Origin of the sequence: Aliidiomarina taiwanensis, assembly GCF_003987015.1 — a bacterium.
Lineage (GTDB): Bacteria > Pseudomonadota > Gammaproteobacteria > Enterobacterales > Alteromonadaceae > Aliidiomarina > Aliidiomarina taiwanensis.
In genome coordinates this window covers 115,344-173,014 of the sequence record NZ_PIPQ01000001.1, presented here as the reverse complement: position 1 = coordinate 173,014, position 57,671 = coordinate 115,344, and the positions used below count along the sequence as shown (strand labels likewise).

Sequence of the window (57,671 nt, the reverse complement as noted above, 5' to 3'; positions counted from 1 at the left end):
TTCCGGCAAATGCGGCACAAAGGTTACACCAATAGATAAAACCAAAGCTGGCACGATATTGGCTAAACGAGCAACAACATTCGAGTGCAGGTCAAGCTTTTCATCGTCACGTACAATGCGTTTAAGCGTTGAAACAAACACCCGTACCAATACGCGCTTGACAAGATTATTGCTAATACCAGCAATAATAAGAAGCACAGCAACACCCGCAGCAGCTTCAACACGCGGGTATTGGTCTAGCCATGCTAACGTTTGTTGCCAAAAGTCAATAAACGTTTGCATAAGTTATTGAACACCATCTTTTGTTAGTAAGTATTCAACCAGTTCTTCCAAGTCACTAAAGAAGTTGGCACCACTGTCGCGGAAGCCTTGCTGAAGCACCTGATATTTACTATTTATAATGTAAGTCGGGGTGCCACGTACGTTAAAGTCTTTCGCGGATGTACGCATACGGTTCGTTAAGCTACGCACAGCGAAACTACCGTACGCTTGTTCAAACTGCTGAGAAGAAACTCCAACACTAGCTAGAACCGCTTTCACGTCGTTCAAGCTGTTACTTTGTTTACGCTCTACAAAGTGCTGATGAAATAGACGCGTTTTAAACTCATCGGCTACACCTAATACATTGGCTGCAGCCCACGACTGCACAATTACCTCGCCCATATTACGCGGCGCAATAAAGTCAACTTGGTAGGCTTTAAAAGCGTCCGGGTATGTGTCGGCAAGCATGTCACTAAACGGGCTGAACTGGTAGCAAGAGCCACAGTAAAACGAGAAAAACTCAATAATTTCTGGTTTCGACGTGGTTTCGTCCGAAATTTCTTTGTAGTGCACGCCTTCACGAAAGTCCATGGCGTGTGCGGGTATTGTGAGCAAGCTGATTGTGGCTACAAGAGCCATGAGTAATTTCTTCATAAGTAGAGGCGTCCTATTTCTAAAAATTAGGTTGTAAGCGTAATGGCGGTTCGTCTAAAGCCGCCAGCTGCTCTTTTAAGGCTAAAATTTGTTGTTCCCAATAACGCTCTTCTGCAAACCAACTAAAGTTATGTTGGAAGGCAGGATCTTGCCAACGCTTTGCTAACCAAGCCATATAGTTAATGATACGGAAACTGCGTAAAGGTTCAATCAATCGGAGCTCTGCAGGGTTAAAAGTTGTAAATTCTTCGTAAGCTTCAACCAAAGTAGCTAATTGCAGCTCTTGCTGCATGCGGTCCCCACTAAGCATCATCCACATGTCTTGTACTGCAGGCCCTTGTCTACTGTCATCTAAGTCCACCAAGGTTAAGCCTTCATCGCGCACCAACAAGTTGCCCACATGGCAGTCGCCATGCAGACGAATAGAGGGGAAGGCTTGCCAGTTGGTTGCTTTTAATCGCTCGGCAATGAAGTTCAAGATGGTGTCAAAGGATGTATATAAGCTATGCGGGAGCAAGTTGCAGGATAATAGTTCACTGACAATTTCGTCGATGGCTTCTGGCGTCACAAGAGCAGGGCGGTGGGTAAATGGTTTTGCCGCCCCCACTTTATGGATGCGACCAAGCTGTCGGCCTAGTTCATCAAGTTGGTCAAGGTTATCTGCTTCCAGTGCACGGCCTCCAACACTTGGAAAAACTGTAAACCTATACCCTTGATACTCGAGTAAGCTTTCACCGGCAAAGCGGAGTGGCTGCACAACCGGTATATCCAGCTCAGCAAGCTCGCTAAGGTAGTCATGCTCTTCTTGTATTTGTTCATTGCTCCACCGCGCAGGGCGGTAAAACTTTACAACATAGCGTTTGCCGTCGTCATCGAGAAACTGATAAACACGGTTCTCGTAGCTGTTTAACGCCAGTAAGCCTGAGGCGGGGTAGAGTCCCACCCCTTCTATTGCGTCGAGAATAACCTCAGGCGTTAAGTCTTGAAAACTAAAGTCTGCCACAGGCGTCCTTATTGATAAATAAAGTTGGACTTCACCGTCCGCTTTAAACGTTCCTCGCCTTCCGCTTGAATAGTGAAGGTTATTTCTACTAAAGGAGAGTCTAAGTAATACGGGTCGATTGCCAAACTAATCGGCAAGATGCCTGACTGTTCGCTTTCTAACGACAGGTGCTGTGAGCCAACCCATTGAATGTTTTCAATGCCTGGGCCTTCTACACTAAAGGTGTAACGCTGAGGTTGCTGAGACTTATTAATAACTCGCAGTGTATACACGTTTTCAATAAAGCCTTCTTGGTTTTCACGATACAAGGAATTACGGTCGCGAATCACATCAAATTCTAAGGGGACTCGGTAAGCAATGTTTACCACCAGCATGGCTGTGAGTGCTATCAAGGCAAGCCCATAGCCGACGCTTTTAAACCGGAATATTTTTGTGCGTTTGCCTTCTAGTTGATGCTCTGTAGTAAAGCTAATTAAGTCGCGCGGATAGTTCATTTTATCCATCACATCATTACAGGCGTCTACACAGGCACCACAGTTAATGCACTCGTATTGCAGGCCTTCTCGAATGTCGATACCCGTTGGGCAAACTTGCACACATAGCTTACAGTCAATGCAATGACCTAGTTCATTTGGGTCAAGGGCAGCTTTCCGTTTACGTGGCCCCCGTGGCTCACCGCGCTTAGCGTCGTAGGCCACAATAAAGGTGTCTTTGTCGAACATGGCCGACTGGAAGCGCGCATAAGGACAAATGTGAGTACACATTATTTCGCGCATCCAACCTGCATTTCCGTAGGTGGCAAAGGTGAAAAACAACACACAACCAATAGCCCAAGCGCTCGACTTGAATACCCAGAAGTCCACCATAAGGGTGCGCATGTCTGTGAAGTAACCCACAAAGGTAATCGAGGTAAACAATGCGATGATGAGCCACGCCGTATGCTTGGCCGTTTTGCGCCAGAACTTGTCGAAGTCCATAGGTCGCTGATCAAGCTTCATGCGCTGATGTCGCGTTCCTTCAATTTGTCGCTCAAACCACATGTAAATAAAGGTCCACGTGGTTTGCGGGCAGGTAAAACCACACCACACTCGCCCATAAAGAGTAGTCACTAGGAAGAGGGCAAAAGCACTAATCATGAAGATCCAGGCCAAGAGGGTAAGGTCTTGTGGCCAAAGCGTGACTCCGAAAATGCGGAATCTTTGGTTCATAATATCGAGCAGAACGGCCTGCTCACCATTCCAGGTCAGCCAAGGAATAATGACAAACAGCGCCATAAGCGCAAAACCCGTGAAGCGCCGAACGTTCTCTATTTTTCCATGAGACTCGCGAACGTATATTTTCCCTGTGGGAGAGTCGACTTTTTTATGGCTGGGGCCAGGCTTGTGTGTTTTTACCGATTTTGGCGGTGCCTTCTGTACTTCTATTTTCTGTTCCACAACATTCCCACTCAATCATATGCCAAGTATTGGTTCATTATACGCCTGCCACAAGCAAATAATAGGATCAGGATCAAATCAGCTAGCTTTTGCTAAAACGCAGTCAAGCAACAGGTTTGCGCCCATTTCAACATGATGCCAATGCGACCATTCATCCGGTGCATGGCTCACGCCATCAACAGACGGTATAAAAATAAGCCCTGCTTCTGTCATGCCAGAAAAAAACTGCACGTCGTGACCAGCACCACTGGGCATACGCTTGTAGCTCCAACCACGGGCAGCGGCTTTTTGTTCCATCAAGGCTATCATACTTTTCGAGCAATAGCGGGGACCAAGCCAGCTCACTTCTTTGTATTCAAAGTTAAGCCGGTGTCGCCTTGCGATGGCCCGCAGAGCGCGTTCACAGGCAGTGGCTAATTCACGCATAACCTCTTCATCCATATCACGGCCGACAATAGTAAAAATCGCCTCGCCTGGCACCGTATGTGGATAACCTGGAATTAATTCAACTTTACCCACAGTAATGCGGCTTTTGTCTGTGCCGTCTTCGTCAATAATACGCTGAATTTCGTGTGCAAAGTCTGCCAGTCCCATAAAAGCGTCGCTGCGCATGTGCATAGGGGCTGTTCCCGCATGGTCTGCTTTTCCTTTTAAATGCACAATCCACTTAAACACACCCGACACACCTTCCACCACCCCAATGGGAATGTCTTCACTTTCCAATACGGGGCCTTGTTCTATATGCAGTTCTAAAAATGCTTTGATTTGATCAGGCGGCCAGGCTGCGTCAAGTGCGTCCATTGGGTTTAAACCCTGCGCACGCATAGCGTCTGCTAGAAACACATCGTCAGCGTCGTGGGCTGATAAAATCCATTCTGGGGTTAGGCACCCGGTGACGGCTTGTGCACCAAACATTCCACCAAATCGGCCTTCTTCTTCTGCGGTTGCCAGCACCCGCAATGGATACTGCAAAGAAATATTATTTTCGGCCACCACTCGAAGTACTTCAAGCCCAGCCATGACCCCAAGACTTCCGTCAAACATACCGCCGGCGGGTACCGAGTCCAGGTGGGAGCCAATAATAACGGCGGGCTTAGTTAACTCGCCAAGACCTAGCCAAACATTACCCGCACCGTCCATTTCCGTACTGAAGCCGTCTTTTTCCGCCACTTGCATAAGCCAGCGGCGCCCGGCCATGTCTGCATCGCTAAAGCCCGAGCGGTAAATACCTTTGTCGATGGGGTTGAAGCCAATGTCTGCAAGCTCTAAAAGACTTTCTTTTAAACGAGGAAGGTTCACCTCTAGCATGTGCTCTCCTGTTGTTGAGTGCATGTACTAGAAGCCTAGGCTACAAAAAGGGAAAGGGGCAAACTTTCTCTTTTTGTAGCCGCTTGGAAGCGTTAGCCTGGCACAACGCTGAAGTCGAGGATAGCCGAAGCGATACCAAAATAAATGAGTACTCCTGAGGTATCCGCTATGGTGGTAACTAATGGCGAGCTTGCGGTAGCTGGGTCCCAGCCAAACCGATTCAATACAAAAGGCAGCAGCACACCAATTAAACTACCGACCAGAACAATGCACAGCATGCTCAGAGCCACCACCAAAATAATATCTGGGCCCGCCCGCCAATAGCCAATAACACCAATCGAAATGGCCATAGTGACACCAAGGGCAACGGACACCAGCAGCTCTTTAGCTAGCATGCGCGGCCAGTCACTTTTGAATACGTCCCCTGTTGCGATACCCCGCACAATAAGGGTGGCCGCCTGGGCTCCGGTATTACCACCGGAGGCTATGAGCAAAGGCAGGAAGAACAACAAAGCACCATAGGCTTTAATGGTCTCTTCAAAATGGGCAATTCCCGCGCCTGAAAAAATATTCGCAAAAACTAAGAGTACCAACCAGTTCACACGACTACGGTAAATAGTGAAGGGGCTTGCGTCTTTAAAGCCACCTTCAATTTTTCCAACCGTTGCCGAGCGGTGCATGGTGTCTGTGTCTTCTTCTTCAACAACGTCCATGGCGTCATCGAAAGTAACCATGCCCACCAGTAAGCGGTCTTTGTCGATCACAGGAATGGCTATCAGGTCGTAGCGGCTAATAATTCGTGCTGCTTCCGACTGGGGCATATCTGGCGACACAGTCAATACGTCGCGTACCATAATGTCGTCGATAATGTCGTCGGGAGAAGCAGTAATAAGGTCGCGCAGCGACACCACACCGTGCAGCTTATGTTCTTTATCCACCACATAGGTTTGGTAGATAGTTTCTTTTTCCGGCGCACTTTGGCGCAGCCGATACAAGGCCGTTTCCACCGTGACGCCCAGTGGAATAGAAGCATAGCCCGATGTCATGACCGAGCCTACTAAGCCTTCTTCATAGCTGGCTAGCATGAGCAAGTCGTCGCGTTCTGTTTTCGCCATGCGGCGCATCAGGGCGTCTTGTAACTTTACATTCAGCATGGCGTATACGTCGGCCCGTTCGTCCGACGACATATCGCGAAACAGCTTGGCCAACATTCCTACTTCCATGTGTCGCGCCAGCTCTTGCTGATTGTTTGGCCGTAGGTAACCAAATACGGCTGCTTGTTGCTCTGCGCTCATTTTTTCCATGAGCGCCATTGCACCATACACTTCGAAGTTCTCATCGATATATTCAGCAATATCAGCAGAGGCCATACTGGCTAACGTGGTACGTAAGGCTTTTTCGTTACCTTGCTCAACTATATCGATCAAATATTCTTGTGTTTCTATGGTCATGACTTTGTCCCCTCTGCCATGTTATTTACACCATGCAACACCTAGTGCACCGTTGGAACAACCAAGCTGTCGGCATATTCACGCTGAAATGCACGCGTCATAATCGACTGAAACTCGCCATTATTCCGGTAAACAAAAATTGCTGCTATTTCTTCTTTATTTGCTAACTCAACGCCAGCCTCTTCACCCAATACCATAAAGGCTGTGGCCCAAGCGTCGGCTTCCGTTGCGCTTGGCATCACCACATGAACGGCCGCTAAACGGTGTCGAATGGGGTGTCCCGTTGTCGGGTTGATAGTGTGAGAATACCGTATGCCGTCTTCTTCAAAGTAATTCCGATAGTCGCCCGAGCCTAACAAGGCGGTATTACTCACTGGCATAATATGTTGGGCTATTCGCTGCTTATCCGTTGGCACTTCAATGCCAACACGCCATGGCCGTTCACCATTCCGCATACCAGAAGCTTTTAAGTCACCGCCTAGGTTCACCAAAAAGTGCCGTAACCCTTGTTCGTGCAAATAATCAGCCACCTGGTCTGCGGCAAAACCTTTCGCAATGCCTGACAAGTCGATAAACACATCCGACACACGTGTTACTGTTTGCTGTGCTTCGTCTAGCACTACAAAACGGTAGCCCACTTGCTGCAAGCGGGTTGCTAACTCGTCAATGTCCGGTACATGGGTGACCCGGCCTTCTGGTCCAAACCCCCATAAGTTCACCAGCCCACCCACGGTTGTGTCAAAGGCACCATGGCTACGTTGTGAAATGTGTTGTGCCGTTTGAAGCACGTAAAATAGCTCACTGGGTACCTGTACGGGCTCGCCAACTGCTGCCATATTCAGCTTGTTCAAAACGGAGTTTTCGCGGTAGGTGGACATTTGCCTGTCCACTTCGTTGAGCACCTCTAACACACCAGCTTGTATTTGGTCGCGGTCAAAGCTTTCTTCACCGCTAATGCTCACTTCATAGAAAGTACCGAAAATATTGCCACGCAACACCTCAGGTTGAGCCGGCCCGCGTTGACACCCTGCCAAGAAAGCAACTGCAAATAAGACAAGCAGCGCAGCAATAATGTTTCGGTTTAAATTCATAATTAACTTACCAAATAATAGATAATATTAACGCACCCAACAGCACTCTATACAATACAAAAGGCTGCATTCCTATACGTTTTATTAGTGCCAGGAAGTAATGAATACACGCATAAGTGCTAACCGCCGACACCAAAAAGCCCACGGCAAGCTGTCCCCAACCTGAAGTTGTCCCTGTTTTGACCAGCTCCACTGTATATAACAGGCTAGCTGCTGCAATAATAGGAATAGACAGCAAAAATGAAAAGCGTGCTGCGGCTTCTCGTGACATGCCAAGGAATAAGGCTGCTGTCATGGTAATGCCCGAGCGGGAGGTTCCAGGAACCAGCGCCACGGCTTGCGCAAACCCTATAATAAGTACGTCTTTCAGCGTGAGCGAGTATTCATCGCGCTGGCCTCGTCCCTTCCAGTCGGCCAGGCCAAGCAAAATCCCGAACACGATGAGGGATGTGCCCATAACCCAGAGCCCGCGAAACTCATTTTCAGCAAGATCTTTTAAAATAATGCCGAGCACACCAGCGGGAACGGTACCTATAATAACCCACCAGCCTAACTTCGAGTCTTTGGTGGCACCTTGCCCCGCCAACGAGCCAAACCAGTCTCGCAACATGGCGGCTATTTCATTTCTAAAGTAATAAATAACAGCAACTAGCGAGCCCGCATGCAGAATAACGTCAACATCTAAGCCTTGGTAGACTTCGCCAAACCACTCACCTGCTAATACCAAGTGAGCCTGGCTCGATACGGGCAAGAATTCCGTTAACCCCTGTACCAACGCCAAAATAATTGCGGTTATATAGTCCATTGTTTTAAACGCCATAATATGAAGGTGCCTATAAGGCCACGATTCTACCATAGCTTTGTTCGTTCGGGCAGCACCATATGAACACAAAAAAAGCCCACCTTAGAAAAGGTGGGCTCTTGTGAAACATGCGCTTATTGAATCACTTACGCTTGTTCTAAAACATACGCAGTTTTTGCTGCGTTCAATACAGCTGCTAGCTTGATAGCCGCTTGAATGGCCGTGGCCGACATTTGGCTTTTCACCAAAACACTCACGTGCGAGTCAATGCAGAGGCCACACCCGTTCAACGCTGAAACCGCAAGAGAATAAAGTTCAAAGTCTACCTTTTCAACGCCTGGGTTTGCCATGCCATTCATACGCAAACCTGCCGGCAGTTTTGCAAACTGTTTGTCGGAGCTTAAGTGCACAAAACGGTAGTAAATGTTATTCATAGCCATTAAGGTTGCAGCGAGCTTTGCAGCTGCGAATACATTTTCTTCTACATGCTCTTTCGCTTCACTCTCAACCGCTTCAATCAGCGTTTTATGCTCAAGGCTATACGCTAATGACAAGGCAGTTCCATAAAACTGAACTGGCGTTAAGCCTGATGTGTCAACGTTAGCAAACAAGTTTGACAGGTTTAGCTTTGTGTCTTTTCCGTGCTCACCAAGCAACTGTTTAAAATCGTTCAACATGTACGCTCTCCTTATAGAGTTTCGCCACCGATTGGACGGTTACATGGGCATAGTTCGTCTGTTTGTAGGCCATCTAAAATGCGCAGTATTTCTGCAGGGTTACGGCCTACGTTTAACGCGTTTACAGAAACGTGCTGAATAACATTGTGTGGGTCGACAATGAAGGTGGCACGCAATGCTACGTTTTCAGCTTTATCGCGAATACCAAGGCCGTCTACTAACTCACCGGCAGAGTCGGCGAATGAGTACTGGCTTAAGCCTTTCATGTCTGGGTGTTCACGGCGCCATGCTAGCTTCACGAATTCGTTGTCTGTGCTTCCACCCATCACCACCGCGTCGCGGTCAGCGAAGTCTTCGTTCAGTTTGGCAAATTCAACTATTTCTGTTGGGCAAACAAAGGTAAAATCTTTCGGGTAAAAGAAAATAACTTTCCATTTACCTTCAAAGCTGTCTTGGGTAATGGTTTCAAATGCGCTTTCGCCATTTTCTTCTGGTAAATTAAAGCCTGGCTTTGCAGCAACTACAGAAAAGTTTGGTAATGTATCGCCAATCGTTAACATAAATAATTTCTCCAATGTGTAAGTTGTTTGTCTTAGCTCTTGTGCTAAGAGCGTGGAAGCATAATAACGAAAGGTTTTGATAGGCGAAAACGGATAAAACCTATTATACTCATCGAATGTTTCGATTAACCGATTACCAGAGGCGCTATGAATAAATTACCTAGCTTAAAGAACCTGACCTATTTGTTGGCATTGCATCAGCACAAAAATTTCAACCGAGCAGCCCAAGCCTGCTTTGTCAGTCAGTCGACTTTAAGCAGTGGTATTCAAAACCTTGAAGACCAGCTCAGTTGTCAGTTAATTGAGCGTGACCATAAGTCGTTCTTGTTTACCGCTATGGGTGAAGAAATAGTGCAACGGGCGCGCAGCATTATTAACGACACGGAAGAATTGTTGTTGTACGCAAAAAGCAAAGGAAACCCTATGGAAGGCCCTTTACGTCTTGGTTGTATTCCCACCATAGGTCCTTTCTTGCTCGGTCCACTCGCCCATGCTTTACGGGCTCAATACCCAGACTTGAAGCTAAAAATTCGTGAGGACACCACAGAACAACTCTTAAATTACTTGCGCGACGGTGACTTAGACGTACTTATTCTAGCTTTGCCTGTTGATTTACAAGGCAACCAGCAATGGGTGTTAGGCCGCGACCCTTTTAAGTTTGTCTACCACCCCAACTTAATGACCCACCACAACAAACCTATTGACTACGAAGCCCTGCCCAACAATAGTATTTTCTTGCTGGAGCAGGAGCACTGCTTAAGCGGTCATGCAGTGACAGCCTGTAAGCTTGGCAATACGAAGAAAGTAAACCCATTTACGGCAGCCAGCATTCACAGTTTGGTGCAAATGGCCGAGTCCCTTGAAGGCGCTACCTTTATGCCGCAAATGGCAATAGACCAAGGTATTTTAAACAACTGTAATTTAGCTAGTATGGCGCCAGCAGGTGACGCCGCCTATCGGGAAATTGGCTTAGTGTTCCGCCCAACCACTACGCGCCGACAAACTTTCCGGCACGTGGCCGAGGTTGTGGCTTCGTTATTACCTGTAAATACCCTAAGTTAATAAACAGCGAAGGACACATACTGACTTCAGCAAAGCATTTCGCTATTATCGGAAACCTTAAGGTTTCTACCGAATAACCAACAGCACGTTCAACAACAAGAAGAGGCACACTAGATGCGACACATACTTTTAGGCGCATCGGCAATTGCTTTAGCCGTGGCCTGTAGCCCAGCTGAAGAGCCAAGCAGCACAACCGCACCACAAGTTGATGCAGATGGCATTGTCGACTACAACTTTGATGATTCATTCCGCCAGCACTTAGAAACATTGTCTTCCGACGAGTTTGAAGGCCGGGCGCCAGGCACTAAAGGTGAAGAACTCACCATTAACTACATTGCCGACCACATGCAAAGCTTGGGTATTAAGTCGTTCACCAACGACCGCTATACGCAAACGGTTCCTTTAGTGCGTATTAACCCGACAAAGGTCACCAATATGTCGCTACAGCATAATGGTGAAACCAGTACCTTTGAATACGGCACAGACATGACCGCATGGACCAAGCGCATGGTCGACCACGTGGACGTACAAAACAGCGAAATGGTCTTTGTGGGCTACGGCATTGTTGCCCCTGAGTTTGGGTGGAACGACTACGAAGGCCTCGACGTTGAAGGCAAAACTGTGGTGATGTTTGTGAACGACCCAGGCTATGCCACACAAGACGAAAGCCTCTTTAACGGCAATGCTATGACGTACTATGGCCGCTGGACCTACAAGTACGAAGAAGCTGCACGCCAAGGCGCAACTGCCGCCATTATTATTCATGAAACGGGTCCTGCAGGTTATGGCTGGGGCGTGGTTGCAGGTGGCTCACCTGCAAAGTTCACCATGAAAACCGACAACAATAATATGCACCTGGTACCAGTTGAAGGCTGGATGACAGGGGACGCTGCGAACGCCTTGTTCCAAAACGTGGGGCTCACCCTTGAAGAAGCGCATGCGTTGGCACTTTCTGACAACTTTGCACCTGTTTCACTGGAAACCACCGCATCGCTTTCTATTGAAAACGAGTTTTCCTTTGTCGACACCTACAACATTGTGGGCTACATCGAAGGCTCTAAATACCCTGAAGAGCATATTATTTATACAGCTCACTGGGACCACTTAGGCGTTCATGAAGAAACCGGTGAAATATTTAACGGTGCGCAAGACAACGCCAATGGAACTGCGGCTATTATGTCGATAGCTGAACGCTTCGCGAAAGGCCCACAGCCTGAGCGTTCTGTCGTATTTGCCTTTGTTGGCGCTGAAGAGCGTGGTTTGCTGGGCTCGGCTTGGTATGCGGAAAACCCCTTGCTACCCCTCGAAAAAACCGTGGCTGGCATTAATATCGACATGATGTATGCCCATGGGCCAACCCGCGACTTTGTCGTTGTAGGCTGGAACAACTCCGACATACAAGACTACCTTGCGCCATATGTTGAAGCGCAAAATCGTTACCTAACGCCTGAAACAAACCCAGAAGCTGGTATTTTCTATCGCTCTGATCACTTTAGCTTAGCGAAGAAAGGCGTGCCTGTTCTGTACGGTAAAGGCGGTGTTGACCACTTTTTGCTAGGTCGTGAGTATGGTCAAGCACAAGCAAGCGAGTTTCTTGCAAACCGCTACCATAAAGTGGCAGACAAATACGACCCGAATTGGGACTTACGTGGTAACCACCAAGACACCTGGCTGTTCTATCGCTTAGGTGAAGAGCTGGCAAATAGCCGTGCCTGGCCTCGTTGGGCTGAAGGCAATGAGTTTGAAGCTCTTCGTTTAGAAAGTGAAGACCAGCGCAAGTAATCTATAAAGCATTGGTAAAAGGGCCAGCCTACTTAGGCTGGCCTTCTTATTTCTGGCGTTCAAGCACCACAAATGGCATGATTCTAGCCCGTTTACACCGTACTTCATGAGACAGCCAAGAATGACAAATGAACGAAAAGCTATCGGGTTTGCTTTAATAGCCGTGTTGCTCTGGTCTACTGTGGCCACCGCTTTTAAAATTACCTTAAGCTATTTTACTCCCCTGCAAATGCTGAGTGTAGCCGCCACGGTTTCAGCCTTGGTCTTAGGTGGCCTGTTAGCATGGCAGCAAGGCTTTAAAAGCGTCCGCACAACCTTCTTGGCACATCCTTGGTACTTTCTTTTGCTCGGGGCTATCAACCCTATGGTGTACTATTTAGTGCTGTTTGAGGCCTATGCCCGGCTACCTGCCTCACAGGCCCAACCCTTAAACTATACGTGGGCCATTGCGCTTACACTCATGGCGGCAGTATTTTTAAAGCAACGTATTCGAAAGCGCGACTGGACAGCGTGTGTGCTAGGCTATTTAGGTGTGCTCTTTATTGCCACACAAGGTAATTTTAGTGACTTTAGTGACACGAACTGGACGGGTGTTGGCTTAGCCTTACTGTCCACTTTTTTGTGGGCCAGCTACTGGATTCTTAACACGCGCCATAAAAGCGACCCGCTCGTTAGCTTGTTTCTCTGCTTTCTTTTGGCGTCGCCCCCACTCGTAGTGGCTACATTTTTCTTGGAAGGTATACCCAGTGTTCCTTGGCAAGGGTGGGTTGCCGTTTCTTATGTTGGCGTTTTCGAAATGGGGATCACCTTTGTGTTTTGGCTGAAGGCCATGCGGTTGGCAACCAATACCTCAACCATTAGCAACCTTATTTTTATTTCGCCTTTTATATCCTTAGTGTTGCTCAGCGTCATACTCGACGAGCACATTGGCTTAGCGACTATTGGCGGCTTGGCGTGTATTGTCACAGGGCTACTTATTCAGCAATGGCGACGAAGGGAAAGCAGCCCACCGCCAGCACTAGAAAAGTAACCCATTGATTTGTAAGGTGTCTATTTATGTTTAAGTGGTTTGAATCTCGGCTCAACCCTTTTCCTGAAGCGGAACCCAGCCAACCACCTCGGGGCTTTTTTGCTTTTTGCCGCCACTTTACCCGCGGCTCTGAACCCTACTTAATTGGTGTGGCTTTGTTTATGGCTTTGGTTGCCATAACAGAAGTATGGCTGTTTGCCTTCTTGGGCAATATTGTGGACTGGTTGGCAGTACAAGACCGAGCCACCTTCCTTAGCAATGAAGGGGCCAAGCTAATTGGCATGAGCCTTATTGTGGTGATAGGGCTGCCTGCATTAGTCTGGTGTCAGTCGCTACTAACCCACCAAACCCTGCTTGGTAATTACCCTATGCGCATTCGCTGGTTGGTACACAGGTACTTAATCAAGCAGTCTATGAGCTACTACCAAGACGAGTTCCCCGGACGCGTTGCCACCAAGCTTATGCAAACCGCCTTGGCTGTGCGCCAAGTGGTTATTAGCCTTATAGAAGTTATTAATTACATTGGCGTGTACTTCCTCGCCATGTTTTTTATTCTTGGCAGTGCCGACTTGCGCTTGGTCTTACCGCTGGTTCTCTGGATGCTCGTGTACGGAGCCTTGCTGTATTACTTCGTACCACGGCTAGGCGTTATTTCTAAAGAGCAAGCCGACGCCCGGTCCATTATGACAGGCCGTATTGTAGACAGTTACACCAATATTCAAACGGTGAAGCTATTTTCTCATGGCGACCGCGAAACCCAGTTTGCTCGTGAGGGTATGGACGACTTTTTAGGCACTGTGTACCAACAAATGCGCTTGGTTACCAAATTGTATGGCTCCTTGTATGTCATAAACTGCTTGCTGCTTTTCGGCTCGGCAGCCTTAGCTATCTATTTGTGGCTACAAGAAGCTGTGTCTTTAGGTGCTGTCGCCGTAATTGTCGGCTTGGTATTACGCTTATTCGGTATGTCACAAATGATTATGTGGCAGCTCACGCAACTTTTTGAAGCCATAGGCACAGTGCAAGACGGCATGAACTCCATTGCGGTTTCTCGCACCGTAGAAGACAAACCCGCCGCCTTGCCACTGCAAGTAACAAAAGGGCATATTCGCTTTGATCACGTGGGCTTTCATTACGGCAAAGAAAGCGGTGTGCTCGACGGTCTTACCCTGGACATTCAGCCCGGTGAAAAGGTGGGCATTGTTGGCCGCTCCGGCGCTGGAAAGTCCACCTTGGTTAATTTATTGCTGCGTTTTTACGACGTACAGCGTGGTGCCATTTCCATTGACGGTCAAAACATTGCCCACGTGCAACAAGACTCGTTACGCCAGCATATTGGCATGGTCACGCAAGACACTTCACTGCTACACCGCTCGGTACGGGACAATATTTTGTATGGTCGCCCTGATGCCAGCGAAGAGGAGATGATAAGCGCTGCAAAACGTGCTCATGCCCACGAATTTATTCAGCATTTGTCGGACCCGGCGGGCCGCATCGGTTACGACTCCCACGTGGGTGAGCGAGGCGTAAAACTGTCAGGTGGGCAACGCCAGCGTGTTGCCATTGCCCGGGTCATGTTGAAAGACGCACCCATTCTTATTCTGGACGAAGCAACATCGGCCTTAGACTCTGAAGTTGAGTCCGCTATTCAAGACCATTTAAACCAATTGATGGAAGGCAAAACAGTCATTGCCATTGCCCATAGGCTGTCCACTATTGCAGCCATGGACCGCCTGATTGTCATGGACCAAGGTCGCATTATTGAAAGCGGAAGCCACGAAGAGTTAGTTGCTCAAAACGGTTTATACGCGCAATTGTGGAAGCGTCAGTCGGGTGGCTTCATTGCCACAGACACCGCGGAATAAAAGGGTTGGCGGCTTGCTGGCGTATGCCAAGTATACGCCTGGCGTGACTTTGACGGCGCTTTTTTGAAGCGCAACTGGTGTACTGGCCACATCATCCAGTTCGAATAGGAAAAATAAAATGCGTACACCCACCACACAAGAAACTAAAAAAGACATTCAAATTAAAGGCGCCCAAGCGGAAGTTTATTTTGAACATGCAGGTCGGGAGATTATTTTTAAGTTCTCTCTTTATAGTGGAAAAGAACGTGTATTTGTAAATGGTGAGTTAGTATCTGAAGCGCGGAACTGGCGCTTTAAAAGCACCCATTATTTCACCTACCAAGGCACACGCTACCAGCTGCAAATCGCGATGAAGCGTTCACTTACCGGTTTATTAGTAGGCCAGTCCACCATTGAGCTAGAAGCAGACGGCGTGCTGGTAGACAGCGACGAATTTAACTACTTGAAAAATAGCGGTCCTTTCAGTTGGAAGAAGTTTTTCCTGAGTTTATTACCTTATTTCATTATTGGCGCTGTGGTTGGTTTTTGTGTGTCCTTTTTTTCTATAAAGCTATTTTCGTAAAGGGTGCGCCATTATGTTAATTAACCCAGCTGTGGTGAAAGCCAAACGCCATGAAAATGGTTGGACACAGCAGCAGCTAGCAGACGTTTCGGGTCTGAGTTTGCGCACCATCCAACGGGTAGAAAGCCAAGGGCAGGGTTCAATGGAAACCAGTAATGCCTTATGTGCAGTATTTCAAATGGAGCGCCAGCAGCTCATGGCACCCGCCGATGAGCCCGCAGCTTGGTCACCACAGAAAGTAGCCGGCATTGCTGTCGGCAGTATTGTGCTTGGTTTTGCCTGCGGCGTGTTACTTATGTATTTGATACAATAGCGCTGAATAGTTTAAGGAGAAAAAACAATGCGGTATTTACATACCATGGTTCGAGTAAAAGATTTAGACGCCTCATTAACCTTTTATCGCGATGGTTTGGGCTTAGAAGTTGTTCGCCAAAATGATTACGAGCAAGGTCGTTTCACCCTTGTTTACCTTGCGGCTCCAGGTGACATTGTCACCGACGACGAAGGGAACCGCACCACAGTTCGCAATAGCCCAGAGCTAGAGCTTACTTACAACTGGGACCCAGAAGAGTACACGGGTGGTCGCAACTTTGGTCATCTTGCGTATGAAGTGGACGACATTTATGCCACCTGTGAGCACTTACAAAGCATGGGAGTCACCATAAACCGCCCACCACGCGACGGCCGCATGGCGTTTGTAGTGTCTCCAGACGGTATTTCGATTGAGTTTTTACAAGCAGGCGAGCCTTTGCTAGCGCAAGAGCCTTGGGCTTCCATGGAAAACACGGGCACTTGGTAAAGCTTTCAAAAACTGTCGATTATTGTAAAAGATTGTCAGCTTAGGCAGCACAAAGACTCTCGCTCTGCTAGAGTCTTTTTATATGGCTTGAGAGGACAACACCCTTGTTTTTACTTCCCTTTTTACTTTTCGCTTGGCCTGCCCAAGCGAATCCCACCACAGAACTCACGAGCTGTGCCTCTTACTGCCTGTCTGTTACCCCTATTGTCTGCGTTACCACAGAAGCTAGCGAGCGCTGTGAACAAGACATGCACATTCAATGGCAAGCTCCACTTCGCACACAAAGTGCTTGTGTGTATGTAGAAAATACCCTATTACAATGTTGGGACGTCCCCAAAACAACGGCAAATAAAACCACGGGCTCTTGGCAAGGCCCGGTTGTTTGGCCCGAGGAGGGCACTGTGAGTTTAACCGACCAAAGTGGTGCTATTGTGGCGGAAGTGAGAATTAGCACACAAAGCCTTAGACCACGTCGAACAAGCAAAACCCGGAGCACACCCTTCGAATGAAAAAGCATATCTTTATAGCGGAAGACGACAAGAAACTTGCGTTACTTATTAAAGAGTACCTCGAACAACATGAGTTTGACGTTAGTTGGGAAGCCCATGGATCGCATGTGGTGCAACGGGTAAACCAACTGCAGCCCGATCTTATTCTGCTCGATCTTATGCTACCAGGGCGTGACGGCTTTGAACTGTGCCGAGAACTACGGCCCCAGTTTCATGGCCCCATTTTAATTTTTACTGCACGACAAAGCGATATAGATCAAGTACTCGGCCTTGAGTTAGGGGCCGACGATTATGTGATCAAACCCATAGATCCACGCGTACTTCTGGCCCGCATCAACGCTCTGCTGCGCCGCAGTCACCACACAGAAAGTGGCGTCAACCAATCCGCATCTGAGCTCAAGCTAGGCAACCTCACCTTAAAGCCAAAGTCGCAAGTGGCCTTATTAAACGAACAAGACATCAACCTTACCAGCCACGAATTTGACTTGCTTTTTTATTTAGCAAACCATGCAGGCACACCTGTCAGTCGAGAGCGCATTCACCAAGACGTGATAGGCCGCGAGTATGACGGGCTTGATCGCACCGTTGACATGCGTATTTCACAGCTTAGGAAAAAGCTAGGGGACAACATGCAAAAACCTGAGCGCATTAAAACAGTTTGGGGTAAAGGCTATTTGCTGACAGCAGAAGACCACGCAGGTTAATACATGCGCCGACTATTCGTTCATTTTTACATTTTTATTATTCTTGCGGTCATCGGGCTAGGCTGGAGCCTAGAGCATATATTACGCGAAGAAGAGCCTAGCATGCCCGTATGGATGCCCCCTTTTGCTTCTCTGCTCAGTGCCCAAGTTCCTCACATGAGTCACCCAAACCAGCTTGCCGAACAGCTCAACGAAACGGTTATTGCTATGCCTCTTTCTGCCGTTGCTTGGCCTGAGCCCGAGTTACAACGGTTAGCCACTGGTGAAGCCATTGCCTTATTTAATAGCCGCCAACAAATATATTTTTACCTTTTGGCACAACACCAACCTGAAGCTGAACTTTGGCGCATTGGCCCAATTGGGCAACCCGTTGACAAGCCAACCTATTGGTACCACTTACTGGCTTTTGCCTTGCTTATTTTGTTAGCCACTTTATGGGTGTGGCCACTGGCTCGTGACTTATTAAAAATAGAACGCCACTTGGGGAAATTACCACAACAAACACAGCAACCACTGCGGTTACCAAAGCGTTCTATGGTCTCGAGCCTTGCCGACAGCATGAATGCTATGCGGAAGCAAATTCAGCACCTACTAGGATTACAACGAGAACTTACCCGTGCGGTTTCCCACGACTTGCGTACCCCCCTGACGCGAATGAAGTTTACACTTGCTTTATTAACCGAGAAAAAGCACCAAGACGCATTGTCAGCAGACGTTATTGAAATGGAACAAATGGTTGAAACCCTGCTTGATTACGCCAAACTTGAAGGGCAGGAAAAGCTTCTGCAACGCTCCAAGGTCAATATGAACGAACTGTGTGTGAATCTTGTCGACAAACTAAACAGCATGCCAGGACCTCAGGTGCAACTGCATATGAGTGGCTATATTAGCTGTCTATGTGATGGCCACTATATTGAGCGCGCTTTACAGAACCTTATTCAAAACGCCCGCGTATTTGCCAACGAAAAAGTAGACGTGTGGGTCATAAAGAAAAAGAACCATGTGATTATGCATGTAGATGATGACGGACCTGGTATTGCTGAAGATGACCACGCTTATATTTTGCAGCCTTTTGTCCGCTTAGACCCAAGCCGAGAAAAAGCCCATGGCGGCCAAGGTTTAGGCCTAACCATAGTGGCGCGTATTGCTGAATGGCATCAGGCCGACTTAAGCATTCATACCAGCCCTTTAGGGGGTGCCCGCTTTACTTTCACCCTACCTGCTTAACTTATTGAATAATTTCAAGATCAGGAAAATGCTCGGAAAACCATGCTTTTAAAGGTCCAATCTGGGCGATTGGAAAAGTGTATTGACCCGTTATTTTTTGCGTATAAGGAAAACTTACATACCCGTATTTGTCATTATACTGGCCAATGGCTACTTTCCTGATGACCGTGGAGGAAGCTTTATCCATGCCGACACGCAGCTCATCACCACAGGCTTCTAATAAATTAAAGATATCTTTGCATTTGTTGTAACTCTTATCTTCACCACCCATGACTTCTGGAAAGAAAACATAGATAAAAAGCACCAGACCGCCAAAGTATTGAAATATGGCTCGGCCCCAAATCAAATAAAAAACAGTTAACAACCCAATTAAAAGAAGCGCTCGGTGGAGCCGAGGCAATACGTGTAGTTTCTGAAGCACCAAGGTACCCTTTTGTCTTATTTTTATGCAGAAATACTACCTGTTTTTATGTCCTGAACACAACCATATAAGCCACACCCCTGTGTGCTACTATAAGGCTGTATGAGAAAAAAGGAGTAACTATGTCTGAACAAAGCTATACACCACCCAAGGTTTGGCAGTGGGACAAGGGAAGTGGCGGTAAGTTTGCATCGATTAACCGGCCAATTGCTGGTGCAACGCACGAAAAAGCACTGCCCATTGGCGAGCATGCTTTACAACTTCACTCACTGGCCACACCCAACGGAGTGAAAGTCACCATTATGCTGGAAGAATTATTAGCAGCTGGGTATGCAGCTGATTACGACGCCTACATGATTAATATTATGGAAGGTGACCAGTTTAGTCGTGGCTTTGTCGAAATAAACCCAAACTCTAAAATTCCGGCACTTATCGACTACAGCACCGACGAACCAACGCGAGTGTTTGAATCGGGCTCTATTTTATTGTATTTAGCAGAGAAATTTCAGGCCTTTATACCGACCGATCACACTGCGCGCACCGAATGTTTAAACTGGTTATTTTGGCAAATGGCCAGTGCCCCCATACTAGGCGGCGGTTTTGGCCACTTTTATGCGTATGCGCCAGAAAAGTATCAGTACCCCATCGATCGCTATACCATGGAAGTAAAGCGCCAGCTTGATGTACTCAACCGGCAGTTAGCCGAACGTCCATATATAGCCGGTGACGACTATACCATTGCCGATATGGCCATATACCCTTGGTATGGCGCGCTTGTTGAAAATAAAGTGTACGACGCTGCGGAATTCCTGGAGGCGCATACCTACTTGCATGTGAATCGATGGGCAAAGCTTATTAGCGAGCGTGGGGCAGTGAAACGTGGTCGTATGGTGAACCGTGCTTGGGGTGAACCCCATGAACAATTGCACGAACGTCATCATGCCAGCGACTTCGAGCTAAAAACCCAAGACAAACTAGGTGGTGACCCCGAATAGTTGTAAGTGAAAACGCCAAGCTACTATTCCCATGCGCTTGGCGTTGCCTTAACTGTCGCGGCAGTCTTCCGCTGGCCATTCAAACTCAATGGTTGTGTGTTCAAGATGAAAGGCTGCTAGCGCGTCTGCAATTTTTTCTTTCAGCTCAACGCTGGCTTGAGCATCTAATGGCTGCTTCAATACCACATGGGCTGTTAGCACATGCGCTTCACCGTCGAGAGACCACAAATGCATATGGTGCACCTCCTGTACCTGCGCCATCCCACGTAGGGTACTGTTCACTTGTTGGTAAAGCTGCGTGTCGGGACTTGCCTGCACAAACAACCGAAGTGTGGCCCGAAAGTGTTTTAATACATTCCATAAAATAAACAGTGTAAAGCCAATAGAAAGCAGCGGGTCTAAAATAGGCCAGTCCACAAACAGCAGCACAATGGCAACCACTAAAACAGCTACCCAGCCCAATACGTCTTCAAGCAAGTGCCAATTCAGCACTTTTTCATTCATGGTATGCCCATGAGAAAGCCTATAAGCCGCGTAACCATTCACCAGCACACCAAATATAGCTAATACCGCCATACCTTCGGCCATGGGCATTTGCGGAGCCCACAGGCGCGGAATCGCTTCGAACAAAACCCAGGTCGAGCCAACCAGAAGTACCACAGCATTTACAAAGGCGCCAACTAAGCTTAACCGCTTATAGCCATAAGTGAATTTTTTCGTAGCTGGTTTACCGCTAATTTTTTGCAGCACCCAGCCAATACCTAGCGAAATGGTGTCTCCTAAGTCATGCACAGCGTCTGCCATAATGGCGGTGCTATTGGTTAAAGCCGCCCCCATAAATTCGATAATGGTGAAACAAAAGTTCAGCCAAAAAGCCACTGCAATATTCTTACTCGATTGACCTTCAGTGTGGTCATGCATAGGCGTTCTCCTTGTGTGCTTGCTGTCCTAGCCTACACGTTTCCCCTTTCAAGGGAAACGCCATTGGCTCGTGTTACCCTATACAGGTTTAACGGAATCGTTTTCGGAGATTTTCATGGCCAAACCTCGTAAAAAGCAGCCCTTACGCACGGTGAATATACATTGCGCCCAGTGCCGCAGCCCACTATATAAATATAGAAAAGGGGGAAAAGGTGCTTTGGTCAAATGCTTTGTCGAACGCATCGCTGAAGACTTCACCCAGCAACCCTGCACCTGCCCGGGTTGTGGCCAAGTATTCGCTCGCGAAATGCTCATACGCGGAACACCGGCTTATAAAATAATAGGTAGAAAGGTAGGCGTAAAATAAACCGAGGAACAAACCATGCGACACCACACTATTAACTATGTTGAACTGCCTGCACAACAACTTGAAGCCTCCAAAGCCTTCTTTAGCAAGGTGTTTGGCTGGTCTTTTATTGATTACGGACCCGACTATAGCGCTTTTGTAGACGCAGGTCTTGATGGAGGATTTTTCCGTGCGCCTCTCAGCGCCTCTGCTAAACAGGGCAGTGCCTTAGTGGTGCTGTACAGCGCTAATTTAGAAGACACTTTGCGCCTTGTGGAAGCTGCCGGCGGCACTGTTCTACAAGAAATCTTTAGCTTTCCAGGTGGTCGACGCTTCCACTTTGCCGACCCAAGCAACAACGAATTTGCTGTTTGGTCTGAATAAATCATGCTGTTTTAAAGATGGCACATTCTTTGCTTAGTAAGTAACAAAGTACAGGAAAAGCACGTATTAGCGTACTTTTTCCTTTTAACGGCAACTGCTTGCCTCGTTTACTTTAAAGGGCACTGATATGGCATCTTCCACATCCATCAATAACACCCCATTCACTTCTCATACAATGAATATGTTGAATAGGCGCAACCTCTCTCCTGATCAACAAAGCCAATTTGCTAATATCTTAATCAAAGCGAATGCCTCCTCGCAGTCACCGAAAGATTTTTTGCACAGCTTAACGCAAAAAGAAATGGCGGTTTTACAACAAGCTCATGCACTAGCGAATACAATAGATATTCAAAATTTAAGTGCTGAGGGTGCAGCCAATTTACTGATACAGCCCGATCCTAATTTGCAAGTTGACTATAATAACGATGGTATGACCGAGATAGGTGAAGGCCGCTTAATCAGTTTCCCTCCGCCTAATGCACCAGAGCATGTGAAACGAGCTTGGCAAGAAGCAACCGAAGGGCTCAACGAGCTAGACAAAAGCAGGCTTGAGCTGCGAATGCATACCACTGTGTACGGCATTCAAATTGACGCTATACCAAGCAAAACACCTTTACCTGCAAGCCTTCAATGGAGCCAAGGCGGTTTGCAAAGTTTAGTCGCTACCCTGTATGCACAACTCGATTTCTCTGTTTCCATGGAAGGCTGGTCTGAACACCACAAAGCTTTTGAACAAGTAATTCAACGCTTCGAAACAAACCTAGACTTACCTGAACAACAAGCGATATCGACAAACTCAAACACAGCCTCCGCAGAAATAAAAAACCACGATGTTATGCAACTATTGCTTGACGCCCGTTTAGGTATAGACAGAGAAAAATTAGAAGAGATTGAAGAGAAAATACAAAAAATAGCGAACAACCCAGACATTCCTGACCATGAAAAGCAGCAGCTTATTCAGTCTTTGCAAGAAAAGAAAGAAGCCATTCTTGCACAAGCAAGGCGTTTAATAACCTAAACCTAGCCAAGTAAAAGTGGCTTGGCCAGGTTTACTATTTCGTCATTATTTAATGCGTTTTGCTGTGGTCGCTTGCGCCCCCGCTGCGCGCGCAACTAGTTCATTCTCGTGGTAACGCATGGGGTAGGTAATGGGTGCAGAATCTTCACAATCGCTTATACGCAAATCAACCTCTACACCGCGCATTTTCGCACTGGTTAAATACACGGGGTTACCGTCAAGCCAGGCGCGACCAGATAGCCGTTGATACTTTTGCTGTAGCTCAACACGGCAAATTTTGCCGTCGTTGCGCTTCCACTCCCAAGTGCCCGCAATTTTTGCCGGAATAATCCACTTATAAATATTCACGCTGCTAAACTGTACTCGCTCATCTGCACGCCAATCGCCCATGTCGAAGGCATGAGAAATAACCCGTGTTCCGGGTTTTAACTCGTTTAATAAGCGAGGTCTTAATTCTATGTTAACCGAGTGTAGTAAGTACATTGTCACAACGGTTGCTTCACTGAAATCAACTTTAAGTAAGTCAGCTTCAACAAAGTCCACCATGTGGCTGACCTTCGACCAATTAGCGTACTCCACCGCTTCTTCAATACGTAGCGGGTCCATTTCAATACCCACCCCGCGCGCCCCCCATTCCATAGCAGCTGCAACTACAATTCGGCCATCGCCTGAGCCTAAATCGTATAAAACGTCTTTCGGGCCTAAACCCGCCAAATTTAGCATGACATCAACCGACTTTTCATCAGTCGGCACAAAAGGTACATCGATAAGGGTATGCGGCGGTTCTTCCGCGTAATAATCATCAAATGATAAGTCTTTAAACAAGTTTTACACCTGAAATATAAGAGTTTATGGATCAAACACAGCAAGGTTGTGTGGGCTGACCATAAAGATAAAAAGGAAGGGTGTGATTAGCTTTAAAAGTTTCTCACAACTGGTGGATTATTACACACTTAGCGCCTAAACTCAATTCAGGGTGATTAAGCACGCGCTAGAAGCCAGATGATTTGTTATAAACTTATGAATTTTTGAAGATTTAATTTTTCCTTGTTGGCCTTCTACTCCCGATTCCTTAGTTTAAAATAAGGCCAAAAGAAGACTGTACAGGATTGTACGCTTACCGGATGGGAAGCTATTGGCCATAACCGAGAGGTGCTTTTTTGGTATGACAACTGCTTCAGCGTTACCTTTAAAGAACCCCAAAGCTGAGTCGTATGGACACAGCTTCGACTTAAATCGCCACTGGGCTGCTTCTTTAAACTTAGCGTTTAGCTCCTACACCACAAGTGCAGGCGCAATTACACGCATGAACCAAGCAACTCATTATGGCCCGTTACGGGTGTAATGGTGAGCCTCTATGGCTTGAGCGACAGTCTCTCGACCCGCACCACCCGCGCTATTGGCGGTGTAGTAGCTGTTATCGGTGGTGTCCTAGCCGCAGGATAAGCTAAATTATTTTCAATAGGCTTAAAGCAAAAAGGCGAAGCACCCAGCTTCGCCTTCTTCAATTGAACTAAAACTTCTCCTTAGCGCTTACCTGTTATGACCGTTGCGGCCAGCTCACCGCCTTCTTTCGTGTTCAGAGCCCCTATGGTCCAAACAGCGCTAATAGCCCAAATAACTAAATGGGTGCTCCAGCTGCTAAAAGAGTAACTAAAGGCAAAGCTGCACAACCAAACTATAAAGTAGGTGAGCAATAGCGCAGGAATAGAAATAAGAATAAAAATCCCAAGCCCTATTATTAATGCAAACAGTGTTGTAGCGTAGTAATAAAGTTTCATGCTAGCAGTGCCTTAATCCTTTGATTTTGTGTTTTCATACCCTGAAGCGAAAAAACAAAGTACCATACTGAAAATAGAAGATTAAGCGAATCCGACGAAATGCCATGTAATAAAGTATCATACTCAAAACCCTATACACATTTAAAGTATTTCTAAAGGGTGCTCTTACGTTCTCCATCTCCGCAAACAAATACTGAAACTCATCGAAACTGATAGATGGCCCGTTTAATCTAGTAGTCTTCGCTAATTAAATCTGTCTCAGTTTAGGGGAAGTGGACAACTAGCCTTTTTGGTACGCAAAGGCAGTGACAAAAAATTATCAAATCATGGGTTATTCAGGCTCATTTTCACCTGGCTCACCTGGAGCAGGACCTATCATGGTCTTACTGTAATGAATTAAAATCCAGCCGCCAGATTGATACCTATATACTTCGTTATAACGATACAAATTACCGTTCTCAACTCTATCATAGCGGTACTCTTGCTCGTCACCATCTTCTGGATTCGCAGGTCCGCCATTAGTCGACATGATCGTTCTTGCGCTAGATAATTGCGTAACTAAAACACTTGTTGCTCGGGAATACGTTACCTCAACTATCATTTGGTCAGGATGAAACCCTCTATCCACGAACTCATAATATTGTTCACTCGGAATCACACCTTTTTCAAACAAATTGGTTATAGTTGCTTCCTCTGTAAAAATACCCACTTTGCCCTCACTTGCCTCAGCCGTCATAGCCAAAGCAGAAAGAAGCATCAGTGCCCCAACACATATTAAATTAAGTATTTTCATAATATTTCCATTTTATTAAACAATCTATTTGTATCTTTGTTGTGCTGCTGAACTTATATCCCCAAGATTCAGCACACAATCAACTAAATATACATCATTTGAATCAAAAGCAAGATTGGCTATCTCAGCCCAGAGAACTTTGAATTGAAAAATAGTGCTTAGCAAAGTGTCCACTTTTAGTGGTACGGATCAATATCCCCTATACCATAAACATGGTATATCCCCGAAGTCTTTAGGCCGTCATACTTCATAAAGTAAACATATTTATAACAATGAAGCGTTCATGACTAAAGCGACCATACTGCCACGCCAGCTACTGGGTGTCTTATGAAGTGGCGTCTAGGCATAACCATTATAGGCATCTCCTGCATCACCTTGGCCATACTCTGGCAGGCTAGTTCGCAGGCGCCATTTGGCGAGGCGCGATTGGTGGATAGCGAAGCACTATTGGTAGACGAACAGCTCTGCCAAGGCTGCCACCAAGTCCAGTTTCAAGACTGGCAAGACTCCCACCACCAACTGGCCATGCTGTCCCCCGGCGACGCCACGGTGCGCGGCGACTTCAACAACGCCAGCCTGCGCACCGATACGGAAATCACCCACTTCTTTCGCCAAAATGATGAATTCTGGGTGCGCACCCCGGATGCCTCCGGTACCACCAAGGAGTATCGTGTGGCCTACACCTTTGGCTGGGAGCCCTTGCAGCAGTATTTGCTTGAAGGAGAGGGCGGGCGATTACAGGCGTTGGGTGCAGCTTGGGATACCGAACAGAACCAGTGGTTTCATCTCTACGACGGTCAGGGTGTGGACGCCCAACACCCACTGCATTGGCATCAACCGGCGCAGAACGCCAATACACAATGTATCGAATGCCATACCAGTGGCTTCCAGCTCGGCTACGATGCCATGAATGACCGTTTCGACACTCGCTGGCATAACCTAGGTGTTGGCTGCCAGTCGTGCCACGGTCCGGCGTCAGAACACCTACAGTGGGCGCAATCTGCGAACACACAAACCGACCCCCTTAAAGGCTTAGCCCAGGCTATGGATCGCGGCTCGCACCAACTGGAAACATGCGCGCAGTGTCACAGTCGCCGTACGCCGCTAGGCGAACCCGCCCCAGAGGAGCGTCTGGATGACGCCTATTTGGTCAGCCAGTTGACGGCCGACCTCTACGAAGTGGATGGCAAGATTCATAACGAGGTCTTCGAGCACGGTTCTTTCATGCAAAGCCACATGCAGCGGGCGGGTGTTGTGTGCAGCGATTGCCACAACCCTCACAGCGGGCAATTGCAAACGCCGGGCAATGCCGTCTGTACACAATGCCACAACCCGTCCGGGCGAGCGGTTCGCATCGGGGTTGATGCGCGTAACCTTAACGCCGGGAATTACGACAGTTCGTCCCATCATCATCACGAGCCCGGCAGCGCGGGCGCGCAATGCGTTTCCTGTCATATGCCCGGCAAACTCTACATGGGCAACGACCTGCGTCACGACCACAGTTTCAGCTCGCCCAATCCTGAGCAGGCACTTGCCTTGGGGCACAGTGACGCCTGTCTGAGCTGCCACAATAAAGACGACACTGAAAGACTGACAACGCGGTTCCGGCAATGGTTCCCCGGCCACTCACCGCGCGACGGTGGTTATGCTCGGGCTTTATTCAAGGCCCGGAACGGCGAAGCCGGGGCCGCTGAGGCACTCTTAGCACAACTGGTGCGCAATGACCTGCCCAACCTGCGCCACGCAGCGTTGCTGGCGGAGCTGCCCAATTACCCGTCCCAGAGCGCGCAACAGCAAATTATTGAGGCGTTGAGCCACGAGGATGCCAATGTGCGTAGGGCGGCGATCAATGCCGCACCCGCACTGCTGAATGTGAACACCTTACAACACCAACTGAACAACTTATTGCAGGACCCAAGGCGGTCAGTTCGCCTAAGCGCCGCCGAGCAGTTACTCCTGCTAGCGGAACAAGCTCAGGCGCCTGTACCCACGGAACCCTTTGAAGAGTATGAGCAGATTCAGTCGCAACTACTAGCCAACGCCGAGGCTCATTTCAATCTCGCCTCCTTGTATCGCGTTACCGGCCAGTATGACCGCGTTGAAGCCAGCCTGCGCGCAGCACAGTCCCGTAATCCGACGTTCTCCTCGGCCACGATAGCGCTGGCCCAGTGGCTCGATAGTGAAGCGCCGGGCAGCGGCCTAGCAATGCTAGAAGAACACCTGCACGAATACCCCCAAGACGCAGACCTACACCACGCTCTGGGCTTGGCCCGCATCCGCGCCAAACAGATAGAAGCCGGAGTGATCAATTTGGAACAAGCTCATGCGCTGGTGCCAGACAATGCTCACTATGCCTATGTACTGGCCATCGCTTGGTATGACACGGGGCGCCAAGATCAGGCCCTGCAACTGATGCGCGATCAACTGGCGCAAAACCCGGCCAACCGCTCCTTGCGCCTTGCCTTGCTCAACTATTTACCCGCTGGCAGAGAACGCCAGAAACTGCTTGACGAACTGTACCTACAGAATCCAAACGACCCTGTATTGGAGGCGATACCATGAAATGCACCATGACACCGTTTAGAAGAAGCAGTCTGATTCTTGTTGCCAGCCTAGGCCTGATGGCCCTCGGTGGTTGCGACGGATCCAGTGACAGTAACGACGATGAAGACTCAAACATAGCCGCCAAACCCAATATCCTGCTTGTTATCATGGATGACGTGGGTATCGACCAAATGTCTGCTTTCGGTTACGGCGGCGGAGACGAACTCGGAATGGACCATGTGGAACTTATCGAACTAGGGCTGCATGATGAAGTTCATAACCTAACTAACAGACCTAACCTGCCAAGTATCGACGCGATTGCCGAGCAGGGGCTAAAGTTCCGCAACACTTGGTCAATGCCGGAATGCTCACCCGGTCGCTCGGTACTGATGACTGGTCGTTACCCGTTGCGTAACAATATTTATCAGGCGATAGGGCCAAATGACCTAGCCAATTCACAATTATCGGAATACGAAGTCACCGCCCCGAAGTTGCTCAAACAAGCGGGCTATGAAAACGCTATGTTTGGCAAATTCCACCTCGCAGGGCCAGACAACAACATAGCAGGCAGCGATACACCAACGCAGCTTGGCTGGGATTATTTCTACGGCTGGATTGAAGGACTACCGGGTTCCATTGATACTACCGCCGGTGGCGTTTATGATCAGGACCGCTGGTCATGCGGTTTCTATCCCCATCACCTGCCCGGTGCCTGTTACTTCTCGGATGGCAGTTGCCAGGATATGAGTGCACCAGCCCTGACCGATGATTCTAGCGGCCTGCTATGCTTGAGTCAGGGTGGAATTTTTGTACGTGGCTTTGATGTAGTTGACGACCATGACGGGTTGACTGGCTATCAAACCTGCGACGCAGACTTGCCCGCAGGCGTCACACTGGACTTTGAAACACAGAACGCCTACTACGTATCACCGCTGGTGATCATCGAAAACGGTGTGCGTGAAGACGTACCACTGACCGACCCACGCGCACGCGGTTACCGCACCACCATCGAAACCGATGCCGCTATCGACTGGATAAAATCCCGTGAAGAAGACCGCCCATGGATGGCTACCGTCAGCTATTCGGCTGCACACACGCCTTGGCAGCATGCGCCGATGGAACTAACTCCGACCATGCCCAATCTGTCCGCCAACCTTCTCAGATGCAACAACCCCGTGCATGGACGCATCATTCAAGATCAGATGACCGAAGCTCTGGATGCCGAGCTTGGCCGACTTCTGGTAGAAACCGGCCTTGCCACGCGTACCGAAGACGGTGCTCTGGCCTACAACCAAGATAGTAACACGCTGCTGATCATCGTTGGCGACAACGGCACTCTGGGCTCGGCGGTCAAACTCCCGTTTGATCCAACCCGCGCCAAGAGCACGGCTTATCAAAGCGGCGTTTGGGTGCCGCTGATCATCGCAGGCCCCATGGTCAATGAACCGGGTCGCTCGGTGGAAGCTATGGTTAACATGGCGGATGTTTTTCACCTACTGGGCGCTGCTGCCGGTATAGACATGTCTATCGCTGTGCCGCGCACGCTGGATGCCGAACCCCTGCTGCCGTACCTACTAAACCCCGAGCAGGAGAGCCTGCGCCAGTTCAACTTTACCCAAGTAGCCCTGAACCTGCAGAAAGACGGCGGTCGCAACGGCCCGTGCGCGATCGGCAATATCTGCTCCCATACCCCGGTCAGCAAAGGCGTGTGTGAAGACAATGGCGGTGTCTGGTGGGGGCAGGGCGCTGACGACAGTAGTGCCATTGCGGCCATCAACAACCTGGGATTCAATTCAGAAGAAGGGCTGGAAATGTGCTGGCAAGTGAACCAAGCAATATACCAGCTCGACCCAGACAACTACTCAGACAACCGCAAGGACATCGCCACCACATACGCCGTCGCGGTGCGCAACGAGCACTACAAACTGGTACGCAACGAAATCACCGATTACGACATTGCGTCCGGCACGGGCGTCACCATCGAGACCGAAGAGCTTTATGAGATCAACCAAGACGAGGACGCTCCGCTGCTGGACACAGCCGACAGAGATCTGCTGGCGGACGGAGAAGAAGCACTGGATATCGAGGTTTACAACAACCTCCAGCAATTGCGCTCGGAACTGACCGCAATACTGGAATCGCAGCACGCTTGCCCTGGTGACGGTAATGACGACGGAGTGGTCGATAACAAAGATCTGGAAGAATTTGACCGTATCACAGTCACCGAAGGTTGGAACGGTTCCAGTACCTACGACTTTAATCTCGATGGAGTCACCGACGAAGCCGACCGTGACATCGTTCTACAGAACATGGGGACGGTATGCTGGCAATGATCACCGCAAACACCCTGATAACCCGGGTGACAACCACCCGGGTGACAACCTCAACAACACGTTAAGAGGGGGATAATCAATGAAAACTACACACCTCATATTGGCCTGCCTGGGCCTGATAACACTCGCCGGTTGCGACTTCGATTCAAGTTCGTCGAACGACACTTCGTCACCGGACAACAAACCACCCAACATCCTCTTTATTGTAGTGGACGACGCCGGTGTTGATCAGTTTGAAGTTTTTGGCTATGGCGGTGCTACCCCGGCGAATACCAACAGCATCAGCGCTCTCGCTGAAGCGGGTGTGCGTTTCCGCAACACTTGGTCCATGCCTACCTGCTCACCAACACGCTCTACCTTTTTCAACGGGCAATACCCTTTTCGCAGCGGTGTACGCAACGCCATCGTATCCAACAACTTAGCCAACTCCCAGCCATCTCCCTATACCCTGACCGTGCCCAAACTGCTTCGCGAACAAAAAGGCTATGTCAACGCACTGATAGGCAAGATGCACCTGACCGGATCTGATCTTGGCCCAGAAAACCACCCTTTGGGCGACGATGCCATGCGGGAACTGGGCTGGGATTACTTCGCTGGTTATCTCGACGGCGCTCCTTACCCCATTGACACCACTGCTGGCGGCGTGGCGGAGGAAGGCACTTACCAGTGCGGCTTTGTACCCAACACCACCGCTGACGCAACACTGGGCGCGGATTACGGCATCTGCTATCTGCCCGATGGTGATCATGTAGAAATGCAAGACATAGAAACCTACCCCACACCGGGGCGAACCTGTGTGGAAATGGGTGGCATTCTTGATCCTTGGGCCACGGTTGCCTCAGCAGAGCGGCATGCGGAACTGGATTTCAACATTCAAAACGGCTTCTACACCGGTGAATGGAAAATCAATCTGGAGGACGGCAGCAATCGCACCGTACTCGTCCACGAACCTGAAGCGCGCGGTTATCGCACCAGTAAGGAAGCGCAGCTTGCCATCGACTGGATTCAAGGCCAGCAACAGTACCACTCTGATACACCCTGGATGATGACCCTAGGTTTCTCCGCCCTGCACGCGCCTTTGCAACCACCGCCAGCTGCATTACTACCCCACCAAGACGCAACACTCAGCCTGCTCGGCTGTGGCACCCCGGTCGCGAATGCGGCCTCTGAACTGGGGCTACCCGCTACAGGAGATATCGCTGACTTCTCCCAACAGCGCGTCATCGCACAACACATGCTAGAGGCGGTGGACCACGAAATTGGCCGCCTGCTAGTGGAAACGGGAATAGCAACGCAGCAAGACGACGGTAGCCTACAATACCAGCCCGACAGCAATACCGTCGTGGTACTGGTGAGCGACAACGGCACCTACATGCCCTCGGTAAAATTGCCCTTCGACCCACGGCGGGCTAAAGGCTCCCTGTACCAGAGCGGCGTGTGGGTTCCGTTAATCGTTACCGGGCCGGAATCCATCGTGGCTAGCCCAAACCGGGACGTAGAACACATGGTTAACACCACGGATCTGTTCAGTCTGTTCCGTGAGCTGGCAGGTATAGATGAAAGTGTTTTGCCGGACTACCCACAACTGGACGCCCAATCGGTACGTCCCTATCTTGAAAGCGCCTATCAAAGCTCCATCCGCACCACCAACTTCACGGAACAAGGCACCAACATTAGCGCCGAAGCAGCGCCGCCCTGTGTGATACCTGCGGCCAATACCTGTGTGCAGATCTTCCCTCAAGCAGAGGTATGTGAAGACCAAAGTGGAGTCTGGTACGGCCCCGGCAGCGAAGCCAATCCAGACGGTTTCACTTCCTGTTGCGCGGTGAACGAGTATCTGGTTGCCACCGGTGGGGAGGCTGTAGAACTCTTTCCTCACCAGCAATACGGCATTCGCAATGACGACTTCAAACTGGTGCGACGGAGCATTCTGAACTGTGCCACCGACCAGTTAGTGGACACGGAAGAATTCTACGAAATCAACCAGAGCACCGACCCCGAAGAACTCAAGCTGGATAGGGCCGGTGATGACTTACTGGAAGGCACGCTGACCGCAGAACAACAGCACAATCTGACGCTATTGCGGGCCGAGTTGGAGGCACTGCTGCTCACCGCCAGTAATTGCCCCGGCGATGGTAATAACGATGGCGTGGTCGATAAGAAGGATCTGGAAGAGTGGGCATACTGGGCCGATACCGAAGCTGGACGAGGTCTGTCAAGCTGGTATGACCTAAACCATGATGGCATCACCGATGAGGACGACCGGTATATCATTCAGGACAACATGGGCTCGGACTGCCGATCTTAACGATATTGGCTCGACCAATGACCCATGAACAGGATATATTAGCCAAGCTGCCACTAGTGAATAGTGGCAGCTTGGAAATAACTGGAGGAGTTCGATGAACGACAAGAGCTGTTACCGCACCCTCTTGCTGGAGGACGACACTCCATTGCGTGAGCGGTTTGTCGACATTCTCACAGCCTGGCCTGGCTGCGAGCTGGTCGCGGCCTGCGCAACCCTGGAGGCGGCGCTGGAGGTGATCTCCAGCGAGCCTCTGAATCTGTTGCTGACCGACCTAAATCTGCCAGATGGTCACGGTATCGACGCTATCCGCTCTCTGCGGCAACACAGTCCCGACGCCGATGCTATGGTGATTTCGGTATTGGCCGACGACGAAAGCGTGTTGGCTGCTATCGAGGCCGGCGCCTTGGGCTATTTGCTAAAGGATGCCGACTCGCTGGAACTGGTCGAAGCGATCGAATCCTTGCGTGCCGGTCAGTCTCCGATCTCCGCGTCTATCGCCCGAATTCTGGTGCGACGCATGACTCACCGCACAGATGCTCCGTCAGGGCCAGCACTGACACCACGAGAAATGGACATCCTGCGTGGCATTGCCAAAGGCTTTACCTATGCGGAACTCGCCGAATGGTTGGACATTTCCCGACATACCGTACCGACCCATATCAAAAATATTTACCGAAAGCTTGCAGCTAGCAACCGCTCTGAAGCCGTCTTTGAGGCCTCGCGACGAGGTTTGATACGGCTATGATGAGCCGGGTGTGGCTAGTCGCCTTTTGGAGCTTGCTCGCAGGGGTGGCCAGTCTGCCCTTATGGTTCACATTGCCCGCGCCCGAACTCCCCACCGAGACCGAGGTACAGCGCCTAGACAACGGCCAATGGCAACCGGCCACCCTGCCTCAGGCACGACTCTCCCCTGATGGCTGGCATTACTTTCAAGTTAATCTGTCAACGGTAGATGATGATAACCCACACCTGTTTATTCCTATGGTCAGCCAGCGCGCCATCATTTCTCTGAACGGCACACAAATTTTCGACACCACGCAACGTTCAGGCATGATTAGTCTGGCATCGGGTGTGCCCGCATTGATTTCCCTGCCTGACTACTTGCTGCGCGAGGATGATAATCGGCTCGATATCCAGTTGCAGTCATCGAACCTGGTTCCCGCCTACTTGTCTGCCTTGTATGTGGGACAACCCGAACAACTGACACCCTATTACCGCACGCGCGTCTTCCTTATGGAATACGCGCGCTTCATGGTGCCTTCCGGGCAATTATTCATGGCGTTAGTGGTTCTGATCCTGTGGCTCTATCGCCCCCAAGAGGCCCTGTTTGGCTGGCTCTCGTTGTTGCTGACCAGCTCTATGTTTATTTATCTCGGGATACTTCATGACCTCTTCCCCCAAATACTAGGAATGATGCCCTATTTCTACATGATGGGCTCTTCCGCCAGCCCGATACTGGTGATTACAACACTGCTACTTGCCGGTATTACCCCGCCACGCTGGTTGAAATACGCAACCGTGCTGATTCCCTCGCTCAGTATTCTAGCGGGCTTATCGGGCCTTGTCCCGGAATTACAAATTGTGAAGTGGGTCAATGCGCCTTTGAATATTCTTGGCCTACTGGCCGGGCTTGTGGTGACGTTTTGGGCGGTCTGGGCACGGCGCAGCAGTGAAGCTGCGTTATTGTTGTTTCCCCTGTTGCTGAGCGTTCTGGCTGCATTGCATGATTATGCGTTGATCAGGCTTCAACTGGACGGCCCGATATATTTGAGCCTCTATTATCGGCCGCTGCTCATGATCGGCATTGGCATGATTCTGATGCGACGCCTTGGGCTTAGCCTTAACCGGCTTGATAACGTCAACGCCTGGTTGACACAACGGCTCAATGAGCAGGAACAAGAGCTGTCTCGGCTCCATGAAAAGGAACTCCAGGAAGCAGCCAGCCGTGCCTTGAGTCAGGAGCGTCAACGCCTGATTACAGATCTTCACGACGGTGTATCCGGCCATCTGGCCTCAATCATCGCGCTGTCTGAGCGTGGTCGCAATGATCAGGTTAAGGTTTCTGCCCGCGAAGCGCTGGAAGACTTTCGTTTAGTGATTTATTCACTGGACATCGAAGATGGCGAACTACGGGTGGTCCTAGCTGGCTTACGTGAGCGCTTGGAACGTCAGCTCAAGCGCTTGGGTATCACACTGGAATGGTCTATGGCACGGTTACCGGAGATCACTGGGCTGACTCCCTCCCAAGCACTAAGTGTATTGCGCATTCTTCAGGAAGCCATCACCAATGCAGTTCGTCATGGCAACGCCAGTTACATTACAGTGACAGGAAGGCAAACGAGCGAAACACAGGCACAAATCGAAGTGCTTAACGACGGCAAGCCTTTCTCCGAGGACACGGCCCATTCTGGCAATGGGCTAACCAACATGCAGCGGCGCGCTCACTTGCTGCATGGTGATATCAAGATCGAATCGCTTCAAACAACTACTCGCCTGACGCTACAGCTTCCCGTGAAACTGCCAGAATTGTAGCGTCTTCATGATGACGCCATAAGTGAAACAAATGAAAAAGATAATGTATCTTTTTTAAGTTTTGAAGGTGTATCACCACGAAGCTATAATATTTTTTTTAGAAAAGCGGGTAAAGTAAAGAATACTAAAGGAATTGCTATCGATATCGTGCTCGAAAGTGAGCCTGTTGTATCTAAGCAATTTCTAGATAGTTATAGGGATATTGAAGATAAAGTATCAGAAAGGGCTCTAAAAAGACTTGATTTGAATCCACAAGAGTAAAATGTACAGTGGTTCCTTGCTCTCAAAATCGGTAGGTCGCTAGTTCAGTCTGGATAAAAATATGCGTGCGGCAAAGAGCCGAACCTGTAATTCCTTTTACAGGTTCGACATAACTACTACGAGCGTTTGGTTAAGAAACGTCTTCTTGCTAGCAGGGTGAAGCCTAGCAATAACCATAGTGAAGTGGAGCCTAAAAAAGTCTTGCTGCGTTTTTCAGGCGTTCTTTCATTGTTGCTGCCACCATCACCACCGTCACCACCGTCGCCGCTATCACTAAGGGCAGCAGGGCCTACAGGGTCAACAATAGTTCCGTTTTCAATTCCATCTGCGTCGCCTTCTCCTCCGTCTGTGAGCGTAAGTGTTACTTGGTTTCCGTTAATGACAGCAGACTCGAATTCGACATATCCAGCGTCGTCGGAATATTTAAATATACGTGTCCCTGCTGGTAGGTTAGCGGGATATTCTAAGTTAACCGTAATGGAGTCACCAGGGTTAAGATTTACTACTTCATAGCTCACAAGGCTGTATGGGAAGTCGTAATTCTCTGGACGACCTTCTTGGTTGCTGGTTTCCTCTGGGTCGATTAGCTCAATATCACGGAATTCACCATTGTCGGTTGCGATATCCATTGTGTTACCACCACCAAGATTTAACGATGCTTCGGCAGCGTCATAAGGTGAGGTGTCTATGCAATCACTAATACCATCACCGTCGCTGTCGAGACTATCGTCGAGTGTGGTTGAGGTAAAGCTAGCTTGCACGCCTCCCACCGTAAGAACGGTAGTAGTTTCGGCAAGGCAACCGAATGCGGAAACATGACTTACACAAACGGTTTGTTGGTTGTCTATTTCGCCAGCGACATTGGTTAACTCGTCACTACAACCGATTGAGTAATCGCCATTACTGACTGAAATGGTCGCCGGAGCATCAATGCCTGTAATTGTTACCGTATTGGATACAACTCTTTCAAGAACAGGAACATCGCTTTGCGGTTCAAAGTTGAATGGCTCAGGCGTTGTGTCGGGTTCATAATCCGGGTCAAACATGGTTCGGCTGATAAAATCAGCGGTTACGCCTCCGACATTCAGTGTGGTTGTGGTTTCTGTGTCCCAGTCATTTGCACTGGTATGACGCACGCAAATGGTTTGTTCATTATTAATATTTCCCTCTGCGCTGGTGAAACTACCACCACAGCCAATGGAGTATTCACCACCGGTTATCGAAACTAGAGTTGCGGCTTCAATACCAAGGATAGTGACTGCGTTTGAAGTCACCGTTGATGAAAGCGCCATGTCTAATGCGGGTTCAAATTCAAATGCATCAGGTGTAGTGTCTACAACTGGCTCTCCATCGCTATCACCTAACAGACGTACGACTGCCCAAGACGCTACACCATCTTCAATATTGTCTTGCCCGTTAGCCACAGTATGACCAATCAATACAAATCGACCTTGTGCATCTTGAGTTAATTGCTGATTTGTTAGTGGGTTGCTACTGTCGAAGCCAAATACGTCGTGAACACGGATACCATTATTGTTATCGTCGGCGCCATCATCGAAACTGAGTACTGGCGTTAAATCGTCAATATTCCACATCGCAAAAAGGGTACGAGTGGTCATCTGCCAACTTGCAGTTCTACCTAACCATGTAATAGCGGTGAGTAGGTGTTCGTCATTGACTTGGTAAATTTGCCCACCTTGACCAACGCCGAGCTGAATATAGCCAGTATCCGACGAATTTTGTGCAATAACAGGGCTTTCCGCTTCCAGTTCGCCGTCACTATTGTAGCGTAATACTTTCGCCTGTTGCCCTTGGTAATTTGACGTTATGGTGGCAACACCATTGTCGGGAAGTGCGACAATGCGGTGAACATGCTCTTCTTGCATCTCCAGAATACCGCTGTTGCCAAAAGTAGTGACTATTTGCCCGCTCTCGTCGTATTTGAGTATGTATGGACTACCGGAAACTCCTTTTGTGAGTGCGTAATAGTGGCCGTCATCACTTTGAACGATATCAGCTCCAGGGTTCTCGTAGCTGGCATAATTCAGAGTACCCGCGCCTGTACTTCCGTCAACGCCAAAGCTTGTGTCTAACGTACCGTCGGGGAGAAAGCGGCTTAAACCTTTTTCTCTATGGAAGCTCACGAGAATTCGGTTTTCCCGGTCGATAAAGATGGCTGGAACAGTAGGTAGTCGCTGATCAATATCGGCATAACTACCGCCATCAGCAAAACTGGTGTCGAGTGAGCCGTCGAGGTTGAATTTTCGTAATACACGGTTATTAAAAGAAACTTCTCCGGCACCAATCACTTTGTTACCGTCGTGACTAAAGGCTGCGGCTGTTAAAAAGGAACTATCGGTTACTCCTTCCCCTATATAACTTCCATCAGCAGCGAAGCGAACAATAACCATCTTGCGCTCAGTAGTAAAATCACCACAATCGTCACACGCTATGTCGGTAGCCCCTACAATAGTAAATGAACCATCGTTATTCACATAGGTTGCAAAAGCCGGGTGGTTCCAATCGCGAAAAATGTCTGGTTCTAACCCTGAATGACGATACTCCAATAACGTTGAGCCACTTCCTGCAAGTGACACATCAAGGTCAGAAGGCGTATTAGACGCAAGCGCGTGAGGCGCTACGAACAGAAAGCTACAGCTTAAAAGCATTCCTGCACTCATGTGTTTAATATTCAATAAAGATGTATTACGCATAATAATGTCTCCAAGAGGAATAAGACGTAATTAAGCAACTCATTGGTGTCTGTCCTCGTTGTATAAGGCTGTAGAACAAATAGTCAGATACGGCAGAGCTGTTTGCTCGGTTATAAAATAGTCGGATACGCTCTTGTGCTTTACGGGTAAGATTTCTGCGACATTGAGCGTGACAATAGATTTCCCGCGCTATATTAATATCTTGAGTGTTCGTGGTAAGTGTTCATCTGTCACCCCCCTGAACAGGGGGGTAGGTGAAGAATTCATGGGTAGTTATGCTGAAGCACATATACTTCAATGTGCTAAACGAGTGCGATCTGCATTTAGGGAATCACAGGTGAAAATATAAAGAGAGGCTACTTTGTCTATTCGATTTACACCCAATGTTTTACTGTCGATTGCTATGGCTCTGAGTTTGATATTGGCATTCTTGATGTTAGCTGTGGCGATGGACCAGAGATGGCTTGGCGCCAAACTGACCGATAATCCTCGACTGGCGACTCCGCAGGCATTTGAGGGGTTATGGCTTAATAGTATTGATCGTAATAGTCCATTAAGCCGACATTCTGATATTCCTGAAGGATTAGCTTCAATTACAGCGATCAGTGGTGCCGATGGCCGCATTATTCAGCTTATGCCAAACGACTTAATTGAAGAACCTGACGCGTTGGCTAGCTACGCTGCAATGAGAGACTTTTTTGCTCGACAGTCGAAGTTAAATGCGGTTTTGCGACAACCAGAAGTGATGTTGCATGTGCAGTCTCAGGAGGGCGATACGAGTATTCACCAGATAAAACCACAGCAAGAACGACCCGTATCTTCGTTGCCGTTGGCATTCTGGTTACAGATTGGTGTTGGCTTAGCGGGGTTCTGGATGGGGACATGGATCTGGGTGCTACGGCGTGCAGAGTGGGCAACTCGTATGTTTGCACTGGCAGGGGCAGGGTTGTTGATTTCGGCCTTTCCTGCGGCTATCTACTCTACTCGTGAGCTGGCTTTACCAGGTGACTTGTTTCAATGGCTTTCAATATTTAATCACGCAGGAGCAATTATTTTTGGTATGGGCATGATTGGATTGTTTTTGCAGTACCCGCGCAAATTAGTGAAATCCCGTTGGTTGCTTGTACCGGTGACGCTATTGGCTGCTTCTCAAGTGGTGGATATTTGGCAACTTGTTGAAGGACCTGCATTTGGCTTTCATTTGGCAGTGGTGTTGGCGATGTTGAGCATTATTACATTGGTGTTGGTGCAGCTTAAGGTAGCAAAAGGGAATCCGCGTGACCGTGCAATATTGAGTTGGTTTGGTTTGAGCGCAGTGATTGGAGCCGGGGCATTTGTTGCTACTGTGATTACGCCTAACTTATTGGGTATTGGCAGCTTTGTTTCACAGGGCGAAGCATTTCTATTTTTCTTGTTGGTCTATATTGGCGCCGCATTTGGTGTGGCACGGTTTCGGTTATTTCAACTGGGTGAATGGGCATTTCGTATCCTGTTTTACGTGATTGGTGTGTTGCTGTTGCTGGGACTAGACGCCATTCTGATTGCCACTATAGTGGATAATCGTGCTCCTGCGTTCGCTTTATCATTGTTGATTGTGTCATTGGTCTGGCTACCTTTGCGTGACCGATTGGAGCGTTTATTGTTGAGCCGAGGTGAAACGTTAGATTATGAAAACCTGTTTAGGCAAGTTATGGATGTGGCATTAACTCCCCCTGGTCGTGACCAACATGCTCGCTGGCGTAGTCTGTTGGAACATGCATTTCGGCCATTAAGCATGGAAATTACGCAAAATACACACACTAAAGCAAAGTTAATGGAAGACGGTCTTGCACTCAGCATACCTGCTATTGGGGACTTAACTAGCTGCCGTTTGGAGTACGCTGATTCCGGGCGAAAACTGTTTTCTCTGCGGGATGTTGCATTGGCCAATGAGTTGCTTGCAATGCTGACGAATGCGCAGGAAAGTCGGGTTGCATATGAAAAAGGTGTAGCAGAGGAGCGCCAACGCATTGCGCGTGATATTCATGACAATATAGGTGTGCAACTGCTGGGCGCTTTACATAGCCAGAATGCGAATCGGAAAAATACTTTCATCAGAGAGACGTTGACGGATTTACGCGATATTATTAATAACGCAGGAATGCAAGGTGCACCATTGGATGAAGTATTGGCTGATTTAAGAGCGCAAATTGCAGAGTTTTTGTGTGCCGCCAATATTGCTTTAGATTGGCAGGTAAAAAGAGATGAACCGGTTGTTTTACCCATGATCGCCGTGCATACGTTACGTTCAGTGATTCGTGAAGCCGTTCAGAATACGTTGAAATACGCAGGCGCAGAGCAGGTAAGCATTCATGTTGACTTTACTAGACCTATGCTCACGATCAGAGTAGCAGATGATGGTTGCGGTTTTAGCGCAGAGAACGTAACAGTGGGGCATGGATTGGATCATATGCGTACCCGCATGATTGGTTTGGGTGGAACTTTTACTTTAGGTGAACAGGCGAACAACCAAGGCTCTGTAATTACTGTGCAATTTCCGGTGACTTAGATTCTGATCGCTTTTTTATGTATTTTCGCTATTCTGACAAAGGGAACGCTTTGGTAGGAAATAGGAAACCATGCAAAGGATTTTGATTGTTGAAGATATCGGAGATACCCGCCGTTGGCTGGCAGGTGTTGCATGTGCGGCATTTGGCGAGTGCGAGATAGACGAAGCTGCTAATGTCAGCATGGGTATTCGCTTGGCGACAGACGAGCAATATGATCTGGCTTTTATTGATCTTGGTCTGCCAGATGGTTCTGGTTTGCAAGTGTTAGAAACCTTGCATCAGCAACACCCAGAAACTTTGTGTATTGTCACCACAGTGATGGGTGACGATGCTTCTATTGTGGGTGCGTTGGTGGCTGGCGCTAATGGTTATTTGCTTAAAGAGCACCCTGAAGACGTGCTGGTCAGGCAACTCACTATGATGGCAGAAGGAATTCCTCCTCTGTCTCCTTCTGTTGCACGTCGAATTATGGGACATTTCCGGTTGACCGGGCCAACCGACAGCACTACCGACACTACATTGACGGAGCGAGAACGTGAGGTATTGTTCTTGATCGGACGTGGTTTGAGTAATCGCGAAGCGGCAGAGATATTGAAACTTTCAGGACATACCATTGGCAGTTACATCAAGGATATTTATCGTAAACTAGGTATCTGTTCTCGTGCTGAAGCCGCTTGGCATGCCGTCCGGTTAGGGCTGGGATCGGAGCGGGATTAGGGAATATTTTTGCTAAGCACACAACTACCACTTGCCAGACACCAAGTACTACCGTTTGTAGTGCTGAGTGTATTTTTATGGGTGTTGTTTCTTGTTGTTCTTTTCGCTCCTGCAGGGGCAGAATCGTTATTGTATCAACGTCATTTACTGGAACGTCAGATTTGGCGGGTGTTTACTGGGCAGTTTATGCACCTCGACTGGCCCCATTTATTGTTGAATACCGCAGGCGTCTGGTTGGCGTGGTTACTGTTTGCTGAGCATCTTTCGTGCAGGCGAATGCTCTGGCTGTTGCCTGTGTTGGCGTTGGGGTGTGGTATAGGAATGTGGGTATTCGCCCCTGAAATAGAGGACTATCTAGGTTTTTCCGGGGTGTTGTATGGTGTCTTTGCCTTTGGGGCGGTCTCTGATGTTTGGCAAAAAATAAAATTCGGACGCTGGTTACTGGTAGGGGTGATAGTTAAAGTGAGCTGGGACTATTGGATTACGCCAGTGAGCTTGTTAGGCGGAGATACTTCTGAATTGGCAACAGCTGCGCACTTATTAGGGGCTGTAAGCGGTGTTTTTTGTGCCGTGTTGTGTAATGGGGGTATGCCTTACCTTAAGCATAAATAACCCGCCGCAAGCCTCGTGACTACCTCCTTGAAACAACTACTATTCTAGTTTCTGTGTTTAATATTTAGCCTTCTTGTTTGATCAAATGAGGATTACAAGCAATACTCTCGTATGAAAATTTTTTATTTCATCAGAGCATAGCAACTGCTTTTTTGTCATTGAGCTTTGGCTTTTAGTGGTTTGGTCGATGGGGTTCCCGTTGGAATCTTTTCGACCTGTTGTTGGTGCGTCTTTCACATGCCTCTTTGCGCTAATAGCCACATTGGCGTACCAACATAGGGCGGTTTTACCTGGGCGAATGATGTGGGGCGTAGCGATTTCCAGTTTATTGTTTGCGTTACACTGGCTCTTATTGTTCCCTATTATGTACTTGATCCGTACCACTAAAAGTGTCCACTTTTAGTGGTACGGATCAATTCTTTATTACTTAGTATGAAACTTTATTACTACGCCACACGTGTGTCTTTTACCCTTTTCAGCATTACTCCACCGTAACCGACTTGGCTAAGTTACGGGGTTGGTCTACATCCGTACCTTTAATAATTGCCACATAGTAGCTGAGCAACTGTAAGGGTAGGGTATACAGAATAGGCGCAATTAACTCGTCCACATGGGCGATATTTATCACACGCATGCTTTCGTCGCTTTCAAATTCCACGTCGCGGTCGGCAAACACGTACATAATACCGCCACGGGCGCGTACTTCTTCTACGTTCGACTTTAGCTTTTCCAGCAGTTCGTTGTTCGGTGCAACGACAATCACCGGCATGTCTGCGTCAATAAGGGCCAGCGGACCATGTTTTAGCTCGCCTGCTGCATAGGCTTCCGCATGAATATAGCTCACTTCCTTGAGCTTCAGTGCCCCTTCCATTGCAATGGGGTATTGGTCGCCACGGCCTAAAAACAGGCTGTTTTCTTTGTCGGCAAACTCTTCTGCGAGGGCTTCTATTTCTTCGGTAATGGTTAAGGCTTCTTCTAACTTATTCGGTAGCGACGCCAACGCATGTGCGATACGGGCTTCAACGCGTGCGTCTACGCCATTACTACGGCCTAAAGCAGCCACCAGCATAAGTAGCCCTGCTAGTTGGGTGGTAAAGGCTTTGGTGGAGGCTACACCTATTTCGGCCCCCGCGTTGGTCAAGAAGGCTAAGTCGGACTCGCGTACCATTGACGAACTCGCTACGTTACAAATGGTTAAGCTGGCCTTATAGCCTAAGGTTTTGGCTAACCGCAGCGCCGCTAAGGTGTCTGCCGTTTCCCCCGACTGGGAAATGGTCACTATTAAGCTGTTCGGGAATACATAAGAGGAGCGGTATCTGAACTCGGAGGCAATTTCCACGTTACAAGACACCCCTGCATATTGCTCTAACCAATAGCGTGCCACCATACCTGCATGGTAACTGGTGCCACAGGCAATAATTTGTACGTGCTTTATGTCTTTAAGCACCTCTTCAGCATTATTGCCAAAGGCGTCTATGGCAATGCGCTCGCCGTCGATGCGGCCTTCCAAGGTATTGCGCATAGCAATGGGCTGCTCAAAAATTTCCTTGAGCATAAAGTGACGGTATTCACCTTTCCCACCTGCGTCGTATTGTAAGTCGGAGGTATGTACTTCACGCTGTACTGAATGGCCATTTACGTCGTAAACGTCCACTTGCTCACGGGTGACCGACGCCACATCGCCTTCTTCTAAGTACATGAACTCACGGGTCACTGGAAGCAGGGCGAGTTGATCGGAAGCCACAAAGTTTTCACCAATCCCAAGGCCTATGACCAAGGGGCTACCTGAACGAGCCACAACTAAGCGTTCGGGCTCACGCTTGTCCATGATCACAGTACCGTACGCACCTTCAAGCTGTTGCACACTGGCTTGCACGGCAGCTAACAGGTTGGGTGCCGTTTTTAGTTCGTGGTGCACTAAGTGACAAATCACTTCCGTGTCGGTTTCCGACTGGAAGGTATAACCAAGATCCTGCAACTGTTTGCGCAAGCTCTCATGGTTTTCAATAATCCCGTTGTGTACTACCGCCACAGTGTCAGACGAAAGGTGCGGGTGCGCATTCGCTTCCGTTACTTTGCCATGGGTTGCCCAGCGGGTATGGGCGATTCCTGTATGGCCATTCACATTCGTTGCTTCTTGTGCATCGGCTAAGGCTTTTACTTTACCCACCCGACGTAGCTCTTGTAGGCCTTGGTCATTGATGACAGCAATACCCGCAGAGTCATACCCACGGTATTCCAAACGACGCAGGCCTTCTAATAAGATGTCCGCCACACGACGTTCAGCTGTTGCTCCTACAATTCCGCACATACTTGTTCCTCTATTTTATTTTTTTACTGGACGCTTCCAGCCTTCAATGTTTCGTTGTTTACCGCGGCCCACGGCTAATGCATGGTCTGCTACCTGGCTGGTAATGGTCGAGCCTGCACCTGTGGTAGCACCTTTGCCTATTTGCACAGGGGCTACCAGCGACGAGTTAGACCCAATAAACGCACCTTCGCCAATCATGGTTTTGTGCTTATTTGCTCCGTCGTAGTTGCAAGTAATAGTACCTGCACCAATATTGGCACCAGCACCTACTTCAGCGTCGCCAATATAGCTAAGGTGACCGGCTTTTGCCCCTTCACCTAGCACCGAGGCTTTCACCTCAACAAAATTACCCACAGCGGCTTCACGTTTTAACTCTGCACCCGGGCGTAGGCGAGCAAATGGGCCAACCTGCGCCTGCTCTCCTACGGTGGCATGTTCAAGCACACTGTTGGCTTTAATGCGAGCACCTGCAGCAATGGTACTGTTACGAATAATGCAGTTAGGCTCAATCACAACCCCTTCACCCAGGGTGACTTCGCCTTCAAATACGGCATTAACGTCTATCACTACGTCGTTACCAATGGTTAGGTTGCCACGTATATCAATACGCGCAGGGTCCATAAGCGTTGCACCCGCCAGCATAAGCTCTTCCGCTTGACGCTCTTGGAAAGCACGTTCAAGAGCTGCCAATTGTACGCGGTTATTCGCTCCTTCCACTTCGGCAATGGTGCTTGGGTGCGCTGTTTTAATGTCTACACCTTCTGCCTTCGCCATAGCCACTACATCGGTTAGGTAGTACTCGCCCTGGGCGTTATGATTGTCTAACGCCTTGAGCCAGCGTTTTAAGGCACTGCCCGTGGCCGCCATAATACCTGTGTTTACTTCTTGAATAGCATGCTGCTCAGGGGTGGCGTCTTTATGCTCAACTATACCTGTGACCTGACCTTCGCTATTACGTACAATTCGCCCATAGCCCGCTGGGTCAGGTAACACCACAGTTAATAAGGCTAAGTCACTGTCTTGCTTGGCTTGCAATAAGGCTTCTAGGGTTTCTTGGCGGGTCAAAGGCACATCGCCATATAAAATAAGGACTTGGTCCTTGTCTTCAATATGCGGAATAGCTTGTTGCACCGCATGGCCTGTGCCTAATTGCTCGGCTTGTTCTACCCATTGCACATCATAAGCAGACAAGCGGTCTTGTAGCAGGGCGCCACCGTGTCCATAAATAAGCTGTGTTTGGCTAGCGCCTAGGCGCTGAGCTGTTTCTATCACATGCGCAACCATAGGTTTATGAGCCACCGGGTGAAGTACCTTAGGTAGATTCGAGCGCATCCTTGTGCCTTTTCCGGCAGCTAAAATTACAACATTCAAATTCGATTGCATTGTGCATGGTCCTAAACAAGCAAGTTGAGTTCATGTTAATTATTTTAACAGTGTTAGTTGCACCTTGAAACACTTTCCACGGGCTAACTTCTTGTTTCTACTGTACCCTAAGTACACCTTTACTTTCCCTTAACTAAAAGAGATACGTTTTGAAGAAGGTTCTTGTATCAGCCTTATTCACAGCGGCTTTATTAACACCTGCGTGCAGCTACTGCCTATGAAATTACAGGCATAACACCCGATGCTGCAGCTTCAGGCGGTTTACTTTTAGCATGCGCTTCTAAGTTTTGTGTTTTCAAAACAAAAAAGCCCAGCATTTTTTGCTGGGCTTTATTCATTAAGGTATTCGCCTTTACGAACCTGTTACTTGCCTTTACGGCCTCTCAATTCTTTCATAACACGTAATTGAGCGACTGCGCGGGCTAGCTCGGCTGCTGCTTCTGCATATGACATATCCGGTACCGAATGGGTCAATGCGTCACGAGCTTCTTGCATTGCTTTTTCAGCTGCTTGCTCGTCTAAGTCACCGCCGCGAACAGCGGTGTCAGCTAATACGGTAACAACTTCAGGTTGAACTTCCATAACGCCACCAGCGACATAGAAAAGCTCTTCTTTACCTGCTTCCGTTACAACACGTACCATGCCAGGTTTCAAGGCGGTCAGCAAAGAAATGTGACCGGGTAAAATACCCATTTCACCTTCGCTACCTGTTACTTGAACGGACTGTACATCACCAGAAAATAACTGGTCTTCTGCACTTACCACTTCCAAGCGTAATGTTTTTACCGCCATCACAAGCCTCCAGTTCGATTACATTTTGTTGGCTTTTTCGATTGCTTCTTCGATTGGGCCAACCATGTAAAACGCCTGTTCTGGCATGCTGTCGTACTCACCATTTAAGATGCCTTTAAAGCCAGCAATGGTGTCTTTTAGTGACACGTATTTTCCTGGAGCACCGGTAAATACTTCAGCAACGAAGAACGGCTGCGATAAGAAACGCTGAATTTTACGCGCACGAGATACAACTAGCTTATCTTCTTCAGAAAGCTCGTCCATACCTAGGATAGCGATAATGTCTTTCAGCTCTTTGTAACGTTGTAGTACCGACTGCACGCCACGCGCTACTTCGTAATGCTCATTCCCAATAACTTGTGGATCAAGCTGACGCGAGGTTGAATCGAGTGGGTCTACCGCAGGGTAGATACCTAACGACGCGATATCACGAGAAAGTACAACGGTTGCGTCTAAGTGCGCGAACGTAGTAGCTGGTGATGGGTCAGTTAAGTCATCCGCAGGTACGTATACCGCTTGAATTGAGGTAATTGAACCTGCTTTCGTAGAGGTGATACGCTCTTGTAGAACACCCATTTCTTCTGCAAGTGTCGGCTGGTAACCTACCGCTGAAGGCATACGACCAAGTAGGGCCGATACTTCAGTACCTGCTAGGGTATAACGATAAATGTTGTCTACGAAGAATAGTACGTCACGACCTTCATCACGGAATTTTTCCGCCATGGTTAAGCCCGTTAGTGCTACACGCAAACGGTTTCCTGGTGGCTCGTTCATTTGACCGTAAACCAGGGAAACTTTGTCGAGTACGTTGGAGTCTTTCATTTCATGATAGAAGTCGTTACCTTCACGGGTACGCTCACCAACACCGGCGAATACAGAGTAACCACTGTGTTCGATAGCGATGTTACGGATAAGCTCCATCTTGTTTACTGTTTTACCAACACCCGCACCACCGAATAGACCTAATTTACCACCCTTGGCGAATGGGCAAATTAAGTCGATTACTTTGATACCAGTTTCTAGTAGCTCAACAGAACTAGACTGTTCTTCATAAGAAGGGGCTTCACGGTGAATAGACATACGCTCTTCTTCACCAATTTCACCCGCTTCATCAATAGGTTCACCTAGAACGTTCATAATACGTCCTAGTGTTTTTTCACCGACTGGAACCATAATTGGTTCGCCGGTGTTATCAACGTTAAGACCACGACGTAAACCGTCGGTAGTACCTAGCGCGATTGAACGAACTACGCCGCCACCTAACTGTTGCTGTACTTCAAGCGTTAACCCTTTTAGGTCTCCTTCAGCAACTCGTAGTGCGTCGTAGATCTTTGGTACGCCGTCTTGTGGAAATTCGATATCCACAACGGCGCCAATGATTTGCACGACCTTACCTTGACTCATGACTTATCCTCTAATTTGCAAAATCTTTCTGACCTTTGCCCTAGTGCGTTAAACCGCACCAGCACCCGATACGATTTCCGATATTTCTTGGGTAATCGCTGCCTGACGCGCTTTGTTGTAAATCAACTGCAGTTCGTCAATAAGCTCGCCGGCGTTATCTGTCGCTGCTTTCATTGCGACCATTCGGGCGGCTTGTTCACTGGCCAAGTTTTCAACCACACCTTGATAAACCTGACTTTGAATAAACCGACGCAACAATACGTCTAGAATAGACTTTGCATCTGGCTCATACAGATAATCCCACGGATGTTTCCGTTGAACCTCTTCTGACTTCGGCAAAGGCAATAGCTGGTTCATCGTTGGCTCTTGCGTCATTGTGTTAACAAACTTGTTATACACTAAGTACACGCGGTCAATTTTTCCTTCTTCGAAGGCTTTTAACATGACTGAAACGGTACCAATCAAATCATCAAGCTTCGGTCTGTCGCCTAGTCCTGATGTTTGAGAAATAAGACCACCGCTGAACCGTCTAAAAAAGCCCGATGCTTTACTACCCACGGCAGCGAAACGTACATCTACGCCTTTATCTTCCCACTCTTGAACATCACGAAGAACCATACGGAATTCGTTTGAGTTCAAACCGCCACATAAGCCACGGTCGGTGGAGACGACGATGTAACCAACACTTTTAACCTCACGTTCTTCCAACCAAGCATGGCGGTACTCGAGGTTACCTTGGGCAATATGGCCGATCACTTCACGAATAGAGTCTGCATAGGGGCGACTCGCCGCCATTTGCTCTTGTGCACGGCGCATTTTCGACGCCGCAACCATCTCCATTGCGCTGGTGATCTTTTGAGTATTATTAATACTCCCGATCTGAGTTTTTATCTCTTTACCAACGGCCATAAAATATCTCCCGTATTACAACGTTTGAGGGCCGCACTTCCGTGCAGCCCGTTCAATTACCAACTTTGCGTTGATTTGAACTTCTCAACACCTGCTTTCATTTCTGCATCGATGGTGTCGTTGTAATCGCCAGTTTCATTGATTTTCGCCATGAGCTCAGCATGTTCGCTGTTGAAGTAGCTGATTAGAGCTGCTTCAAAGTCAAGAACCTTGTCAATTTCAACATCGTTCAAGTAGCCTTTTTCAGCGGCATAAATGGACACAGCCATGTCTGCAACGCTCATCGGCGCATATTGGTTTTGCTTCATTAGTTCAGTAACACGCTGACCATGCTCAAGCTGAGCACGTGTCGCTTCGTCTAGGTCTGACGCGAACTGAGCAAAGGCTGCAAGTTCACGGTACTGAGCTAATGCTAAACGAATACCACCACCAAGCTTTTTGATGATCTTCGTTTGTGCTGCACCACCAACACGTGAAACAGAAATACCGGCGTTAACAGCAGGGCGAATACCCGCGTTAAATAAGTCAGTTTCAAGGAAAATCTGACCGTCGGTAATGGAAATCACGTTCGTAGGTACGAAAGCAGAAACGTCACCCGCTTGGGTTTCGATGATAGGTAATGCGGTTAGTGAACCTGTTTTACCTTTCACTTCACCATTAGTGAACTTCTCAACGTGGTCTGCGTTTACACGTGCTGCACGCTCTAGTAAGCGCGAGTGAAGGTAGAAAACATCACCTGGGTAAGCTTCACGGCCCGGTGGACGACGTAGCAACAATGAAATTTGACGGTAAGCAACAGCTTGCTTCGACAAGTCATCGTATACAATCAGTGCGTCTTCACCGCGGTCGCGGAAGAATTCACCCATAGTACAACCAGCATAAGCAGATAAGTACTGAAGGGCAGCTGACTCAGAAGCCGATGCAGCAACCACAATGGTGTGTGCTAGAGCACCGTGCTCTTCGAGCTTACGAACAACGTTCGCAATAGTTGACGCTTTTTGACCAATTGCTACGTAAACACATTTAACACCTGTGTTTTTCTGGTTAATAATGGCGTCTACAGCCATAGCGGTTTTACCCGTTTGGCGGTCACCGATAATTAACTCACGCTGGCCACGGCCAATTGGAATCATGGCGTCAATTGACTTATAACCCGTTTGGATTGGCTCGTCGACTGACTGACGCTCGATAACACCTGGGGCAATTTTTTCAATTGGCTCGTGTGCTTCTGCGTCGATAGCGCCTTTACCGTCAATTGGTAAACCTAGGGTGTTTACAACACGGCCTAGTAGGGCGCGGCCCACTGGAACTTCTAAAATACGTCCAGAAGACTTAACTTTTACACCTTCTTGCAGGTCACCATATGGACCCATTACTACCGCACCTACAGAGTCACGCTCTAGGTTCAACGCGATAGCGTAGCGATTTCCAGGAAGCTCGATCATCTCTCCCTGCATACAGTCGGCTAATCCGGTAATACGGATAATACCGTCTGTTACAGCAGTGATGGTTCCTTCATTACGAGCTTCACTGACAACTTCGAACTGGTCGATGCGTTTTTTGATCAGCTCGGCAATTTCATTTGAATTCAGTTGCATGCTCTCGTCCCCGATTATGATTGTAGTGTGTTGGCAAGCCTTGCTAGCTTGCTACGTAATGTGCCATCAATAACTAAATCGCCTGCTTCCACAAGCAGGCCACCAATTGCTGAAGGATCCACACTACAATTGAGCTTAACTTTACGTGCGAGACGTTTTTCCAACGCTGCACTGATATTTGCTTGTTCAGCAGCACTCAGTTCAGTAGCTGAAGTTACTTCAACGGTAACTTCTTTGTCGTATTCTGCGCGAAGCTCAGCAAATAAGCGTGCTACTTCAGGTAATGCAGACAAACGGTCGTTGGAGGCCATAACTTTTATTAAGTTCTGGCCCTTCTCATTGAGCTGTTCGCCACAAACACCAATAAATACTTCGGTGGTTTTGTCGCGGTGTGCGGCGCTTTGTAAAAAGCGGTTCACGTCTTCTTGCACTGCCACTTCCGCAGCAAAGGCAAGCATTTCATGCCAGTTTTCGATCGCGCCTTGCTCTACAGCATAGTTAAAAGCTGCTCTAGCATAGGGGCGAGCGACCGTAGTTAATTCAGACATCTGCTCAACCCCCGTGATTACAATTCAGCGACAAGTTTTTCAACGATGTCGCTTTGTTTTTCAGCGTCTAATTCGCGCTCAATGATTTTCTCTGCGCCGGCAATAGCTAAAGCAGCTACCTTTTGACGCAGTTCTTCACGAACACGTACACGCTCAGCTTCTACTTCGGTATAACCGGAAGCTATAATTTTTTCACGCTCTGCATGGCCACGTGAAGTCTCATCGTCTAATAATTTAGCCGCGCGCTTTTTCGCTTGGTCAATTATTTCAGCTGCTTGTTGTTTTGCAGCTTTGAGCTCTTCTTCGGCCGTTGCACGCGCATTTTCAAGGTCTTTTTCGGCACGTTCTGAAGCAGCCAAGCCGTCAGCAATAGTTTTCTGACGATCTTCAATGACTTTGTTTAGCGGTGGCCAAACAAACTTCATACAAAATAGTACGAAGACTACGAACGCAATAGCCTGACCTATCAGCGTTAAGTTGATATCCACAACGGAACTCCTCTACGTTGATGACCGTTGAGTTTCAATTAACCTGCTAGTGCTTGTTGTAATGTAGCAACAAACGGGTTCGCGAATACGAAGAATAACGAAACACCAACACCGATCATCGCGATAGCATCAATAAGACCAGCTAGGATGAACATTTTAATTTGGATTTGTGAAGCCATTTCTGGTTGACGTGCAGTAGCTTCTAAGAAACGGCCACCCATTAGACCAAAACCAAGTGCTGTACCTAAGGCTGCCAAACCGATAATGATCGCAACACCTATGATTGTAAACGAAACTACAGTTTCCATTGATATCTCCAGTTTTCAGATAGTTAAAGTTAAAAGTAAATTAAAGTTAAGTTTCACTGGGGCTTACAAAGAAACCCCAAATTCGGTTCTACTAGTGTTTTTCACTTGCCATGCTTAGGTAAACTATTGAAAGCATCATGAAAATGAACGCTTGCAACAGAATAACTAGAATGTGGAACACCGCCCAGGGGAAGTGTAGTGGTAACTGCCAAATACCAATCATCGCAATAAGGATAAAGATTAGTTCTCCAGCGTACATGTTACCGAACAAACGTAGTGACAAGGAAAGTGGTTTAGCAACCAGTGCGACAACTTCAAGCACAAGGTTAAAGGGTATTAATAACCAGTGGTTAAACGGGTTTAAGGTGAGCTCCTTAATAAAGCCACCCAGCCCTTTATGCTTCACTGAGTAATAAATAATGAGTATAAACACACCCAGCGCAAGGGCGACTGTGGTGTTTAAGTCTGTGGTAGGAGCCGCTTTAATATAGCTCCAAGGGTGGTCCATGGCCCGTTCAACCCAGGTTGCGTCTGAACCCACATAGCCCTTTACTTTGTCGCCTGCGAATAGGAGACCTAGAGTACCAGCTATAACCGGTAAGAAATCAACCGGAATGAGCTTCATGGTGTTCATTAACACGACCCAAACGAAAATGGTCAATGCTAACGGTGCAATCAGCTTACTTTTTGCGCGGAAAGAGTCTTTGACTGTGGTATGGACAAAGTCGAATATCATTTCAACAAAGCATTGCAGTTTTCCTGGTACTCCAGCATTGGCTTTTTTCGCAACCCGTGCGAATAACCAAATAAAGAAGAAACCAAGGACAACTGAAATACCAAGCGAGTCGATATTGATTGCCCAAAAGCCTTCGCCCACTTGCAGTGGATCTAGGTGGTGCTTAATGTAGTCTGTGGAAGTTAACGTTCCATTTGTGGCCATGTTCAACAACCCAATTTAGTTAGATTTAAAGTTTAGAAACGGTATTAGCCAGTGCATAAAAGTTACGACACCAAACACAATAAATAGGGGCAACCATGGCCCGTTAAGTGTCATAAACGCAGCAGCAAAAAGGATAATTGTTAAAACCATTTTTACTGCTTCACCAGCATAAAAGCTTCGCACCACTTCGGATGCTGAGCGCGCGCCACCAAAGCGGAAGGCGTACACTGCAAAAACTGCATTTGGAACTAAGCTAATGACCCCACCTGCACTGGCGGTAATAGCTCCTGAAGGCCCGTATATCCAAGCAAAAAGAGCAACTAGCACGAGCGTAGCTGCCGCTTGTAGTACTAAAAGGCGTTTTGCAATCCGACGACCGTCGTGCGTCAGCCGGTTGTTCTTTTTGTGCGCCATTTTAGCCCTTTTATCCACAGTGCCGTGAAAACTGCGCAGATTATAAAGTTTTGCAGCAAAATTGCAACCAAAGTTCACCTTTGGTTACGTGTCTGCGGTGTTATGAAATGTGTTCTAAAATGCCGTCGAGTTCGTCTAAGCTGGTGTAATTTATAACCAACTTGCCTTTCCCCTTACGGTTGTGGCTAATTGAAACTTTTGCCCCTAATTTGTTGGCTAAGCGTTCTTCTAGTTGTTTTACATCTGGGTCTACGGGTGTCGGCTCTTTTGGAGCACTAGGGTTAAGCGCTTGATTTACCAGTTTTTCCGACTCTCGTACGGTAAGTCCTTTGGCCACAATAACACGTGCTAATTCGCTTTGTAGTTCACCTTGGACCGCCAGCAATACCTTAGCATGACCCAGGTCAATATCACCCCGTTCTAGGTGTAATTTTACGTCGTCATTGAGTTGGTTAATACGAAGCAGGTTGGTCACTGTGGTACGTGACTTACCCACTGCTTCAGAAATTTGTTGGTGTGTCATACCAAATTCATCAATTAAACGCTGGTATGCAACTGCTTCTTCAAGGGCGTTTAAGTCTTCCCGTTGAATATTTTCAATTAACGCAATGGCAATAACAGCGTTTTCTGGGACGTCTTTTACTAAGCAAGGAACAACGTCAAGCTGAGCTAGCTGGGCTGCGCGCCACCGACGTTCACCGGCAATTATTTCGTAACTGTCTGTGCCTAATACCCGCACGACAATAGGCTGGATAATGCCCTGCGCTTTAATAGAGCTGGCTAATTCTTCTAGAGCTTCGGGTGCCATTTCTTTACGTGGTTGGTATTGGCCAGGCTGCAAAAACTCGATAGGTAGCTTTCGTAGTTCGCCTTTATCAACCGTTTCTTGTACCGGCTCTTCGCTGTCATGACGGGCGGCGGCACTTGCGCTAGTTGCAAGCAATGCGTCGAGTCCTCGCCCTAATCCTCTTTTTTTAACCGTCATGGAAATACCTTTAACATGCTTGACGTGCTAATTCGTCACGTCGAATAACTTCACCTGCTAAGGCTAAGTAAGCCTTGCTCCCCGTGGAACTTTTATCATAGTACATAGCGGGTGAACCGAAACTTGGCGCTTCTGCTAAACGCACGTTCCGTGGAATAACCGTGCGGTATACTTTGTCGCCAAAGTGATTTTTCAGTTGCTCAGACACATCATTGGCTAAGCGATTACGTGGATCATACATGGTTCGCAGTAACCCTTCGATACTGAGGTCTGGGTTGACCACACTGCGTAACTGTTCAATGGTGTCCATCAGTGCAGTTAGGCCTTCTAGTGCGTAATATTCGCACTGCATAGGGACCATCACTGAGTCAGCGGCTGCCATTGCATTCACTGTCAACAGGTTCAGTGAAGGCGGGCAGTCTATGAAAATGTAGTCGTAATTGGCGCGAATAGGCTCTAAAGCCCTACGTAAACGTGTTTCACGGGCAAACACTTCCATAAGCTTAATTTCTGCGGCCGTTACATCGCTATTGGCTGCAATTAAGTCGTATTTGCCCGTTGTTTCTTGGGTAATCACACTTTCAGCAGACCGTTCGTCTACCAATAAGTCATAAATACTGTGCTCTACTTGATACTTATCAACCCCACTTGCCATGGTGGCATTCCCTTGCGGGTCAAGATCGATCAGTAACACCTTACGCCTTGTTGCCGCCATAGAGGCAGACAAGTTTACGGCTGTCGTTGTTTTACCGACACCGCCTTTTTGGTTGGCAATGGCAATTACTTTTCCCACGTTTTAGCACCTTTAAAGGATATTATAATTTTTTTATTTCAACTAAATGGCGCGCTGCATCTAGTTCAGGAACTTGTATAGCATGTGTTGCTGTAATTTCGAAAGGCAAAGCAACCTCTGCTAGTTCTTCTTCGCTTAATTGGCCCTTTAATGCAATAAACTGACCGGAGGCAGAAGGCAAATGATGACACCAGCTGAGCATGTCTGCAAGCGAAGCAAATGCTCTGCTCATCACGCCGTCGAAGCCTTGTTCAGGTTGGTAAGCTTCCACCCTCGACTGTACTGCTGTCACATTCTCTAAGCCTAGCTGATGCGCTGCCTGGCGAATAAAGGATATACGCTTGCCCAAACTGTCCAGTAACACAAAGTGTTTGTCTGGATTAATAATCGCTAGGGGCAATCCCGGTAAACCTGGCCCTGTACCCACATCAATAATGCGCTTGCCTGGTAAGTAGGGGCTGACAGCTATGCTATCAAATATATGCCGTACCAACATATCCTGTGGGTTACGTACAGAAGTTAAGTTATACGCTGAATTCCACTTATGCAATTGAGCAAGCAATTGGATTAGCAATGCTTGCTGCTCAGTGGTTACAGATAAAGCTTCAAATTCAGGAGTTTGCAACGCTGCAGCTAAGCGCGCCTGCAGCTCAGCTGTAGGGAAGTTTTTACTCATTTAGGCTCTTTTCTTATCAAATTTGCGTAATAAACCAAGTTTTTTCAAATGAACCAGCAACATAGAAATTGCGGCGGGTGTTATACCTGAAATGCGGGCCGCTTGGCCAACGGTTTCGGGTTTATGTTCATTTAACTTGAAAATTACTTCGTTTGACAGCCCAGAAATAGTGCCATAGTCAAAGTCGAGTGGCAGTAAGGTGTTCTCGTGGCGTATCGCTTTGGCTATTTCGTCCTTTTGACGCTCAATATAGCCCGCATACTTTATTTGAATTTCAACTTGTTCGGCCGTGCGCTGGTCTGCAATACTAGGGCCAAAGCTTGGCAAGTTCGTTAATTCAGCGTAACGCACTTCCGGACGACGTATCAGTTCTTCCAGGTTGGCTTCTTTGCTAATTGGGCTTTTCAACAGTTGATTCAGCTCGCCCAGTCCTGGGTGGTCTTTATGCACCCAAGTAGACCGTAAACGCTGCTTTTCTTGTTCAATCTGTTCCATTTTCTTTTCGAATAGGGCGTACTGAGCATCGCCTACCAAGCCCAACTCACGGCCTTTTTCCGTTAAGCGAATATCGGCGTTATCTTCCCGTAAAAGCAAGCGGTATTCCGCCCGTGAGGTAAACATACGGTAGGGTTCTTTGGTACCTAAAGTGGCCAAGTCGTCAATTAACACGCCTATGTAAGCTTCGTCACGGCGAGGCGACCAAGACTCACGACCTTGTACTGCCAGGGCTGCGTTCATTCCAGCAATTAACCCTTGGGCCCCGGCTTCTTCATAGCCGGTCGTGCCATTAATTTGACCAGCAAGGTATAAACCTTCAATAAATTTAGACTCCAACGACTTCTTCAAGTCACGTGGGTCAAAAAAGTCATACTCAATGGCGTAACCAGGTCGCGTAATATGAGCATTTTCAAAACCACGAATGGAATGCACAAGTTCTAGCTGCACATCGTAAGGCAAACTTGTAGAAATACCATTTGGATATAACTCACAGGTGTCGAGTCCTTCGGGCTCAACAAAAATTTGGTGCGACTCTTTGCTAGCAAAGCGCATGACTTTGTCTTCGATGGATGGACAATAGCGCGGGCCTACACCTTCAATCACACCTGAATACATGGGCGATCGATCCAAGCCGCTTCGAATAATATCGTGCGTTTGGGTATTGGTATGGGTGATATAGCAACTAATTTGGCGTGGCTGATCCGCATGAGAACCCGTGTAGGAAAAGATCGGGCGAGGGGAGTCACTTGGTTGCTCTTGCATCACGGAAAAATCAACGGTGTTTGCGTCAATCCGTGGTGGTGTACCGGTTTTTAAACGATCAACACGAAACGGTAAAGCGCGTAGTCTTTGTGCTAGTGCAATGGAGGGTGGATCACCCGCGCGGCCGCCACTGTACTGAGAAAGCCCAATATGAATTTGCCCGCCAAGGAAGGTACCAACGGTTAAAATAACCCGTGAGGCAAAGAACTTTAAGCCCATTTGGGTTACAACGCCCTCAACACGCGGGCCAGTACCGGTTTCACTCACAATTAAGTCGTCACAAGCTTGCTGAAAAATTCGTAAATTCGGGGTTTGCTCCAAGTGCTTGCGAATAAAAGATCGATACAATTGGCGATCGGTTTGAGCACGGGTTGCGCGTACCGCAGGCCCTTTAGAAGCGTTTAAGGTGCGAAACTGTATACCCGCATGATCGGCACCTTTAGCCATAAGTCCACCTAAGGCATCGATCTCTTTTACTAAATGACCTTTGCCAATACCGCCAATGGCAGGGTTACACGACATTTGACCAAGGGTGTCGATGTTGTGGGTTAACAGCAACGTTTGTTGGCCCATACGAGCAGCAGCTAAAGCGGCTTCCGTACCAGCATGTCCTCCACCGATCACGATTACATCGAACTTATTTTCTTTGGTCATACATCTTCCTAGCGGTTAAGCAGTGTCTGTTCAAAACGATCGTCTTAGTATACCTCGGATCGAAGGCAAGATTAAGCGATCATTGGTTTTGGTTGGTGATCAGGAATTTGCTGATCGGGTAGTAGTTATAAGATCTATATTCTTTTAAAGAAGATTATTATTGTTATTACTAGCGAGGCCGATTTCTGTGGTTAAC

General features: G+C 48.2%; 55 protein-coding genes (1 of these 55 only partly in view). 23 read left to right on the top strand and 32 right to left on the bottom strand.

Features of this window, described 5'->3' with window-relative positions; translation table 11 throughout:
- The 10 genes from CWE15_RS00765 to CWE15_RS00720 form a co-directional block, all read right to left on the bottom strand.
- Window positions 1-282, bottom strand: partial view of a mechanosensitive ion channel family protein gene (locus CWE15_RS00765; RefSeq protein ID WP_126756160.1) — the beginning only. Its footprint begins 987 nt before the window's first position; only the first 282 of its 1,269 coding nucleotides appear in the window; the start codon lies at window positions 280-282; its stop codon lies off the left edge, out of view.
- Window positions 283-285: 3 nt separating this feature from the next.
- Window positions 286-915: a thiol:disulfide interchange protein DsbA/DsbL gene (locus CWE15_RS00760; protein WP_126756159.1), complete on the bottom strand. Its 630-nt coding sequence runs from the start codon at window positions 913-915 to the stop codon at window positions 286-288.
- 19 nt (window positions 916-934) lie between these two features.
- Window positions 935-1,918 (bottom strand): serine/threonine protein kinase, encoded by a 984-nt coding sequence (locus tag CWE15_RS00755; protein ID WP_126756158.1) that lies wholly within the window; start codon window positions 1,916-1,918, stop codon window positions 935-937.
- An 8-nt stretch (window positions 1,919-1,926) separates the two neighbouring features.
- Window positions 1,927-3,354, bottom strand: a complete 1,428-nt coding sequence (gene ccoG / locus CWE15_RS00750; protein ID WP_126756157.1) for a cytochrome c oxidase accessory protein CcoG — start codon at window positions 3,352-3,354, stop codon at window positions 1,927-1,929.
- A 78-nt stretch (window positions 3,355-3,432) separates the two neighbouring features.
- On the bottom strand, window positions 3,433-4,686 hold the full coding sequence (locus CWE15_RS00745; RefSeq protein ID WP_241971821.1) for a Zn-dependent hydrolase: 1,254 nt from the start codon (window positions 4,684-4,686) through the stop codon (window positions 3,433-3,435).
- A gap of 68 nt (window positions 4,687-4,754) precedes the next feature.
- Entirely contained in the window at window positions 4,755-6,113 is a 1,359-nt protein-coding gene (gene mgtE, locus CWE15_RS00740) for a magnesium transporter (RefSeq protein ID WP_126756156.1), read from the bottom strand.
- Window positions 6,114-6,154: 41 nt separating this feature from the next.
- Window positions 6,155-7,204, bottom strand: coding sequence for an FAD:protein FMN transferase (locus CWE15_RS00735; protein WP_126756155.1), 1,050 nt, complete (start codon window positions 7,202-7,204; stop codon window positions 6,155-6,157).
- Window positions 7,205-7,211: 7 nt separating this feature from the next.
- Window positions 7,212-8,009: an undecaprenyl-diphosphate phosphatase gene (locus tag CWE15_RS00730; protein WP_126756826.1), complete on the bottom strand. Its 798-nt coding sequence runs from the start codon at window positions 8,007-8,009 to the stop codon at window positions 7,212-7,214.
- Window positions 8,010-8,152: 143 nt separating this feature from the next.
- A complete protein-coding gene (locus tag CWE15_RS00725; RefSeq protein ID WP_126756154.1) occupies window positions 8,153-8,683 on the bottom strand; it encodes a carboxymuconolactone decarboxylase family protein in 531 nt (176 codons plus the stop codon).
- A gap of 11 nt (window positions 8,684-8,694) precedes the next feature.
- Window positions 8,695-9,243 carry a peroxiredoxin gene (locus tag CWE15_RS00720; RefSeq protein ID WP_126756153.1) on the bottom strand — a complete coding sequence of 183 codons (549 nt, stop codon included), beginning with the start codon at window positions 9,241-9,243 and terminating at the stop codon, window positions 8,695-8,697.
- Window positions 9,244-9,390: 147 nt separating this feature from the next.
- On the opposite strand from CWE15_RS00720, the gene CWE15_RS00715 reads away from it, so the two are divergent.
- The 10 genes from CWE15_RS00715 (at window position 9,391) to CWE15_RS00670 (ending at window position 18,783) form a co-directional block, all read left to right on the top strand.
- A complete protein-coding gene (locus CWE15_RS00715; RefSeq protein ID WP_126756152.1) occupies window positions 9,391-10,305 on the top strand; it encodes a hydrogen peroxide-inducible genes activator in 915 nt (304 codons plus the stop codon).
- Window positions 10,306-10,419: 114 nt separating this feature from the next.
- Entirely contained in the window at window positions 10,420-12,087 is a 1,668-nt protein-coding gene (locus CWE15_RS00710; protein WP_126756151.1) for a M28 family metallopeptidase, read from the top strand.
- A gap of 121 nt (window positions 12,088-12,208) precedes the next feature.
- The gene (locus CWE15_RS00705; protein ID WP_126756150.1) at window positions 12,209-13,117 is read left to right on the top strand and encodes a DMT family transporter; all 909 of its coding nucleotides are present in this window, start codon (window positions 12,209-12,211) and stop codon (window positions 13,115-13,117) included.
- A 26-nt stretch (window positions 13,118-13,143) separates the two neighbouring features.
- Window positions 13,144-14,982 carry an ABC transporter ATP-binding protein gene (locus tag CWE15_RS00700; RefSeq protein WP_126756149.1) on the top strand — a complete coding sequence of 613 codons (1,839 nt, stop codon included), beginning with the start codon at window positions 13,144-13,146 and terminating at the stop codon, window positions 14,980-14,982.
- Window positions 14,983-15,100: 118 nt separating this feature from the next.
- Window positions 15,101-15,544 (top strand): hypothetical protein, encoded by a 444-nt coding sequence (locus tag CWE15_RS00695; RefSeq protein ID WP_126756148.1) that lies wholly within the window; start codon window positions 15,101-15,103, stop codon window positions 15,542-15,544.
- A gap of 13 nt (window positions 15,545-15,557) precedes the next feature.
- Window positions 15,558-15,857 carry a helix-turn-helix domain-containing protein gene (locus CWE15_RS00690; RefSeq protein ID WP_126756147.1) on the top strand — a complete coding sequence of 100 codons (300 nt, stop codon included), beginning with the start codon at window positions 15,558-15,560 and terminating at the stop codon, window positions 15,855-15,857.
- A gap of 27 nt (window positions 15,858-15,884) precedes the next feature.
- Window positions 15,885-16,343, top strand: coding sequence for a lactoylglutathione lyase (gene gloA / locus CWE15_RS00685; RefSeq protein WP_126756146.1), 459 nt, complete (start codon window positions 15,885-15,887; stop codon window positions 16,341-16,343).
- Window positions 16,344-16,447: 104 nt separating this feature from the next.
- On the top strand, window positions 16,448-16,852 hold the full coding sequence (locus CWE15_RS00680) for a DUF3019 domain-containing protein (protein ID WP_157980685.1): 405 nt from the start codon (window positions 16,448-16,450) through the stop codon (window positions 16,850-16,852).
- Window positions 16,849-17,556: a response regulator gene (locus CWE15_RS00675; RefSeq protein WP_126756144.1), complete on the top strand. Its 708-nt coding sequence runs from the start codon at window positions 16,849-16,851 to the stop codon at window positions 17,554-17,556. The genes CWE15_RS00680 and CWE15_RS00675 overlap by 4 nt, the downstream gene beginning before the upstream one ends.
- Window positions 17,557-17,559: 3 nt before the next feature.
- On the top strand, window positions 17,560-18,783 hold the full coding sequence (locus CWE15_RS00670) for an ATP-binding protein (RefSeq protein WP_126756143.1): 1,224 nt from the start codon (window positions 17,560-17,562) through the stop codon (window positions 18,781-18,783).
- 1 nt (window position 18,784) lies between these two features.
- Here the strand turns inward: CWE15_RS00670 and CWE15_RS00665 are convergent, their stop codons facing one another.
- Window positions 18,785-19,204 carry a hypothetical protein gene (locus tag CWE15_RS00665; protein ID WP_126756142.1) on the bottom strand — a complete coding sequence of 140 codons (420 nt, stop codon included), beginning with the start codon at window positions 19,202-19,204 and terminating at the stop codon, window positions 18,785-18,787.
- Between the two features lie 122 nt (window positions 19,205-19,326).
- On the opposite strand from CWE15_RS00665, the gene yghU reads away from it, so the two are divergent.
- Window positions 19,327-20,199 carry a glutathione-dependent disulfide-bond oxidoreductase gene (gene yghU / locus CWE15_RS00660; protein ID WP_126756141.1) on the top strand — a complete coding sequence of 291 codons (873 nt, stop codon included), beginning with the start codon at window positions 19,327-19,329 and terminating at the stop codon, window positions 20,197-20,199.
- Between the two features lie 48 nt (window positions 20,200-20,247).
- On the opposite strand, the gene CWE15_RS00655 is transcribed toward yghU, so the two are convergent.
- Window positions 20,248-21,120, bottom strand: coding sequence for a cation diffusion facilitator family transporter (locus CWE15_RS00655; RefSeq protein ID WP_126756140.1), 873 nt, complete (start codon window positions 21,118-21,120; stop codon window positions 20,248-20,250).
- Between the two features lie 115 nt (window positions 21,121-21,235).
- Between CWE15_RS00655 and CWE15_RS11990 the strand changes: the two genes are divergently transcribed.
- From CWE15_RS11990 to CWE15_RS00640, 3 genes are all read left to right on the top strand, one after another.
- Window positions 21,236-21,487 (top strand): hypothetical protein, encoded by a 252-nt coding sequence (locus CWE15_RS11990; RefSeq protein WP_126756139.1) that lies wholly within the window; start codon window positions 21,236-21,238, stop codon window positions 21,485-21,487.
- A 15-nt stretch (window positions 21,488-21,502) separates the two neighbouring features.
- A complete protein-coding gene (locus CWE15_RS00645) occupies window positions 21,503-21,850 on the top strand; it encodes a VOC family protein (protein ID WP_126756138.1) in 348 nt (115 codons plus the stop codon).
- 301 nt (window positions 21,851-22,151) lie between these two features.
- Complete coding sequence (locus CWE15_RS00640) at window positions 22,152-22,868, top strand: hypothetical protein (protein WP_126756137.1); 717 nt, start codon at window positions 22,152-22,154, stop codon at window positions 22,866-22,868.
- Between the two features lie 45 nt (window positions 22,869-22,913).
- Here CWE15_RS00640 and CWE15_RS00635 read toward each other — a convergent pair whose 3' ends face one another.
- On the bottom strand, window positions 22,914-23,693 hold the full coding sequence (locus CWE15_RS00635; RefSeq protein ID WP_198674950.1) for a class I SAM-dependent methyltransferase: 780 nt from the start codon (window positions 23,691-23,693) through the stop codon (window positions 22,914-22,916).
- Between the two features lie 340 nt (window positions 23,694-24,033).
- On the opposite strand from CWE15_RS00635, the gene CWE15_RS00630 reads away from it, so the two are divergent.
- The gene (locus tag CWE15_RS00630) at window positions 24,034-24,213 is read left to right on the top strand and encodes a hypothetical protein (RefSeq protein WP_126756136.1); all 180 of its coding nucleotides are present in this window, start codon (window positions 24,034-24,036) and stop codon (window positions 24,211-24,213) included.
- 181 nt (window positions 24,214-24,394) lie between these two features.
- Here CWE15_RS00630 and CWE15_RS00625 read toward each other — a convergent pair whose 3' ends face one another.
- Together CWE15_RS00625 and CWE15_RS00620 are read right to left on the bottom strand one after the other, a co-directional pair.
- On the bottom strand, window positions 24,395-24,649 hold the full coding sequence (locus CWE15_RS00625) for a hypothetical protein (RefSeq protein ID WP_126756135.1): 255 nt from the start codon (window positions 24,647-24,649) through the stop codon (window positions 24,395-24,397).
- Window positions 24,650-24,980: 331 nt separating this feature from the next.
- Window positions 24,981-25,442 carry a hypothetical protein gene (locus CWE15_RS00620; protein WP_126756134.1) on the bottom strand — a complete coding sequence of 154 codons (462 nt, stop codon included), beginning with the start codon at window positions 25,440-25,442 and terminating at the stop codon, window positions 24,981-24,983.
- Window positions 25,443-25,769: 327 nt separating this feature from the next.
- Between CWE15_RS00620 and CWE15_RS00615 the strand changes: the two genes are divergently transcribed.
- From CWE15_RS00615 to CWE15_RS00595, 5 genes are all read left to right on the top strand, one after another.
- Window positions 25,770-28,004 carry a HEAT repeat domain-containing protein gene (locus CWE15_RS00615; RefSeq protein WP_126756133.1) on the top strand — a complete coding sequence of 745 codons (2,235 nt, stop codon included), beginning with the start codon at window positions 25,770-25,772 and terminating at the stop codon, window positions 28,002-28,004.
- Window positions 28,001-30,319: a sulfatase-like hydrolase/transferase gene (locus CWE15_RS00610; RefSeq protein ID WP_198674949.1), complete on the top strand. Its 2,319-nt coding sequence runs from the start codon at window positions 28,001-28,003 to the stop codon at window positions 30,317-30,319. The genes CWE15_RS00615 and CWE15_RS00610 overlap by 4 nt, the downstream gene beginning before the upstream one ends.
- Before the next feature lie 79 nt (window positions 30,320-30,398).
- Complete coding sequence (locus tag CWE15_RS00605; protein WP_126756132.1) at window positions 30,399-32,627, top strand: sulfatase-like hydrolase/transferase; 2,229 nt, start codon at window positions 30,399-30,401, stop codon at window positions 32,625-32,627.
- Between the two features lie 94 nt (window positions 32,628-32,721).
- Window positions 32,722-33,372, top strand: coding sequence for a response regulator (locus CWE15_RS00600; protein WP_126756131.1), 651 nt, complete (start codon window positions 32,722-32,724; stop codon window positions 33,370-33,372).
- A complete protein-coding gene (locus CWE15_RS00595; RefSeq protein ID WP_126756130.1) occupies window positions 33,369-35,159 on the top strand; it encodes a sensor histidine kinase in 1,791 nt (596 codons plus the stop codon). The genes CWE15_RS00600 and CWE15_RS00595 overlap by 4 nt, the downstream gene beginning before the upstream one ends.
- A 377-nt stretch (window positions 35,160-35,536) precedes the next feature.
- On the opposite strand, the gene CWE15_RS00590 is transcribed toward CWE15_RS00595, so the two are convergent.
- Complete coding sequence (locus CWE15_RS00590) at window positions 35,537-38,134, bottom strand: choice-of-anchor U domain-containing protein (protein ID WP_126756129.1); 2,598 nt, start codon at window positions 38,132-38,134, stop codon at window positions 35,537-35,539.
- A 361-nt stretch (window positions 38,135-38,495) separates the two neighbouring features.
- Here CWE15_RS00590 and CWE15_RS00585 point away from each other — a divergent pair, with 361 nt between their 5' ends.
- The 3 genes from CWE15_RS00585 to rrtA all read left to right on the top strand — a co-directional run bounded on the left by CWE15_RS00585 (window position 38,496) and on the right by rrtA (window position 42,012).
- On the top strand, window positions 38,496-40,682 hold the full coding sequence (locus tag CWE15_RS00585) for a sensor histidine kinase (protein ID WP_126756128.1): 2,187 nt from the start codon (window positions 38,496-38,498) through the stop codon (window positions 40,680-40,682).
- A gap of 70 nt (window positions 40,683-40,752) precedes the next feature.
- Entirely contained in the window at window positions 40,753-41,400 is a 648-nt protein-coding gene (locus CWE15_RS00580; protein WP_126756127.1) for a response regulator, read from the top strand.
- A 9-nt stretch (window positions 41,401-41,409) separates the two neighbouring features.
- Window positions 41,410-42,012: a rhombosortase gene (gene rrtA, locus CWE15_RS00575; protein WP_157980684.1), complete on the top strand. Its 603-nt coding sequence runs from the start codon at window positions 41,410-41,412 to the stop codon at window positions 42,010-42,012.
- Between the two features lie 481 nt (window positions 42,013-42,493).
- Here the strand turns inward: rrtA and glmS are convergent, their stop codons facing one another.
- The 16 genes from glmS to mnmG form a co-directional block, all read right to left on the bottom strand.
- Entirely contained in the window at window positions 42,494-44,323 is a 1,830-nt protein-coding gene (gene glmS / locus CWE15_RS00570; protein ID WP_126756125.1) for a glutamine--fructose-6-phosphate transaminase (isomerizing), read from the bottom strand.
- Window positions 44,324-44,338: 15 nt separating this feature from the next.
- The gene (glmU, locus tag CWE15_RS00565) at window positions 44,339-45,706 is read right to left on the bottom strand and encodes a bifunctional UDP-N-acetylglucosamine diphosphorylase/glucosamine-1-phosphate N-acetyltransferase GlmU (RefSeq protein WP_126756124.1); all 1,368 of its coding nucleotides are present in this window, start codon (window positions 45,704-45,706) and stop codon (window positions 44,339-44,341) included.
- A gap of 215 nt (window positions 45,707-45,921) precedes the next feature.
- Window positions 45,922-46,044: a hypothetical protein gene (locus CWE15_RS12095; protein ID WP_275065500.1), complete on the bottom strand. Its 123-nt coding sequence runs from the start codon at window positions 46,042-46,044 to the stop codon at window positions 45,922-45,924.
- 25 nt (window positions 46,045-46,069) lie between these two features.
- Window positions 46,070-46,498, bottom strand: a complete 429-nt coding sequence (locus tag CWE15_RS00560) for a F0F1 ATP synthase subunit epsilon (RefSeq protein ID WP_126756123.1) — start codon at window positions 46,496-46,498, stop codon at window positions 46,070-46,072.
- 18 nt (window positions 46,499-46,516) lie between these two features.
- Entirely contained in the window at window positions 46,517-47,902 is a 1,386-nt protein-coding gene (atpD, locus tag CWE15_RS00555) for a F0F1 ATP synthase subunit beta (RefSeq protein WP_126756122.1), read from the bottom strand.
- Between the two features lie 48 nt (window positions 47,903-47,950).
- Window positions 47,951-48,811 (bottom strand): F0F1 ATP synthase subunit gamma, encoded by an 861-nt coding sequence (atpG, locus tag CWE15_RS00550; protein WP_126756121.1) that lies wholly within the window; start codon window positions 48,809-48,811, stop codon window positions 47,951-47,953.
- 56 nt (window positions 48,812-48,867) lie between these two features.
- A complete protein-coding gene (atpA, locus tag CWE15_RS00545) occupies window positions 48,868-50,409 on the bottom strand; it encodes a F0F1 ATP synthase subunit alpha (protein WP_126756120.1) in 1,542 nt (513 codons plus the stop codon).
- Window positions 50,410-50,423: 14 nt separating this feature from the next.
- A complete protein-coding gene (gene atpH / locus CWE15_RS00540) occupies window positions 50,424-50,957 on the bottom strand; it encodes a F0F1 ATP synthase subunit delta (protein ID WP_126756119.1) in 534 nt (177 codons plus the stop codon).
- A gap of 17 nt (window positions 50,958-50,974) precedes the next feature.
- A complete protein-coding gene (gene atpF / locus CWE15_RS00535; RefSeq protein WP_126756118.1) occupies window positions 50,975-51,445 on the bottom strand; it encodes a F0F1 ATP synthase subunit B in 471 nt (156 codons plus the stop codon).
- Between the two features lie 38 nt (window positions 51,446-51,483).
- On the bottom strand, window positions 51,484-51,753 hold the full coding sequence (atpE, locus tag CWE15_RS00530) for a F0F1 ATP synthase subunit C (RefSeq protein ID WP_126756117.1): 270 nt from the start codon (window positions 51,751-51,753) through the stop codon (window positions 51,484-51,486).
- 91 nt (window positions 51,754-51,844) lie between these two features.
- Window positions 51,845-52,693 carry a F0F1 ATP synthase subunit A gene (atpB, locus tag CWE15_RS00525; protein ID WP_126756116.1) on the bottom strand — a complete coding sequence of 283 codons (849 nt, stop codon included), beginning with the start codon at window positions 52,691-52,693 and terminating at the stop codon, window positions 51,845-51,847.
- 15 nt (window positions 52,694-52,708) lie between these two features.
- On the bottom strand, window positions 52,709-53,185 hold the full coding sequence (locus CWE15_RS00520; protein WP_126756115.1) for an ATP synthase subunit I: 477 nt from the start codon (window positions 53,183-53,185) through the stop codon (window positions 52,709-52,711).
- A gap of 22 nt (window positions 53,186-53,207) precedes the next feature.
- Complete coding sequence (locus tag CWE15_RS00515; RefSeq protein WP_126756114.1) at window positions 53,208-54,092, bottom strand: ParB/RepB/Spo0J family partition protein; 885 nt, start codon at window positions 54,090-54,092, stop codon at window positions 53,208-53,210.
- Between the two features lie 10 nt (window positions 54,093-54,102).
- Window positions 54,103-54,885 (bottom strand): ParA family protein, encoded by a 783-nt coding sequence (locus CWE15_RS00510; protein ID WP_126756113.1) that lies wholly within the window; start codon window positions 54,883-54,885, stop codon window positions 54,103-54,105.
- Between the two features lie 22 nt (window positions 54,886-54,907).
- Window positions 54,908-55,561: a 16S rRNA (guanine(527)-N(7))-methyltransferase RsmG gene (gene rsmG / locus CWE15_RS00505; protein WP_126756112.1), complete on the bottom strand. Its 654-nt coding sequence runs from the start codon at window positions 55,559-55,561 to the stop codon at window positions 54,908-54,910.
- The gene (mnmG, locus tag CWE15_RS00500; RefSeq protein WP_126756111.1) at window positions 55,562-57,475 is read right to left on the bottom strand and encodes a tRNA uridine-5-carboxymethylaminomethyl(34) synthesis enzyme MnmG; all 1,914 of its coding nucleotides are present in this window, start codon (window positions 57,473-57,475) and stop codon (window positions 55,562-55,564) included.
- Window positions 57,476-57,671 lie beyond the last annotated feature (196 nt).

What these genes read in the sequence shown, in the direction of transcription:
- CWE15_RS00760 (WP_126756159.1), bottom strand. Translation starts at nt 915, where the DNA reads ATGAAGAAATTACTCATGGCTCTTGTAGCCACAATCAGCTTGCTCACA.
- CWE15_RS00745 (WP_241971821.1), bottom strand. Translation starts at nt 4,686, where the DNA reads ATGCACTCAACAACAGGAGAGCACATGCTAGAGGTGAACCTTCCTCGT.
- mgtE (WP_126756156.1), bottom strand. Translation starts at nt 6,113, where the DNA reads ATGACCATAGAAACACAAGAATATTTGATCGATATAGTTGAGCAAGGT.
- CWE15_RS00735 (WP_126756155.1), bottom strand. Translation starts at nt 7,204, where the DNA reads ATGAATTTAAACCGAAACATTATTGCTGCGCTGCTTGTCTTATTTGCA.
- CWE15_RS00730 (WP_126756826.1), bottom strand. Translation starts at nt 8,009, where the DNA reads ATGGACTATATAACCGCAATTATTTTGGCGTTGGTACAGGGGTTAACG.
- CWE15_RS00725 (WP_126756154.1), bottom strand. Translation starts at nt 8,683, where the DNA reads ATGTTGAACGATTTTAAACAGTTGCTTGGTGAGCACGGAAAAGACACA.
- CWE15_RS00720 (WP_126756153.1), bottom strand. Translation starts at nt 9,243, where the DNA reads ATGTTAACGATTGGCGATACATTACCAAACTTTTCTGTAGTTGCTGCA.
- CWE15_RS00715 (WP_126756152.1), top strand. Translation starts at nt 9,391, where the DNA reads ATGAATAAATTACCTAGCTTAAAGAACCTGACCTATTTGTTGGCATTG.
- CWE15_RS00710 (WP_126756151.1), top strand. Translation starts at nt 10,420, where the DNA reads ATGCGACACATACTTTTAGGCGCATCGGCAATTGCTTTAGCCGTGGCC.
- CWE15_RS00705 (WP_126756150.1), top strand. Translation starts at nt 12,209, where the DNA reads ATGACAAATGAACGAAAAGCTATCGGGTTTGCTTTAATAGCCGTGTTG.
- CWE15_RS00700 (WP_126756149.1), top strand. Translation starts at nt 13,144, where the DNA reads ATGTTTAAGTGGTTTGAATCTCGGCTCAACCCTTTTCCTGAAGCGGAA.
- CWE15_RS00695 (WP_126756148.1), top strand. Translation starts at nt 15,101, where the DNA reads ATGCGTACACCCACCACACAAGAAACTAAAAAAGACATTCAAATTAAA.
- CWE15_RS00690 (WP_126756147.1), top strand. Translation starts at nt 15,558, where the DNA reads ATGTTAATTAACCCAGCTGTGGTGAAAGCCAAACGCCATGAAAATGGT.
- gloA (WP_126756146.1), top strand. Translation starts at nt 15,885, where the DNA reads ATGCGGTATTTACATACCATGGTTCGAGTAAAAGATTTAGACGCCTCA.
- CWE15_RS00675 (WP_126756144.1), top strand. Translation starts at nt 16,849, where the DNA reads ATGAAAAAGCATATCTTTATAGCGGAAGACGACAAGAAACTTGCGTTA.
- CWE15_RS00670 (WP_126756143.1), top strand. Translation starts at nt 17,560, where the DNA reads ATGCGCCGACTATTCGTTCATTTTTACATTTTTATTATTCTTGCGGTC.
- yghU (WP_126756141.1), top strand. Translation starts at nt 19,327, where the DNA reads ATGTCTGAACAAAGCTATACACCACCCAAGGTTTGGCAGTGGGACAAG.
- CWE15_RS00655 (WP_126756140.1), bottom strand. Translation starts at nt 21,120, where the DNA reads ATGCATGACCACACTGAAGGTCAATCGAGTAAGAATATTGCAGTGGCT.
- CWE15_RS11990 (WP_126756139.1), top strand. Translation starts at nt 21,236, where the DNA reads ATGGCCAAACCTCGTAAAAAGCAGCCCTTACGCACGGTGAATATACAT.
- CWE15_RS00645 (WP_126756138.1), top strand. Translation starts at nt 21,503, where the DNA reads ATGCGACACCACACTATTAACTATGTTGAACTGCCTGCACAACAACTT.
- CWE15_RS00640 (WP_126756137.1), top strand. Translation starts at nt 22,152, where the DNA reads ATGGCGGTTTTACAACAAGCTCATGCACTAGCGAATACAATAGATATT.
- CWE15_RS00630 (WP_126756136.1), top strand. Translation starts at nt 24,034, where the DNA reads ATGACAACTGCTTCAGCGTTACCTTTAAAGAACCCCAAAGCTGAGTCG.
- CWE15_RS00625 (WP_126756135.1), bottom strand. Translation starts at nt 24,649, where the DNA reads ATGAAACTTTATTACTACGCTACAACACTGTTTGCATTAATAATAGGG.
- CWE15_RS00620 (WP_126756134.1), bottom strand. Translation starts at nt 25,442, where the DNA reads ATGAAAATACTTAATTTAATATGTGTTGGGGCACTGATGCTTCTTTCT.
- CWE15_RS00615 (WP_126756133.1), top strand. Translation starts at nt 25,770, where the DNA reads ATGAAGTGGCGTCTAGGCATAACCATTATAGGCATCTCCTGCATCACC.
- CWE15_RS00610 (WP_198674949.1), top strand. Translation starts at nt 28,001, where the DNA reads ATGAAATGCACCATGACACCGTTTAGAAGAAGCAGTCTGATTCTTGTT.
- CWE15_RS00605 (WP_126756132.1), top strand. Translation starts at nt 30,399, where the DNA reads ATGAAAACTACACACCTCATATTGGCCTGCCTGGGCCTGATAACACTC.
- CWE15_RS00600 (WP_126756131.1), top strand. Translation starts at nt 32,722, where the DNA reads ATGAACGACAAGAGCTGTTACCGCACCCTCTTGCTGGAGGACGACACT.
- CWE15_RS00595 (WP_126756130.1), top strand. Translation starts at nt 33,369, where the DNA reads ATGATGAGCCGGGTGTGGCTAGTCGCCTTTTGGAGCTTGCTCGCAGGG.
- CWE15_RS00590 (WP_126756129.1), bottom strand. Translation starts at nt 38,134, where the DNA reads ATGCGTAATACATCTTTATTGAATATTAAACACATGAGTGCAGGAATG.
- CWE15_RS00580 (WP_126756127.1), top strand. Translation starts at nt 40,753, where the DNA reads ATGCAAAGGATTTTGATTGTTGAAGATATCGGAGATACCCGCCGTTGG.
- glmS (WP_126756125.1), bottom strand. Translation starts at nt 44,323, where the DNA reads ATGTGCGGAATTGTAGGAGCAACAGCTGAACGTCGTGTGGCGGACATC.
- glmU (WP_126756124.1), bottom strand. Translation starts at nt 45,706, where the DNA reads ATGCAATCGAATTTGAATGTTGTAATTTTAGCTGCCGGAAAAGGCACA.
- CWE15_RS12095 (WP_275065500.1), bottom strand. Translation starts at nt 46,044, where the DNA reads ATGAATAAAGCCCAGCAAAAAATGCTGGGCTTTTTTGTTTTGAAAACA.
- CWE15_RS00560 (WP_126756123.1), bottom strand. Translation starts at nt 46,498, where the DNA reads ATGGCGGTAAAAACATTACGCTTGGAAGTGGTAAGTGCAGAAGACCAG.
- atpD (WP_126756122.1), bottom strand. Translation starts at nt 47,902, where the DNA reads ATGAGTCAAGGTAAGGTCGTGCAAATCATTGGCGCCGTTGTGGATATC.
- atpG (WP_126756121.1), bottom strand. Translation starts at nt 48,811, where the DNA reads ATGGCCGTTGGTAAAGAGATAAAAACTCAGATCGGGAGTATTAATAAT.
- atpA (WP_126756120.1), bottom strand. Translation starts at nt 50,409, where the DNA reads ATGCAACTGAATTCAAATGAAATTGCCGAGCTGATCAAAAAACGCATC.
- atpH (WP_126756119.1), bottom strand. Translation starts at nt 50,957, where the DNA reads ATGTCTGAATTAACTACGGTCGCTCGCCCCTATGCTAGAGCAGCTTTT.
- atpE (WP_126756117.1), bottom strand. Translation starts at nt 51,753, where the DNA reads ATGGAAACTGTAGTTTCGTTTACAATCATAGGTGTTGCGATCATTATC.
- atpB (WP_126756116.1), bottom strand. Translation starts at nt 52,693, where the DNA reads ATGGCCACAAATGGAACGTTAACTTCCACAGACTACATTAAGCACCAC.
- CWE15_RS00515 (WP_126756114.1), bottom strand. Translation starts at nt 54,092, where the DNA reads ATGACGGTTAAAAAAAGAGGATTAGGGCGAGGACTCGACGCATTGCTT.
- rsmG (WP_126756112.1), bottom strand. Translation starts at nt 55,561, where the DNA reads ATGAGTAAAAACTTCCCTACAGCTGAGCTGCAGGCGCGCTTAGCTGCA.
- mnmG (WP_126756111.1), bottom strand. Translation starts at nt 57,475, where the DNA reads ATGACCAAAGAAAATAAGTTCGATGTAATCGTGATCGGTGGAGGACAT.